General features: G+C 72.4%; 46 protein-coding genes, 1 tRNA gene and 3 pseudogenes (1 of these 50 cut by a window edge). 37 read left to right on the forward strand and 13 right to left on the reverse strand.

Annotated features, from left to right (window positions below):
- The 9 genes and pseudogenes from gltB to pepN form a co-directional block, all read left to right on the forward strand.
- Positions 1–4171 carry the 3' portion of a glutamate synthase large subunit gene (gene gltB / locus BN2279_RS13420; protein WP_059009214.1) on the forward strand. The gene continues 386 nt to the left of window position 1, outside the view, so only the last 4171 of its 4557 coding nucleotides appear in the window; its start codon lies beyond the left edge, outside the window; the stop codon is at positions 4169–4171.
- Positions 4164–5624, forward strand: a complete 1461-nt coding sequence (locus BN2279_RS13425; protein ID WP_059009216.1) for a glutamate synthase subunit beta — start codon at positions 4164–4166, stop codon at positions 5622–5624. The genes gltB and BN2279_RS13425 overlap by 8 nt, the downstream gene beginning before the upstream one ends.
- A 251-nt stretch (positions 5625–5875) precedes the next feature.
- Complete coding sequence (locus tag BN2279_RS13430; RefSeq protein ID WP_079032130.1) at positions 5876–7180, forward strand: sugar ABC transporter substrate-binding protein; 1305 nt, start codon at positions 5876–5878, stop codon at positions 7178–7180.
- A complete protein-coding gene (locus tag BN2279_RS13435; RefSeq protein ID WP_104531023.1) occupies positions 7170–8123 on the forward strand; it encodes a carbohydrate ABC transporter permease in 954 nt (317 codons plus the stop codon). The genes BN2279_RS13430 and BN2279_RS13435 overlap by 11 nt, the downstream gene beginning before the upstream one ends.
- On the forward strand, positions 8120–8944 hold the full coding sequence (locus tag BN2279_RS13440) for a carbohydrate ABC transporter permease (RefSeq protein WP_059009219.1): 825 nt from the start codon (positions 8120–8122) through the stop codon (positions 8942–8944). The genes BN2279_RS13435 and BN2279_RS13440 overlap by 4 nt, the downstream gene beginning before the upstream one ends.
- 111 nt (positions 8945–9055) lie before the next feature.
- Positions 9056–11011 (forward strand): caspase, EACC1-associated type, encoded by a 1956-nt coding sequence (locus BN2279_RS13445; protein ID WP_059009221.1) that lies wholly within the window; start codon positions 9056–9058, stop codon positions 11009–11011.
- A 77-nt stretch (positions 11012–11088) separates the two neighbouring features.
- Positions 11089–11475 (forward strand): hypothetical protein, encoded by a 387-nt coding sequence (locus BN2279_RS13450; RefSeq protein WP_059009223.1) that lies wholly within the window; start codon positions 11089–11091, stop codon positions 11473–11475.
- A gap of 120 nt (positions 11476–11595) precedes the next feature.
- Positions 11596–11919 carry a chorismate mutase gene (locus BN2279_RS13455; protein WP_059009225.1) on the forward strand — a complete coding sequence of 108 codons (324 nt, stop codon included), beginning with the start codon at positions 11596–11598 and terminating at the stop codon, positions 11917–11919.
- A gap of 59 nt (positions 11920–11978) precedes the next feature.
- Positions 11979–14559 (forward strand): annotated as a pseudogene (pepN, locus tag BN2279_RS13460) (aminopeptidase N).
- Here pepN and BN2279_RS13465 read toward each other — a convergent pair.
- A complete protein-coding gene (locus tag BN2279_RS13465; protein ID WP_059009227.1) occupies positions 14549–15196 on the reverse strand; it encodes an NAD(P)-dependent oxidoreductase in 648 nt (215 codons plus the stop codon). The pseudogene pepN and the gene BN2279_RS13465 sit on opposite strands and share 11 nt — an antisense overlap.
- Before the next feature lie 82 nt (positions 15197–15278).
- Between BN2279_RS13465 and BN2279_RS13470 the strand changes: the two genes are divergently transcribed.
- Together BN2279_RS13470 and pyk are read left to right on the forward strand one after the other, a co-directional pair.
- Entirely contained in the window at positions 15279–15656 is a 378-nt protein-coding gene (locus BN2279_RS13470) for a winged helix-turn-helix transcriptional regulator (protein WP_059009229.1), read from the forward strand.
- Between the two features lie 209 nt (positions 15657–15865).
- A complete protein-coding gene (gene pyk, locus BN2279_RS13475; RefSeq protein WP_059009230.1) occupies positions 15866–17299 on the forward strand; it encodes a pyruvate kinase in 1434 nt (477 codons plus the stop codon).
- Between the two features lie 89 nt (positions 17300–17388).
- Here pyk and BN2279_RS13480 read toward each other — a convergent pair.
- Positions 17389–17471, reverse strand: a tRNA-Leu gene (locus BN2279_RS13480).
- Between the two features lie 93 nt (positions 17472–17564).
- Here BN2279_RS13480 and BN2279_RS13485 point away from each other — a divergent pair.
- From BN2279_RS13485 to BN2279_RS13510, 6 genes are all read left to right on the forward strand, one after another.
- On the forward strand, positions 17565–18242 hold the full coding sequence (locus tag BN2279_RS13485) for an ANTAR domain-containing response regulator (protein WP_059009232.1): 678 nt from the start codon (positions 17565–17567) through the stop codon (positions 18240–18242).
- 331 nt (positions 18243–18573) lie between these two features.
- Positions 18574–19704: a branched-chain amino acid ABC transporter substrate-binding protein gene (locus tag BN2279_RS13490; RefSeq protein ID WP_324612834.1), complete on the forward strand. Its 1131-nt coding sequence runs from the start codon at positions 18574–18576 to the stop codon at positions 19702–19704.
- 98 nt (positions 19705–19802) lie between these two features.
- A complete protein-coding gene (locus tag BN2279_RS13495) occupies positions 19803–20726 on the forward strand; it encodes a branched-chain amino acid ABC transporter permease (protein ID WP_059009236.1) in 924 nt (307 codons plus the stop codon).
- Positions 20723–22108 carry a branched-chain amino acid ABC transporter permease gene (locus BN2279_RS13500; protein ID WP_059009238.1) on the forward strand — a complete coding sequence of 462 codons (1386 nt, stop codon included), beginning with the start codon at positions 20723–20725 and terminating at the stop codon, positions 22106–22108. Before BN2279_RS13495 ends, BN2279_RS13500 begins: the two co-directional genes overlap by 4 nt.
- Positions 22105–23028 carry an ABC transporter ATP-binding protein gene (locus BN2279_RS13505; RefSeq protein ID WP_059009240.1) on the forward strand — a complete coding sequence of 308 codons (924 nt, stop codon included), beginning with the start codon at positions 22105–22107 and terminating at the stop codon, positions 23026–23028. The genes BN2279_RS13500 and BN2279_RS13505 overlap by 4 nt, the downstream gene beginning before the upstream one ends.
- A gap of 11 nt (positions 23029–23039) precedes the next feature.
- Positions 23040–23798 carry an ABC transporter ATP-binding protein gene (locus BN2279_RS13510; protein ID WP_059009658.1) on the forward strand — a complete coding sequence of 253 codons (759 nt, stop codon included), beginning with the start codon at positions 23040–23042 and terminating at the stop codon, positions 23796–23798.
- 1 nt (position 23799) lies between these two features.
- Here BN2279_RS13510 and BN2279_RS13515 read toward each other — a convergent pair whose 3' ends face one another.
- Positions 23800–24306, reverse strand: coding sequence for a PaaI family thioesterase (locus BN2279_RS13515; protein ID WP_059009241.1), 507 nt, complete (start codon positions 24304–24306; stop codon positions 23800–23802).
- A 146-nt stretch (positions 24307–24452) separates the two neighbouring features.
- On the opposite strand from BN2279_RS13515, the gene polA reads away from it, so the two are divergent.
- From polA to coaE, 5 genes are all read left to right on the forward strand, one after another.
- Complete coding sequence (polA, locus tag BN2279_RS13520; RefSeq protein WP_059009243.1) at positions 24453–27158, forward strand: DNA polymerase I; 2706 nt, start codon at positions 24453–24455, stop codon at positions 27156–27158.
- A gap of 184 nt (positions 27159–27342) precedes the next feature.
- Complete coding sequence (locus BN2279_RS13525; protein ID WP_234347815.1) at positions 27343–28200, forward strand: lytic transglycosylase domain-containing protein; 858 nt, start codon at positions 27343–27345, stop codon at positions 28198–28200.
- An 816-nt stretch (positions 28201–29016) separates the two neighbouring features.
- Positions 29017–30522, forward strand: coding sequence for a 30S ribosomal protein S1 (gene rpsA, locus BN2279_RS13530; protein WP_059009247.1), 1506 nt, complete (start codon positions 29017–29019; stop codon positions 30520–30522).
- Between the two features lie 169 nt (positions 30523–30691).
- Positions 30692–31642 (forward strand): proteasome assembly chaperone family protein, encoded by a 951-nt coding sequence (locus BN2279_RS13535; RefSeq protein WP_059009249.1) that lies wholly within the window; start codon positions 30692–30694, stop codon positions 31640–31642.
- A gap of 9 nt (positions 31643–31651) precedes the next feature.
- Positions 31652–32941, forward strand: coding sequence for a dephospho-CoA kinase (gene coaE, locus BN2279_RS27720; protein ID WP_079032134.1), 1290 nt, complete (start codon positions 31652–31654; stop codon positions 32939–32941).
- Between the two features lie 48 nt (positions 32942–32989).
- Here the strand turns inward: coaE and BN2279_RS13545 are convergent, their stop codons facing one another.
- Positions 32990–34198, reverse strand: a complete 1209-nt coding sequence (locus tag BN2279_RS13545; RefSeq protein ID WP_059009251.1) for a cytochrome P450 family protein — start codon at positions 34196–34198, stop codon at positions 32990–32992.
- A gap of 164 nt (positions 34199–34362) precedes the next feature.
- Here BN2279_RS13545 and BN2279_RS13550 point away from each other — a divergent pair, with 164 nt between their 5' ends.
- Complete coding sequence (locus tag BN2279_RS13550) at positions 34363–34713, forward strand: hypothetical protein (RefSeq protein WP_059009253.1); 351 nt, start codon at positions 34363–34365, stop codon at positions 34711–34713.
- On the opposite strand, the gene BN2279_RS13555 is transcribed toward BN2279_RS13550, so the two are convergent.
- Complete coding sequence (locus BN2279_RS13555) at positions 34710–35930, reverse strand: FUSC family protein (protein ID WP_059009256.1); 1221 nt, start codon at positions 35928–35930, stop codon at positions 34710–34712. The two genes, BN2279_RS13550 and BN2279_RS13555, sit on opposite strands and share 4 nt — an antisense overlap.
- 136 nt (positions 35931–36066) lie before the next feature.
- Here BN2279_RS13555 and BN2279_RS31035 point away from each other — a divergent pair, with 136 nt between their 5' ends.
- The 3 genes and pseudogenes from BN2279_RS31035 to BN2279_RS13565 all read left to right on the forward strand — a co-directional run bounded on the left by BN2279_RS31035 (position 36067) and on the right by BN2279_RS13565 (position 36971).
- Positions 36067–36309 (forward strand): DUF5954 family protein, encoded by a 243-nt coding sequence (locus tag BN2279_RS31035; RefSeq protein WP_159037218.1) that lies wholly within the window; start codon positions 36067–36069, stop codon positions 36307–36309.
- Between the two features lie 25 nt (positions 36310–36334).
- Positions 36335–36541: pseudogene (locus BN2279_RS31485) on the forward strand (DUF5954 family protein); the annotation flags it as partial.
- 154 nt (positions 36542–36695) lie between these two features.
- The gene (locus tag BN2279_RS13565; RefSeq protein WP_324612835.1) at positions 36696–36971 is read left to right on the forward strand and encodes a DUF5954 family protein; all 276 of its coding nucleotides are present in this window, start codon (positions 36696–36698) and stop codon (positions 36969–36971) included.
- Here BN2279_RS13565 and BN2279_RS13570 read toward each other — a convergent pair.
- On the reverse strand, positions 36968–37336 hold the full coding sequence (locus BN2279_RS13570; RefSeq protein WP_059009664.1) for a VOC family protein: 369 nt from the start codon (positions 37334–37336) through the stop codon (positions 36968–36970). The genes BN2279_RS13565 and BN2279_RS13570 overlap by 4 nt on opposite strands.
- A gap of 34 nt (positions 37337–37370) precedes the next feature.
- Between BN2279_RS13570 and BN2279_RS13575 the strand changes: the two genes are divergently transcribed.
- Both BN2279_RS13575 and BN2279_RS13580 read left to right on the forward strand, forming a co-directional pair.
- A complete protein-coding gene (locus tag BN2279_RS13575; RefSeq protein WP_059009261.1) occupies positions 37371–38009 on the forward strand; it encodes a nucleoside/nucleotide kinase family protein in 639 nt (212 codons plus the stop codon).
- A 179-nt stretch (positions 38010–38188) separates the two neighbouring features.
- Positions 38189–38635 carry a DUF6224 family protein gene (locus tag BN2279_RS13580; protein WP_059009263.1) on the forward strand — a complete coding sequence of 149 codons (447 nt, stop codon included), beginning with the start codon at positions 38189–38191 and terminating at the stop codon, positions 38633–38635.
- A 13-nt stretch (positions 38636–38648) separates the two neighbouring features.
- Here the strand turns inward: BN2279_RS13580 and BN2279_RS13585 are convergent, their stop codons facing one another.
- Positions 38649–39035 carry an oxygenase MpaB family protein gene (locus BN2279_RS13585; RefSeq protein WP_059009265.1) on the reverse strand — a complete coding sequence of 129 codons (387 nt, stop codon included), beginning with the start codon at positions 39033–39035 and terminating at the stop codon, positions 38649–38651.
- 791 nt (positions 39036–39826) lie between these two features.
- On the opposite strand from BN2279_RS13585, the gene BN2279_RS13590 reads away from it, so the two are divergent.
- Together BN2279_RS13590 and BN2279_RS13595 are read left to right on the forward strand one after the other, a co-directional pair.
- A complete protein-coding gene (locus BN2279_RS13590) occupies positions 39827–40579 on the forward strand; it encodes a PIG-L deacetylase family protein (RefSeq protein WP_059009667.1) in 753 nt (250 codons plus the stop codon).
- Positions 40580–40951: 372 nt separating this feature from the next.
- Entirely contained in the window at positions 40952–41635 is a 684-nt protein-coding gene (locus BN2279_RS13595; protein ID WP_059009267.1) for a M23 family metallopeptidase, read from the forward strand.
- Between the two features lie 13 nt (positions 41636–41648).
- Here the strand turns inward: BN2279_RS13595 and BN2279_RS13600 are convergent, their stop codons facing one another.
- Together BN2279_RS13600 and BN2279_RS13605 are read right to left on the reverse strand one after the other, a co-directional pair.
- On the reverse strand, positions 41649–42152 hold the full coding sequence (locus tag BN2279_RS13600) for a hypothetical protein (RefSeq protein WP_059009269.1): 504 nt from the start codon (positions 42150–42152) through the stop codon (positions 41649–41651).
- A gap of 175 nt (positions 42153–42327) precedes the next feature.
- Positions 42328–43176: an oxygenase MpaB family protein gene (locus BN2279_RS13605; protein ID WP_059009271.1), complete on the reverse strand. Its 849-nt coding sequence runs from the start codon at positions 43174–43176 to the stop codon at positions 42328–42330.
- Positions 43177–43272: 96 nt separating this feature from the next.
- On the opposite strand from BN2279_RS13605, the gene BN2279_RS13610 reads away from it, so the two are divergent.
- The 3 genes from BN2279_RS13610 to BN2279_RS30615 all read left to right on the forward strand — a co-directional run bounded on the left by BN2279_RS13610 (position 43273) and on the right by BN2279_RS30615 (position 45374).
- Positions 43273–43896, forward strand: a complete 624-nt coding sequence (locus tag BN2279_RS13610; RefSeq protein ID WP_059009273.1) for a TetR/AcrR family transcriptional regulator — start codon at positions 43273–43275, stop codon at positions 43894–43896.
- A gap of 76 nt (positions 43897–43972) precedes the next feature.
- Complete coding sequence (locus BN2279_RS13615) at positions 43973–44422, forward strand: type II toxin-antitoxin system PemK/MazF family toxin (RefSeq protein WP_059009669.1); 450 nt, start codon at positions 43973–43975, stop codon at positions 44420–44422.
- Positions 44423–44426: 4 nt separating this feature from the next.
- Complete coding sequence (locus BN2279_RS30615) at positions 44427–45374, forward strand: 3'-5' exonuclease (protein ID WP_059009275.1); 948 nt, start codon at positions 44427–44429, stop codon at positions 45372–45374.
- Between the two features lie 31 nt (positions 45375–45405).
- Here BN2279_RS30615 and BN2279_RS27725 read toward each other — a convergent pair.
- Both BN2279_RS27725 and BN2279_RS13625 read right to left on the reverse strand, forming a co-directional pair.
- Positions 45406–45663: pseudogene (locus BN2279_RS27725) on the reverse strand (methylated-DNA--[protein]-cysteine S-methyltransferase); the annotation flags it as partial.
- A 43-nt stretch (positions 45664–45706) separates the two neighbouring features.
- Positions 45707–46645 (reverse strand): glycerophosphodiester phosphodiesterase, encoded by a 939-nt coding sequence (locus BN2279_RS13625; RefSeq protein WP_059009277.1) that lies wholly within the window; start codon positions 46643–46645, stop codon positions 45707–45709.
- A gap of 155 nt (positions 46646–46800) precedes the next feature.
- Here BN2279_RS13625 and uvrB point away from each other — a divergent pair, with 155 nt between their 5' ends.
- On the forward strand, positions 46801–48906 hold the full coding sequence (gene uvrB / locus BN2279_RS13630) for an excinuclease ABC subunit UvrB (RefSeq protein WP_059009279.1): 2106 nt from the start codon (positions 46801–46803) through the stop codon (positions 48904–48906).
- Positions 48903–49490 (forward strand): TerD family protein, encoded by a 588-nt coding sequence (locus BN2279_RS13635; RefSeq protein ID WP_059009280.1) that lies wholly within the window; start codon positions 48903–48905, stop codon positions 49488–49490. Before uvrB ends, BN2279_RS13635 begins: the two co-directional genes overlap by 4 nt.
- A 12-nt stretch (positions 49491–49502) precedes the next feature.
- On the opposite strand, the gene BN2279_RS13640 is transcribed toward BN2279_RS13635, so the two are convergent.
- Together BN2279_RS13640 and uvrA are read right to left on the reverse strand one after the other, a co-directional pair.
- Positions 49503–52961 (reverse strand): phosphodiester glycosidase family protein, encoded by a 3459-nt coding sequence (locus tag BN2279_RS13640; protein WP_079032137.1) that lies wholly within the window; start codon positions 52959–52961, stop codon positions 49503–49505.
- A gap of 126 nt (positions 52962–53087) precedes the next feature.
- Positions 53088–56012, reverse strand: coding sequence for an excinuclease ABC subunit UvrA (uvrA, locus tag BN2279_RS13645; protein ID WP_059009282.1), 2925 nt, complete (start codon positions 56010–56012; stop codon positions 53088–53090).
- 186 nt (positions 56013–56198) lie between these two features.
- On the opposite strand from uvrA, the gene BN2279_RS13650 reads away from it, so the two are divergent.
- The gene (locus BN2279_RS13650) at positions 56199–56897 is read left to right on the forward strand and encodes a maleylpyruvate isomerase family mycothiol-dependent enzyme (RefSeq protein WP_059009673.1); all 699 of its coding nucleotides are present in this window, start codon (positions 56199–56201) and stop codon (positions 56895–56897) included.
- Between the two features lie 13 nt (positions 56898–56910).
- On the forward strand, positions 56911–57567 hold the full coding sequence (locus BN2279_RS13655; protein WP_059009284.1) for an MBL fold metallo-hydrolase: 657 nt from the start codon (positions 56911–56913) through the stop codon (positions 57565–57567).
- Positions 57568–57671 lie beyond the last annotated feature (104 nt).

Consider the following 57671-nt stretch of genomic DNA (forward strand, 5'->3'; position numbering starts at 1 on the left):
GGTCACGCCCGAGCTGCTCGGCGCCGCCGCCCGCGAGACGATGCCGCTGTTCCGTCAGCTCTTCGTCGCCGACACCGAGCGCGGCAGGACCGGGCTCGACCTGGACCGCGCCGTCTTCGCGCTGCGCAAGCGTGCCGAGCGGGAGGCCGGGATCTACTTCCCGTCCCTGTCCGCGCGCACCCTCGTGTACAAGGGCATGCTCACCACCGGCCAGCTCGAGCCGTTCTTCCCGGACCTGTCGGACCGGCGCATGACCACGGCGATCGCCCTCGTCCACTCGCGGTTCTCCACGAACACGTTCCCGAGCTGGCCGCTGGCCCACCCGTACCGCTTCGTCGCCCACAACGGCGAGATCAACACCGTCCAGGGCAACCGCAACTGGATGCGCGCCCGCGAGTCGCAGCTCGCCGGCGACCTGTTCGGCGACCCGGCGAAGATGGAGCGGCTGTTCCCGATCTGCACGCCCGACGCGTCGGACTCCGCGACCTTCGACGAGGTGCTGGAGCTGCTGCACCTCGGCGGCCGTTCGCTGCCGCACGCCGTGCTGATGATGGTCCCCGAGGCGTGGGAGAACCACGAGTCGATGGACCCGGCCCGCCGCGCGTTCTACCAGTTCCACTCCACGATCATGGAGCCCTGGGACGGCCCGGCCTGCGTCACCTTCACCGACGGCGTCCAGGTCGGCGCGGTCCTGGACCGCAACGGTCTGCGCCCCGGCCGGTACTGGGTGACCGACGACGGTCTGGTCGTGCTCTCCTCCGAGGTCGGCGTGCTGGACATCGAGCCCTCGCGCGTGGTGCGCAAGGGCCGTCTCCAGCCGGGCCGGATGTTCCTGGTGGACACCGCCGAGCACCGCATCATCGAGGACGCGGAGATCAAGGACCGGCTCGCCGCCGAGCACCCGTACGCCGAGTGGCTGGAGGCCGGGCTGATCGACCTGGCCGGGCTGCCCGAGCGTGAGCACGTCACGCACACCCACGCCTCGGTCACCCGCCGTCAGCAGACGTTCGGGTACACCGAGGAGGAGCTGCGGATCCTGCTCGCGCCGATGGCGAAGACCGGCGCCGAGCCGATCGGCTCGATGGGCACCGACACGCCCATCGCCGCGCTGTCGGACCGGCCGCGGCTGATCTTCGACTACTTCTCGCAGCTCTTCGCGCAGGTCACGAACCCGCCGCTGGACGCCATCCGCGAGGAGCTGGTCACCTCGCTGCTGTCGTCGCTCGGCCCCCAGGGGAACCTGCTGGAGCCGACCCCGGCCTCCTGTCGCAGCGTGTCCCTCCCCTTCCCGGTGCTGGACAACGACGAGCTGGCCAAGCTCATCCACATCAACGCCGATGGTGATCTGCCCGGTTTCGCCGCCGTCACACTCTGCGGTCTGTACCGGGTCGCGGGCGGCGCGACGGCCCTGGCCGACCGGCTGACCGAGATCTGCGCCGAGGCCGACGCCGCCATCGCCGACGGCGCCCGTCTCATCGTGCTCTCCGACCGGCACTCGGACGCCGAGCGCGCGCCGATCCCGTCCCTGCTGCTGACCTCGGCGGTCCATCACCACCTGATCCGCACCAAGCAGCGGACCCAGGTCGGGCTGCTGATAGAGGCCGGTGACGTGCGCGAGGTGCACCACGTGGCGCTGCTGATCGGCTACGGCGCCGCCGCCGTCAACCCCTACCTGGCCATGGAGACGGTCGAGGACCTGGTCGCGCGCGGCACGTTCCTGACCGGCGTCGACACGGCCACCGCCACCCGCAACCTGATCAAGGCGCTGGGCAAGGGCGTGCTGAAGGTGATGTCCAAGATGGGCATCTCCACGGTCGCCTCCTACCGCGGCGCGCAGGTCTTCGAAGCGGTCGGTCTGGACGCGGCGTTCGTCGACACCTACTTCCACGGCACCACGACCAAGATCGGCGGCGTCGGCCTCGACGTCATCGCCCAGGAGGTCGCGGCCCGGCACGCCAAGGCGTACCCGGCGACCGGGGTGGCCCCGGCCCACCGGGACCTGGAGATCGGTGGCGAGTACCAGTGGCGGCGCGAGGGCGAGCCGCACCTGTTCGACCCCGACACGGTCTTCCGGCTCCAGCACTCCACGCGCGAGCGCCGGTACGACATCTTCCGCCAGTACACCCAGCGGGTGAACGAGCAGTCCGAGCGGCTGATGACGCTGCGCGGCCTGTTCCGGCTGAAGGAAGGCGAGCGGCAGCCGATCCCGCTGGAGGAGGTCGAGCCGGTCAGCGAGATCGTGAAGCGGTTCTCCACCGGCGCGATGAGCTACGGCTCCATCTCGCAAGAGGCGCACGAGACGCTGGCGATCGCCATGAACCAGCTCGGCGCCAAGTCGAACACCGGTGAGGGCGGTGAGGACCCCGACCGTCTCTACGACCCGCGCCGGCGCAGCGCCATCAAGCAGGTCGCCTCCGGCCGCTTCGGCGTGACCAGCGAGTACCTGGTCAACGCCGACGACATCCAGATCAAGATGGCCCAGGGCGCCAAGCCCGGCGAGGGCGGCCAGCTCCCGGGGCACAAGGTGTACCCGTGGGTGGCGAAGACCCGGCACTCGACGCCTGGCGTCGGCCTGATCTCGCCGCCTCCGCACCACGACATCTACTCGATCGAGGACCTGGCGCAGCTCATCCACGACCTGAAGAACGCCAACCCTTCGGCCCGCGTCCACGTGAAGCTGGTCTCCGAGGTCGGCGTGGGCACCGTCGCGGCCGGCGTCTCGAAGGCGCACGCCGACGTGGTGCTGATCTCCGGGCACGACGGCGGAACGGGCGCCTCGCCGCTGACCTCGCTGAAGCACGCGGGCGGCCCGTGGGAGCTGGGTCTGGCCGAGACGCAGCAGACGCTGCTGCTCAACGGGCTGCGCGACCGGATCGTCGTGCAGACCGACGGCCAGCTCAAGACGGGGCGCGACGTGCTGATCGCGGCGCTGCTGGGCGCCGAGGAGTTCGGCTTCGCGACCGCGCCGCTGGTCGTGGCGGGCTGCGTCCTGATGCGGGTGTGCCACCTGGACACCTGCCCGGTCGGTATCGCCACCCAGAACCCGGTGCTGCGTGAACGGTTCACCGGCAAGCCGGAGTTCGTGGTGAACTTCTTCGAGTTCATCGCGGAGGAGGTCCGCGAGCTGCTGGCCGAGCTGGGCTTCCGCACGCTGGAGGAGGCCGTCGGCCGCGCCGAGCTGCTGGACGTGACGCGGGCGGTGAACCACTGGAAGGCGCAGGGCCTGGACCTGGCCCCGCTGCTCCACGTGCCCGAGCTGCCCGAGGACGCCCCCCGCCACCGGGTGACCGAGCAGGACCACGGCCTGGCCAAGGCACTGGACAACGAGCTGATCCGGCTGTCGGCGGACGCGCTGTCCGCTGCCACCCCGGAGGAGGCGCAGCCGGTCCGCGCCCAGATCGCGGTCCGCAACATCAACCGCACGGTCGGCACGATGCTGGGCCACGAGGTGACGAAGAAGTTCGGTGGCGCCGGTCTGCCGGACGACACGATCGACATCACCTTCACCGGCTCGGCGGGGCAGTCGTTCGGCGCGTTCGTGCCGCGCGGTGTCACGCTGCGGCTGGAGGGCGACGCCAACGACTACGTCGGCAAGGGCCTGTCGGGCGGCCGGCTGATCGTCCGGCCGGACCGGGGCGCCGACCACCTGCCGGAGTTCTCCACCATCGCGGGCAACACCATCGCCTACGGCGCGACCGGCGGCGAGATCTTCCTGCGCGGCCGGGTCGGCGAGCGGTTCTGCGTCCGGAACTCGGGCGCGACCGTGATCGCCGAGGGTGTCGGCGACCATGGCTGCGAGTACATGACGGGTGGCCGGGCCGTGGTGCTGGGCACGACCGGGCGCAACTTCGCGGCCGGCATGTCCGGCGGCGTCGCGTTCGTCATCGACCTGGACCCGGCGAACGTCAATACCGAGTTCGTCAAGGTCGAGGAGCCGGACGCGGCCGACGCGGAGTGGCTGCACGAGCTGGTCCGCCGCCACGCCGAGGAGACGGGCTCCACCGTCGCCGGGAAGCTCCTGAAGGACTGGGAAGCGGCCCTCGCCCGTTTCAGCAAGATCATGCCCACCACGTACAAGGCCGTGCTCGCCGCCAAGGACGCCGCCGAGCGGGCGGGACTCTCCGAGTCCGAGACCCACGAGAAGATGATGGAGGCGGCGACCCATGGCTGATCCCAAAGGCTTTCTGACCACCCAGCGCGAGGGCGCCAGGAGCCGCCCCGTCGGCGAGCGGGTCAGGGACTGGAACGAGGTGTACGTTCCGGGCTCGCTGCTGCCGATCATCAGCAAGCAGGCCGGGCGCTGCATGGACTGCGGCATCCCGTTCTGTCACAACGGCTGTCCGCTGGGGAACCTGATCCCCGAGTGGAACGACTTCGCCTACCGGGGCGACTGGCAGGCGGCCAGCGAGCGGCTGCACGCCACGAACAACTTCCCGGAGTTCACCGGGCGGCTGTGCCCGGCACCGTGCGAGTCGGCCTGTGTGCTGGGCATCAACCAGCCCGCGGTGACCATCAAGAACGTCGAGGTCACCATCATCGACAAGGCGTGGGAGGCCGGTTCGGTCACCCCGCAGCCGCCGGAGCGCCTGTCGGGCAAGACCGTGGCCGTCATCGGCTCGGGCCCGGCCGGACTGGCCGCCGCGCAGCAGCTCACCCGGGCCGGCCACACGGTCGCGGTGTACGAGCGCGCGGACCGGATCGGCGGGCTGCTGCGGTACGGCATCCCCGAGTTCAAGATGGAGAAGCGGCACATCAACCGCCGCATCGAGCAGATGCGCGCAGAGGGCACCAAGTTCCGCACCGGCGTGGAGGTCGGCCGGGACACCGACGCGGCGAAGCTGCGCAAGCGGTACGACGCGGTCGTCATCGCCGCCGGCGCCACCACCGCGCGGGACCTGCCGGTGCCGGGCCGTGAACTCAAGGGCATCCACCAGGCGATGGAGTACCTGCCGCTGGCCAACAAGGTGCAGGAGGGCGACTTCATCACCGCGCCCATCTCCGCCGAGGGCAAGCACGTGGTCGTCATCGGCGGCGGCGACGCGGGAGCCGACTGCGTGGGCACCGCGCACCGGCAGGGCGCGGCCTCCGTCACGCAGTTGGAGATCATGCCCAGGCCGGGCGAGGACCGGCCGGCCAACCAGCCGTGGCCGACGTTCCCGATGACGTTCAAGGTCACCTCGGCCCACGAGGAGGGCGGCGAGCGGGTCTACTCCGTCTCCACCACCCGCTTCGAGGGCGACGAGGACGGCAACGTGCAGTGGCTGCACCTGGTCGAGGTCGAGTTCGTGGCCGGGAAGCTGACGCAGAAGCCGGGCACCGAGCGGCGCATCCCGGCCCAACTCGTCACGCTGGCCATGGGCTTCACCGGCACCGACCAGGAGAACGGGCTGGTCGAGCAGTTCGGTCTCGCCCTGGACGAGCGCGGCAACATCGCGCGGGACGCCGAGTACGCCACCAACGTGGACGGCGTGTTCGTGGCGGGTGACGCCGGGCGCGGCCAGTCGCTCATCGTCTGGGCCATCGCGGAGGGCCGCGCCGCCGCCCGCGGTGTGGACCGCTACCTGACCGGCCAGAGCACCCTGCCCTACCCGGTCCGGCCGACCGACCGCGCGCTGGCGGTCTGAGCCCGGCCCCGAGACGGTCCGCACAACGGCGTGCGGACTCCCTGTGACGCGGCGCCCGCCCCCCGTTCCGACCGGGGGGCGGGCGCCGCGTTCGTCCGCGCGCCCGCGTCGCGCCCCGGCGGACCGCCAGAGGTCCAGCCCACAAACGGTGCCGTTCCGTGATGTCACGCTCTGGTCCGGGTGAACGCCGCGCTGTCACAATCGACGCTCAGCCGGCGCGATGTCTGCGGACCTCACAGACGGGACTGGTCATGCGGAATTCCCCCACTGCCAGGAGACGTTCCCCCCTCGCGCGGACGCGGCGGCTGGTCGCGGGCGCGGCCGTGCTCTCCCTCGGCGCGCTCACGGCCTGCGGCGACGGCGGCGGCGACGACGTCACCACGCTCGAAGTCTGGATCATGGAAGGCACCAATCCGGACGCCGGGCCGTACGCCGAGGAGCTGGAGGCGGCGTTCACCGAGCGGACGGGCGCGCGCCTCGACGTGCAGTTCATCCAGTGGGCCGACGCCCATGACCGGTTCACCACCGCGATCGCGGGCGGCGAGCTGCCGGACGTCGCGGAGATCGGCACCACCTGGGCACCGGAGTTCGGCGCGGCGGGGGCGCTGACCGACCTCGCGGGGAACATCGAGGCCGACGGGCTCGGCGACGACCTCGTGCCGGGCCTGTACGAGGCGGCCACGGTGGACGGCGCGGTGTACGGCATGCCGTGGTACGCGGGTGTCCGCGCGCTGATGTACCGCGCGGACGTCTTCGCCGAACACGGTCTCGAACCGCCCACCACCTGGGACGAGTTACGGGACGTGGCGCTGCGGCTGGCCGATCTGGAGCCGGACATGATCCCCTTCCCGGTCATCGGCGGCAGCGAGTACGGCGTCGATCCGTTCATCTGGGGCGCGGGCGGCGAGATCGCCGAGCGGACCGGGGACGGCGAGTGGCGCTCGGTGATCAACTCGCCGGAGGCCGTGGCGGGCATCGAGTTCTACACCTCGCTCGCCACCGAGGACGGCCTGTCGGTCTCGGCGGCGGAAACCTGGCTGGAGACCGACCAGTTGGAGAGCTTCCAGAACGGCGACGCCGCCATGATCATCTCCGGCAACTGGACGGTGAACACCCTGCTGGCCGACGACCCGGGCTGGGCCGACCGGATCGGTGTGGTGCCGATCCCCGGCCCGGACGGCGGCTACAGCCCGTCGTTCGTCGGCGGCTCGCTCCTCGGCGAGTTCACCAGCGACGAACCCGAACTCGCCTGGGAACTCATCCGGATGATGACCACCGGCGAGCACGCAGCGGCCTGGGCCGAGCAGTCCGGGTACTTCCCCGGACAGCAGTCGCTGCTGGAGGAGGTCCAGGCCGCGAACGACCCGCTGGTCGCGCCGTTCGCGGAACAGATGCTGGAGGCGGGCACCGGCCTCCCGGTGACCGAGTTGTACGGCCAGATCCAGGGTGAGCAGGTCGTCCAGGGCATGCTCCAGTCCATCCTGGCCGGTGACCAGTCCGTGCGGGAAGCGGCCGACGAGGCCGCCGCGGCCATGGACGAGACCTTTGGCGGCTGACCCGGCGAAGCTCCCGGCCCGCGCCACCGCGCCCGCCCGCCGCGCGGCGCGGACGCGCGCCCTGCGGCCGTGGCTGCTCCTGGCCCCGGCCCTGCTGGTGCTGGCCGTGCTGCTGTTCTGGCCGCTGGTGCGGGTGGTGACGCTGTCGTTCCAGGACTACGGGCTGCGGGAGCTGAACACCGGCGCGACCGACTACACAGGTCTCGACAACTACCGGGAGATCCTCGGGGATTCCTTCCTGTGGCGGCAGGTCCTGCCCAACACCGTCCTGTTCGCCGGAACCTGCGTCGTCCTCACCCTGGTGGTGGGGACGCTGGTCGCCCTGCTTCTCCAACGGCTGGGCCGCACTTGGCGGTTGATCTGCTCCAGCGTGATCATGACGGCCTGGGCCATGCCCGCGGTGACCGGCACCTACGTGTGGATCTGGATCTTCGACCCCCTCGACGGCGTCGTCTCCGGCGGCCTGGACGGCGCGGGCCTGATCGAGCCGCGCGAGACCAACTGGTTCACCGACCGCTGGTCGTTCTACGCCATCGCCACGCTGAACGTGGTCCACCACGGCTTCCCGTTCGTCGCCATCACCGTCTACGCGGCGCTGCTCACCATCCCGAGGGAGCTGCCGGAGGCGGCCCTGATGGACGGCGCCGGGGCCTGGCAGCGGTTCTGGCGGATCACCGTGCCCACCATCAGGCCGGTGTTCCTGATCGTCGTCATCCTGTCCACCATCTGGGACTTCAAGGTCTTCGCGCAGGTCTACCTGATGCCCGGCGGCTCCGGCTCCAACCCGGACGTCCTCAACCTCGGCGTCTGGTCGTACGTGGAGTCCTTCCGGCGCAACGACTACGGCATGGGATCGGCCGTCGCCGTCCTGCTGACGCTGCTGCTGCTGGCCGTCACGGTCGTCTACGTCAAGGTGCTGTCGAGGGAGAGGGACGAGCTGTGACCCGCACGACGCCCGCCGGACGCGTGGGACTGGGGATCGCCGTGGCCGCGCTGCTGGCGTTCACGCTGTTCCCCGTCTACTGGATGGTCAGCTCCGCCTTCGACCCGGAGGCGGACCACCGGGGTGCGGACGTGCTGCCCTCCGGCTTCACCCTCGACCACTTCCGGTACGTGCTGGACACCGGCGAGTTCGGCCGCTATCTCACCAACTCGGCGATCGTGGGCCTCGGTACGGTGGTGCTGTCGGGCCTGCTCGCGCTGTTCGCGGCGACGGCCGTGGCCCGTTTCCGCTTCCGGCTGCGCACCCAGATGCTGGTGATGATCCTCGTCGTGCAGATGGTGCCGCTGGAAGCACTGGTCATCCCGCTGTTCCTCCAGATGCGGGACCTGGAACTGCTCAACAGCCTGCTCGGCCTGACCGTCGTCTACCTCGCGTTCTCCCTGCCCTTCGCGATCTGGATCCTGCGCGGCTTCGTCGCGGCGGTGCCGGAGGAGATCGAGGAGGCCGCCTATCTCGACGGCTGCGGCTGGTGGCGGATGTTCCGCTCGGTGCTGCTGCCGCTGGTCGCGCCCGGCCTGGTCGCCACCGGCGTCTTCGCGTTCATCGTCGCCTGGAACGAGTTCGTCTTCGCGTTCGTCTTCATGCAGGACGACACCATGTACACGGCGGCCGTGGGCCTGCACCGCTTCTTCGGCGAGTACTCCACCGACTGGGGTGCGGTGATGGCCGGTTCGACGCTGATCACCCTGCCGGTCCTGATCTTCTTCGTCCTGGTCCAGCGCCGGCTGGCGGGGGGCCTGGCGGCCGGCGCGATCCGCTGACGAGCCGGCCCGGCCGCTGTGAGAGACTGACTGGCCCCGCGAGCGACTACGAGGTGTGGCTTGCCCGTCAGAACACCGGCTCCCGAGCTGCCCGTTGGTCCTCGGGCGGCCTTGATCATCGCCACGTCGGCCTATGACGACCCCGCGCTGGCCCGGCTGCGCGCCCCCGCCCAGGACGCGGTGGCCCTCGCGGGCGTGCTGGGCGACCCCCGGGTCGGCGGCTTCGACGTCACCTCGCTGCGCGACCCCGGCGTGCAGCGACTCCGCGTCGCCGTCGAGGAGTTCGTCACCGGCCGCGGCACCGACGACCTGGTCCTCGTCTATCTGTCCTGCCACGGCGTGCTCGACCGGCGCGGCAGGCTGTACTTCGCCGCCTCCGACACCCGCAAGAACCTGCTGGCGGCCACCGGCCTGGAGGCGGACTGGCTGACGAGCCTCCTCGACGGCTGCCGCGCCCGGCGCCAGATCCTCGTCCTGGACTGCTGTTTCAGCGGCGCGTTCGCCCGAGGCGGCGCCAAGGGCGAGGACGCCCTCGGCCTGGAACGGCGCCTGGTGGGACACGGCCGCGGACGCGTGGTGCTGACCGCTTCCCGGGCGGGGGAGTACTCGTTCGAGGGAGAGCCCCTCCCGGGCACCGCCGCCCCCGCGGGCTCGGTGTTCACCACCGGCCTCGTCGAGGGGCTGCGCACCGGCGACGCCGACACCGACCTCGACGGCCTGGTGTCCGTCGAGGACGCCTACGCCTACGCCGCCGCGCACGTCGGCGCGCACGGCGCGGAACAGACGCCGCAGCGCTGGCTCTACGGCGCCGAGGGCAGCATCTGGCTCGCCCGGAACCCCGCCGGAATCCCGGTGGTGCCCGCCGAGTTGCCCGACGGGCTCGGCCTCGCCCTGGAGAGTCCCCACCCGGCCGTGCGGGCCGGTGCCGTCACCGCGCTCGGCGAGTGGCTCCTGCACGACGACCCGGCCCGCGCCCTCGCCGCGCGGCTCGCGCTGGTCCGGGTCGCGGACACCGATGTCCCCTCCGTCGCCCGCGCGGCCCGCGCCGCCCTGGCCGCCGCCCCCGACACCTGGCGGCCGGACGGCCCCGGGAGCGACGCGCCCGCGGAACCCGGCGGTGAGGAAGGGCCGGACGACGCGCGCCCGTACGAACGGGCGCTCGCCGACCTCACCCGTGCCGTCGAACTCGACCCCGACGACCACTCGGCGGTCGGCCGCAGGGCCGTGGTCCTGCGCCAGATGGGGCGTTACGAGGAGGCCCTGGTCGATCTGGACCGCGCCATCGGACTGGAGTCGGGAGAGGCGTGGCTGTTCGGCCAGCGAAGCGTGGTGTACCGGCTTCTCCAGCGGTACGACGAGGCGCTGTCGGACGTGGGCCGGGCCATCGAACTCGGGCCGGAAGACGGCTGGTTGTTCACCGAGCGCGGCGAGCTGATGCGGAACCGCAGGGAGTTCGACCGGGCGCTGAAGGACTTCGACCGCGGGCTGGAGCTGGACGCGGAGGACTACCTCGCGCTCGGCAGGCGGGGCATGGCCCTGCGCCAGTTGGGGCGTTACGAGGAGGCGCTGGCCGATCTGGACCGCGCCATCGCGGTCGAGTCCGGGGAGGCGTGGCTGTTCTGCCAGCGGAGCGTGACGCGCCGCTTCCTGCACCAGTACGACCAGGCGCTGGCCGACGCCGACCGGGCGATCGAACTGGACCCGAAGGACGCGTGGTTGTACACCGAGCGGGGCGAGGCCCAGCGCTCGCGCAGGGAGTTCGACCAGGCACTGAAGGATTTCGACCACGCGCTGGAGCTGGACCCCGACCACTACACGGCCTGGGGACGCCGCGGCCTGACGCTCCGTCAGCTCCGCCGCCTGGACGAGGCGCTGGTCAATCTCAACCGCGCCGTCCTGCTGGAGTCGGGGGAGGCGTGGCTCTTCGCGCAGCGCGGCATCGTGTTCCGCATGCTGCGCCGTTACACGGAGGCCCTCGCGGACCTCGACCGGGCGATCGAACTGGACCCCGGGGCGTCCTGGGTCTTCAACGAACGCGGGGAGACGCTGCGCCTGCTGCGCCGCTGACCGGCTGTGGAAGACTGGTCGGTCCCTGAACGGCGATGACGGCATGACGGCGAGGACGGCGACAGAGGGGGAAGTCGATGGGCGCGACGGAGTCGGTCGTACTGCGGGTGACGGGCGCCGGTGACGCGGAGGCGGACCCGGAGGAACTGGCCGAGCAGGCGCGCGGGTTGCGGGTGGAGCTGCTGGACCTCGATGTCGAGGCCGTGGACCCGCTGGAGGAGGCGGACCTGCCCGACGGCGCCAAGGGCCTCGGCGCGGTGGCCGGCGGGCTGCTGGTCCGGATGGGTGTCACCGCCGGGCTGCGCGCGGTCGTCGCGGCGGTCCGCCGCTGGGCGGCCCGCGACGCGGGCCGGTCGGTGGAGATCAGCTTCGGCACCGACGTGCTGAAGGTGACCGGGATCAGCTCGGAGCAGCAGGAGCGGCTGATCGAGCTGTGGCTCGCCCGTCAGGACACCGGCGCCTGACCGGGCCGTCCGGACCGTCCGGACGCCGCCGGGGCGACGGTACGGATTCGGCCGGATCCGTACGGTCAGCGGCGGAACGCGGGAGCGTGCCGCTCACGGCCGCGGCATAAGGTGACCCTCATGACCCGCATCGACGACCTTGACGACGCAGTGCGCACGGAGCTGAGGCAGCTCCGGGAGAGCATCGACAACATCGACGCCGCCGTCGTCCACATGCTCGCCGAACGCTTCAAGTGCACCCAGCGCGTCGGCCGTCTGAAGGCCGAACACGCCCTCCCGGCCGCCGACCCCGCCCGCGAGGCGCGGCAGATCGCCCGGCTGCGGCAGCTCGCCGAGAACGCCAACCTCGACCCCGGTTTCGCGGCGAAGCTCCTCAACTTCATCATCGCCGAGGTGATCCGGCACCACGAGACCCTCGCCGGCCGCACCACCGCCGAGCACTGACGCACCCGGCGGCGCACCTCGCGTGCGCGCCGCCGCGCCTCTGGGGCACCATGGCCCCCATGCCCCCTCTGACACGCCCCGAAGCGGAAGCCCGCGCCCGTCTCCTCGACGTCCAGGGCTACGCGATCGACCTCGACTTCACGCGCGGCGACGCCACGTTCGCCTCGACCACCGTCATCCGCTTCTCGGCGCGTCAGGGCGGCGACACCTTCGTCGAGCTGCGGCCCGTCGCGCTGCACGGCGTCACCCTCGACGGCCGCGCCCTCGACCCGGCCGCGCTCGCCGACGGTCGGCTGCCGCTGACCGGGCTGGCCGCGGGCGACCACGAGCTGCGCGTCACCGCCGACATGCCGTACTCCCGCACCGGCGAGGGCATGCACCGCTTCACCGACCCGGCCGACGGCCTCACCTACCTGTACTCGATGTGCTGCCTGTCGGAGGCCCCGGGGGTCTTCGCCGCGTTCGACCAGCCGGACCTGAAGGCCGCGTTCGACGTCACCGTCACCGCGCCCGCCGACTGGACCGTGCTGGCCAACGGCGTCGCCACCCCCGTGGCCGGCGAGCCGGGCCGCTGGCGGTGCGCGACGACGCCGCCGATCAGCACCTACCTGATGGCCGTCGCCGCCGGGCCCTACCACTCGGTGACCACCGAGCACGCGGGCCTCCCGTTCGGCATCCATGTGCGGCGCTCGCTCGCCGAGCACCTCGACAAGGACGCCGAGGAGATCCTCGACATCACCCGCCGCTGCTTCGACCGGTACCACGAGATCTTCGACGAGCCCTACCCGTTCGACTCCTACGACCAGGCGTTCGTCCCGGAGTTCAACGCGGGCGCCATGGAGAACCCCGGACTGGTCACCTTCCGCGACGACTTCGTGTACCGCTCCGCCGTCACCGACACCGAGCGCGAGACCCGCGGCGTCGTCATCGCCCACGAGATGGCCCACATGTGGTTCGGCGACCTGGTCACCCTCCGCTGGTGGGACGACATCTGGCTCAACGAGTCCTTCGCCGAGTACATGGGTTACCAGGTCCTCACCGAGGCCACCGGCCACCGGCCGTGGACGGAGTTCGCCCTCAGCCGCAAGGCGTGGGGCTACGAGGCGGACCAGCGCCCCTCCACGCACCCCGTCGCCCCCGCCCCCGACGCCGTGCCCGACACCGCGTCCGCCTGGCTCAACTTCGACGGCCAATGTGCGTTTTCGTTTTTTTCCAAGCAAAAGCCGGCCTCCGAGTTTTCTCCCTGGCTCGTGGGCTCGGAGATGTTTATAAAAGAGCCAGACCTGGCTCGGCGAGGCCGACTTCCTGGCCGGGATCAACGACCACTTCGCCCGCCACCGCTTCGGCAACGCCACCCTGGCCGACTTCATCGACTCCATGGCCCGCGCCTCCGGCCGCCCGGTCCCCGCCTGGGCCGACGCCTGGCTGCGCACCAGCGGCCCCGACACCCTCACCCCCGAGGTCACGGACACCGCCGACGGCTGGACCCTGCGCCTGACCCACACCGGAGGCCGCCCCCACCGGCTGCTCCTGGGCACCTACGGAACGACCGGCACCGGTGACGCCGAACGCGCCACCCCCGGCGCGCGCCACGACATCGAACTGGCCGCGTCCGACGCGCCCGCCACCGCCACCGCCTCGGTCACCGAGCACGCCTTCCCCGGCCCGCGCCCGGCCCTCCTCGTCGTCAACGACGGCGACCTCACCTACGCCAAGGTCCGCCTCGACCCCGCCTCGTGGGACACCGCGCGGCGCACCCTGTCCACGCTGCCCGACGCCCTCACCCGCACCGTCGTGTGGAACGCGGCCCGCGACATGGTCCGCGACGGCGAACTCGACCCCGCCGCCTACCTGGAGACCGCCGCCCGTCACCTGAAGGACGAGCCGTCCACCGCCATCGTCCAGGGCGTGCTGGCCTTCGCGCGCGGCCGGATCGCGGACCTCTTCCTCGCCCCGGAACGCCGCCCCGCCGCCCTGGAGACCCTGTCCGGGCTCGCCCGGCGCCTGCTCGGCCCCGACGTCACCGATCCGGCCCGCCGCCTGATCGCCGCCCGCGCCGCCATCGGCTCGGCCACCGCGCCCGACGAACTGCGCGCCTGGTGGAAGGCGGGAACGGTGCCCGGCGGCCCGGCCCTGGACCCCGAGCTGCGCTGGAACGTCCTGCACCGCCTCGCCGTCCTCGGCGCCACCACCGAGGCGGAGATCCGGGCGGAGGCCGACCGCGACCCCACCGCCACGGGCGAGGAGAGCGCGGCCCGCTGCCGTGCCGCGCTGCCCGACCCGGCCGCGAAGGAGGCCGCCTGGAACGCGATGTTCGACCCGGCGGACCGCTTGTCGAACTACCTGTTCATCGCCACGGCCGAAGGTTTCTGGCACCCCGAGCAGCGCGACGTCCTCGCCCCCTACGTCGCCCGGTACTTCCCGGCCGCCACCGCCCTGGCCGCCCGCCGGGGCCACTCGCTGGCCATGGCGGTCGGCCGGTGGGCGTTCCCCCGGGGCTTCACCGAGCCGGAGACGCTCCGGCTCGGTGAGGAATGCCTGGCCGCCGGGGGGCCGGACGGGCCGACCCCGGCGCTGCGCCGCGTGCTGGCCGACCAACTGGACGACCTGCGGCGGGCGTTGCGGGTGATCAGCCGGTGACGGCCAGATGCGTCCCGCGATGCCGGGGCGCGTCGGCCGCCTCGTCGAGCAGGGCGACGGCGAAGTCCGCGTAGGAGACGCGGGCATCCGCGTCGCCGTGCCCAACGACCCGGTACCGGCCGGTTCTTCCGCCCCCGTGGTCGAAGTCACCGGCCGGGCTCGCGTACACCCAGTCCACGTCGCCGCCCTCCTCGGCCAGCACGGTCAGCCCCGCCTCGTGGGCCCGGCAGAAGGGCGCGAACTCCCGGGGAAAGCCGGGCGCGTCCATCAGCCGGACCCCCGACGCGTCCGTCAGGAACGACGAGAGGCCGACCACGACCAGCCGCGCCGTGCCGCCGTCCGCCCTGATCCCCGCGAGCAACGCCCGCGCCGCACCGGGGAAGAACGCGCCGGGGTCCGTGCCCGCGCCGTACACGGCCGCCGCGTGGATCACCGCGTCCCGGCCCGCGACCGCCGCCGCGACGCCCGCCGGATCCGTGACGTCCCCGGCCACCAGCCGGGCCCCCTCGTGCGCCGACTCCGCGTACTTCGCGGGGTCACGGACCACCGCCGTCACCCCGTGCCCGCGCCGCAGCGCCTCCGCGACGGCCTGCCGGCCGGCCCGGCCGCCCGCTCCGAACACCACGATCTCGCTCATGTGTTACCTCCCGGCCCGGACCGTAACGGGGAGGCCGGTTTCCCGAGGGATACCTGACAGGGCCGGAGTTAGGCTCGGGGGCATGAGGCGACCGCTGGAACCGGACATGTTCGACGAGTTGTGCCCGTCCGGGCTGCTGCCGTTCCGGTTCGGCGACAAGTGGGCCGCGCTGATCATCCGTTGTCTGGAGGACGGCCCCCGGCGTTTCTCCGAGCTGCGTGTCCCGCTGCGCCGCGTGACGCCCAAGGTCCTCACCCGGACCCTGCGTTCACTGGAACGCGACGGCCTGGTCAGCCGCACCGCCCACGCCGGACCGGCGCCGCGCGTCGAGTACGCCCTGACGCCGCTGGGCCGCAGCACGCTCGCCCCCCTCGCCGCCGCCTGCGCCTGGTCCGCCGAGCACTGGGACGAACTCCTCGACGCCCGCGAGACCTGGGATTCCCGCACGCGCCGCGCCTAGCCGGCGGGCGGTCGCGGTTTCGGGCGTCCGGGACCGGGCATCTGTCTCCTCCACAGGGGTTCACCGGCTCCGCTATCGGGGCTCCCGGAAAGCTCAAAAGAGCGGCCCCCCGCTCATTTTCGACTTGTGGACGTCTCTTTAAAAGATGGCCGCCGTGTGGTCGCTTTCCGATATCTCTCTACTGGTTGGTAACTCCTAGGGTTGTCGGTATGCGCCGAGCGAAAATCGTTTGCACACTTGGTCCCGCCACCGACTCATACGAGCGCATCGCAGCGCTGGTCGAGGCGGGTATGGACGTGGCGCGGCTCAATCTGAGCCATGGCGGCCACGCCGACCACGAGTCGCGGTACCGGCGTGTGCGCCGCGCCGCCCGGGAAATGGGGCGGAGCGTCGGAATTCTGGCCGACCTCCAGGGGCCGAAGATCCGGCTCGGCACGTTCCGCGAAGGCCCGGTCCTGCTCGAAAACGGTGACGAATTCGTCATCACCACCGACGAAGTCGCCGGTGACCACAATCGCTGCGGCACCACGTACGCGGGCCTGCCCGCCGACGTGTCCCCCGGTGAGCGCATCCTCGTGGACGACGGCCGCGTGGCCCTGGAGGTCGTCGCCGTCGAGGGCTCCGACGTCCGCACCCGCGTCGTCGAAGGCGGCCTGGTCTCCGACAACAAGGGACTCAACCTCCCCGGCGTGGCCGTCTCCGTCCCCGCCCTGTCCACCAAGGACATCGACGACCTGCGCTGGGCCCTGCGCACCGGGGTGGACGTGATCGCGCTGTCCTTCGTCCGCAGCGGCGACGACATCAAGGACGTCCACCGCGTCATGGCCGAGGAGGGCCGCTTCCTGCCGGTCATCGCCAAGGTCGAGAAGCCCCAGGCGGTGGCGAACCTCCAGAGCATCGTGGACGCCTTCGACGGCATCATGGTCGCGCGCGGCGACCTGGGCGTCGAAGTCCCCCTGGAGGACGTGCCGATGGTGCAGAAGCGCGCCATCCAGCTCGCCAAGCGCAACGCCAAGCCGGTCATCGTCGCCACCCAGATGCTGGACTCGATGATCGAGTCCTCCCGGCCCACCCGCGCCGAGGCGTCCGATGTCGCCAACGCCGTGCTCGACGGCACCGACGCCGTGATGCTCTCCGGCGAGACCAGCGTCGGCCGCTACCCGCTGGAGACCGTCCGCACGATGAGCCGCATCGTCGTCGCGGCCGAGGAGGAGATCCTCGCCCGCGGCCTGACGCCGCTCACCGAGAGCGGCAAGCCCCGCACCCAGGGCGGCGCCGTGGCCCGCGCCGCCGCCGAGATCGGGGACTTCCTCGGGGCCCGGCTGCTGGTCGCCTTCACCCAGAGCGGCGACACCGCCCGCCGCCTCTCCCGGTACCGCTCGCCGATCCCGGTCGTCGCGTTCACGCCCGACCCGGCGACCCACGCGCAGCTCACGCTGACCTGGGGCGTGGAGAGCCACCTGGCGCCGACCGTCCGGACCACCGACGAGATGGTGGCCCAGATGGACGAGCAGTTGCTGGGACTCGGCCGCTGTCTGCGGGGCGAACTCGTGGTGATGACGGCCGGCTCGCCGCCCTCCACGCCCGGCACGACGAACCTGGTGCGCGTCCACCACGTCGGCGAGGACGACGGGCCCCGCTGAGCCCGGGGGCCGCTCTGTGCGCATCGTCACAGGGGCGGCGCACCGGTCGGCGCCCCGGTCGGGGCAAAAGCCCCCGAATGAACAGAAAGTGCCGGGTGCGGGATTCGAACCCGCAAGCCCTCACGGGCAGAGGTGTTTGAGACCTCCGTGTATGCCGTTCCACCAACCCGGCTCCGGCGGCGCCCGGTCAGTCTAGCGGCTTCCCCGGTGGTGGTGACTAGTACTCTCATTGATGCCCCCACCTGGCAGAAACGACAGGAGCATCGTGAGCACCCCCGACGTCCCCGACGAGCCCACCGCGCCGGCGGAACCCTCCGGCGCGGCGGACATCGCTCATGTCCCGCCCACCGTCACCCGTGTCGTCATCGCCGAGGACGAGGCCCTCATCCGTCTCGACCTCAAGGAGATGCTCGAAGAGGAGGGGTACACCGTCGTCGGGGAGGCGGGCGACGGCCAGCGCGCCGTCGAGCTGGCCCGTGAACTCACTCCCGACCTGGTGATCCTCGATGTGAAGATGCCCGTCATGGACGGCATCTCCGCCGCCGAGAAGATCGCCGGCGAGACCATCGCGCCCGTCCTGATGCTGACCGCCTTCTCCCAGCGCGATCTCGTCGAGCGCGCCCGGGACGCGGGCGCCATGGCCTATCTGGTGAAGCCCTTCAGCAAGAGCGACGTGGTCCCCGCCATCGAGATCGCCGTCTCCCGTTTCAACGAGCTGAAGACCCTCACCCAGGAAGTCGCGGATCTCGCCCAGCGGCTGGAGACCCGCAAGCTCGTGGACCGCGCCAAGAGCATCCTGCAAACGCAGTACGGCCTCAACGAGCCCGCCGCCTTCCGGTGGATCCAGAAGACCTCGATGGACCGCCGCCTGTCCATGCACCAGGTCGCCGAGGCCGTGATCCAGGACGCCGAGGAAAAGCGCCAGAAACAACAGCAGAAGTAACGACGGAAGCCGCGCGCCCGACGGCGCGCGAGCCGCCGGAGCGCGCCCGGGACATGTGTCCGGGCGCGCTTTGCTTGTGCGGAGGGCCCGGGGTCCGGGATGAGCGGGTCTTGTCCGGATCGTCCGCTCACCGGTGCCCCATGTTCTGTTACCGGCGTGTACCGGAGGTCACGAGGCGATCACATCTGTCGCGGCGGTGTGTTCGAGCAGCTCCTCTGGCAATAGATTCCGCTGCACGCCGCACCGGTGTGCCGTATGCACATAGGAGCTGTGCGGTGACGACACGTCTGGCTCGCTCCAGGGGGTTCTCGAAGTGCCCAACAAAAACATCGTGAGGCTCGCGATACCCGTCGCGGTCGGCGGCCTGTTGCTCACCGGTTGCAGTAGTGACGACGGTGGTTCGACCATCAAGATCGCTTATCAAGGCCCCCTTTCCGGCCAGAATGTCGGCCTGGGGGAGAACATGGAACGCGGCGTCCAGCTCGCGATCAACGAGGCCAATGCGTCCGGTGATTACGATTTCGAGCTGGAGTATTTCGCGGCGGACGACCAGGGTTCGGAGACCGAGGCCACGGCCGCGGCGCAGAGCGCCATCGACGACACGGACGTGGTGGCGGTCGTCGGTCCCGCCTTCTCCGGTCCCACCGAGATCTCCGCCCCGCTCTACGGCCAGGCCGGACTCGCCGCGGTCACGCCCTCCGCGACCAACCCCACGCTCACCGAGCAGGAGTTCGGCACCTTCCTGCGCGCCGTGCCCAACGACAACGCCCAGGGCGCCGCGATGGCGGACTTCCTCGCCGCCCAGGACGGCGTGGACAGCGTGATGGTGATCGACGACGTGACCCCGTACGGCGAGGGCCTCTCCGATGTCGCCGTGGCGAGCCTGGAGGAGGCCGGTCTCGACGTCCAGCGCCAGCACGTCCCGCAGGAGACCGTCGACTACGGCAACGCCGCCCGCGGCGTCGTGGAATCCGGTGTGGACGCCTTGATCTACGCGGGTTACTACGAGGCCCTCGGCCCGTTCACCACCCGTCTCGACGAGGCCGGCTTCGACGGCATCGGGATCTCCGGCGACGGCTCCAAGGACGAGGAACTGGTCAACCTCGGCGGCGACGCGACCGAGGGCTGGTACCTCACCTGCCCGTGCACCGACGCGACCGAGGAGCCGGGGCTCGCCGACTTCGCCGAGCGCTACGAGGCGGAGTTCGGCCTGGCGCCGGGCACCTACTCGGCGGAGGCGTACGACATCACCAACATGATCATCGAGCAGATCGCCGGACTCGGCGGTGACCCCAGCCGCGAGGAGCTGTACCAGGCGCTCGCCGGGGTCGAGTACCAGGGCCTCACCAAGTCGTTCTCCTTCGACGACGCCGGTGAGTTCACCAACGAGGCGGTCTTCTTCTACCAGGTCACCGACGGCGTCATCGGCTACCTGGGTGGCACCGAAGAGCTGATCGGCTGACGGACGGTCCCGGTCCGGCGGGGGCGGAGCGCGACCCGTCGAAAGCCCCCGCCGGACCAGGCCCCGGCCCGCCCTCGTTCCCCCAAGGGAGTCAGTCCATGTCCCTTTCCGATATCTGGGACGTACTCGTCCTGGGTGTGGTGCTCGGCTCGCTCTACGCCGTCATCGCCATCGGCTACACCCTCGTCTACGGCGTGCTCCAGCTCCTGAACTTCGCGCACAGCGAGGTCTTCATGTCCGGCGGATTCGGCGGTGTCATCGCCCTGACCCTCGTGGAGCCGGCCGCCGGCCCCACCGGACTCCAGTCGGCCGGCTACGTCCTGCTCGGCATGGGCGCCGGAGCCGTCCTCGGCGGCGCCGTCGCGTTCGGCCTGGAGAAGGCCGCCTACCAGCCGCTCCGCAGACGCAACGCCCCGCGCCTCGTCTTCCTCCTGACGGCGATCGGCGCCTCGTTCTTCCTCTACAACCTCGCGGGCAAGCTGTTCGGGCGGTACCCGATGAAGATGCCCACGATGTACGAGAACAAGAAGCTGTTCGAGGTCTTCGGCGCCGGCGTCAGCGTCACCCAGCTCATCATCGTGCTGGCGGGTGTGCTGATGCTGCTCACCGTCGACCTGGTCGTGAACCGCACCAAACTCGGCTCGGGCATCAGGGCGGTGGCGCAGGACCCGGAGGCCGCGGCGCTGATGGGCGTGGACATCGACAAGGTGGTGTCCCGGACGTTCGTGCTCGGCGGCCTGATGGGCGGCGTGGCCGGTTTCCTGTTCGGCACCAATCTCCAGGTCGACTACACGATGGGCTTCCTGCCCGGCATCACCGCGTTCGCCGCGGCGGTGCTCGGCGGCATCGGCAATGTGCGCGGCGCCATGCTCGGCGGCCTGACCCTCGGCGTGGTCGAGTCGTTCACCGTCGAGATCTGGGGCGACGCCTGGCGGTACGTGGGCGCGTTCGCCGTGCTGGTGCTCGTGCTGATGTTCCGCCCGACCGGCCTGCTGGGCGAGCGCGTGGGGAGGACGGCATGAGCGGCGTTCCGGCGACTGCGGCCCGGACGCCGCTGTCCGCGGCGGCCCGGCTCCGCAAGGGCAAGTGGTACGAACAGCCGCGGTGGCGCCGGCTGGGCGCGCTGCTCGCGCTCGCCGTGCTCATGGCGCAGGTCACCGGCGAACAGGGCGTGCGCAACGACCTGTTCCACGCCCTGGAGCAGAACTTCAAGGGCGGCGGCGTCGGCGTGTGGGTCGGCATCGCGGTGGCGGTCTGGCTGATCCGGGAGTTCTTCGACGACGCGGTGGCACGCGGCGTCTCCCGCCTGCGGGAGCGGGCCGGCGGGCCGGCGCGGACGGTCCGCGCCACGTCGGGGCGGCTGTTCGGGCGGCGCGGGTACCGGTGGGGCGCGCTCGGCGCGCTGCTCCTGGTGCTGATCGTCCTGCCGCTGACCGTGACGACGTTCTGGCAGCAGGTGCTGGTCGACCAGATCGGCGTGTACGTCATGCTCGCCGTCGGCCTGAACGTCGTCATCGGGTGGGCGGGCATGCTGGACCTGGGCTTCATCGCGTTCTTCGCGATCGGCGCCTACAGCTCCGCGTACTGGACCGGCGGCCTGCCCGTCGAGCCGCCCGTGGAGCTGAACAACTTCCTGGTCATCCCGGTGGCCGTGGTCACCTGCCTGGTCGCGGGCGTCCTGCTGGGCGCGCCGACGCTGCGGCTGCGCGGCGACTATCTCGCCATCGTGACGCTGGGGTTCCACGAGATCGTCTACCTCGTCGCCAAGAACTACGCCGAGTTCACCGGCGGCACGCGCGGCGCCAACGGCCTGGACCGCTTCTCGCTCGACCTCGGGTTCTGGTCGTACGACTGGACGCTGGACCCGGTGCCGTACTACTGGATCCAGCTCGGTTTCGTCGTGGTGATCATCGTCCTCTTCCTGCGGCTGGAGCACTCGCGCGTCGGCCGGGCCTGGACCGCGATCCGCGAGGACGAGGTCGCCGCGGCGGCGACGGGCGTGAACACCGTGCGGTTCAAGCTGCTGGCGTTCGCGATCGGCGCGTCCACCTCCGGCGTCGCCGGGGTGATCTACGCCAGCAAGCAGGCGTTCGTGAACCCCGAGCAGTTCGTGGTGCTCTTCTCGATCCTGGCGCTGTCGTACGTCGTGTTCGGCGGCATGGGCTCCGTCCCGGGCGTGCTGGTCGGCACGGCGTTCCTGGTGTGGCTGCCGCAGTTCCTCCGGGACCGGGTGGACCCCCAGGACCGGTACATGTATCTGGGCGCGCTGCTGGTGATCATGATGATCTACCGGCCGCAGGGCCTGTTGCCCTCGCGGCGCCGGCAGCGGGAGCTGAGGATGGCCGGGGAAGGCGTCTCGGGCGCGGACGCGCTGGGCGCGCGGCCGGGAGGTGAGCGGGGATGACGGCGAAGGCGACGACGACGGACGACGACGTGCTCGACGCGTCGGGCGTCACCCTGCGCTTCGGCGGCCTGACCAGCCTGGACGACGTGGCCCTGCGGATGGGCCGCGGCGAGATCCTGGCGGTCATCGGCCCCAACGGCGCGGGCAAAACGTCCCTGTTCAACTCCCTGACCGGCGCGTACGTGCCGCAGGAGGGGACGATCACCTTCCGTTCGCGCACCGGCGGCGCCCACGAGCTGCGCGGCCGGAAGCCGTACCGGGTGAGCCGTCTCGGCGTGGCCAGGACGTTCCAGAACATCCGCCTGTTCGGCGCGCTGACCGTGCTGGAGAACGTGAAGATCGCCGCCGAGACCCGGCAGCGGACGGACGCGATCTCCATCATGCTCGGCCTGCCCAACGCCCGCCGCGACGAGCGGGCCGGCGACGAGAAGGCCCACCGGGTGCTGTCGTTCGTCGGCCTGGAAGAGCGGATCAACGAGCTGGCGTCGTCGCTGAGTTACGGCGAGCAGCGGCGTCTGGAGATCGCGCGGGCGCTGGCCACCGACCCGGAGCTGCTGCTCCTGGACGAACCGGCGGCGGGCACCAACCCGACGGAGAAACGGGACCTGGAGCACCTGATCCGGCGGATCAACGCCGAACTGGGCGTGAGCGTGCTGCTGATCGAGCACGACATGAAGCTGGTGATGTCGGTCGCGGACCGCGTGGTGGTGCTGAACTTCGGCAGGAAGATCGCCGAGGGCACCCCGGCACAGGTCCAGCGGGACGCGGCCGTGATCGAGGCGTACCTCGGCGCCTCCGCCGAGGAGGACCGGGCCGCGGTCGCGGACATGGTCGCCGAACAGACCGACGCCGGGCCGTCCGCCGGTCCGTCCGCCGGGAGTCCGCCGGAGAAGTCGCCGGAGAAGGAGGAACGGCCGTGAGCGGCGTCGGACTGGAGAAGGACACCGGGCCGGCCCCGGAGGCGGCGGGCGCGGCCGGGGCACTGCTCGAACTGCGCGACCTGCACGTCTGCTACGGCGCCATCGAGGCGCTGAAGGGCATCAGCCTGACCGTCGCGGAGGGCGAGGTGGTCGCCCTGCTCGGCGCCAACGGCGCCGGCAAGTCGACCACCCTCAAGGCCGCTTCGGGGATGCTCGCGCCGCGCACGGGCGAAGTCCTGCTGCGCGGCGAGCGCGTGGACGGCATCAAGTCGCACGAACTGGTCCACTTCGGCATCGGCCATGTCCCCGAGGGGCGGCGGGTCTTCGCCCGGATGTCCGTGCTGGAGAACCTGCGGATGGGCGCGTACCGGCTGCGCCGCCCCGACCCCGACGACCTGGACCGGGTGTTCAGCCTCTTCCCGGTGCTCGCGCGGCGGCGCAAGCAGGTCAGCGGCACCCTGTCGGGCGGCGAGCAGCAGATGCTGGCCATCGGCCGGGCGCTGATGGGCAAGCCCGAACTGCTGCTGCTGGACGAGCCCTCCATGGGACTCGCGCCGCTGATCGTGCGGCAGATCTTCGAGATCCTCAAGGAGATCAACGCCCAGGGCACCACGCTCCTGCTCGTCGAGCAGAACGCCTCCCAGGCCCTGCGACTGGCCGACCGGGGCTACGTGCTGGAGACCGGCACCGTGGTCATGGCCGACGCCGCGCCCGCCCTGCTGTCCGACCCCCGGATCCGCGCCGCCTACCTCGGCGAGGTCCCCGAGTAGGTCACGCGGCGGGCGGAGCCGGGTCCGCCGCCTGGTCGGGGGCCTGCCCCTGCTGGGCGGCGGGCCGCAGCGCGCACGTCAGCCGCGCCGTGCACACCCGCTTGTCCCGCTCGTCGGTGATGACGATCTCGTACGTGGCGGCGGTCCGCCCCGTGTACGCCGGCGTCGCGACCCCGGTGACGACGCCCGAACGCACCCCCCGGTGGTGCGTGCAGCTCAGATCCACGCCCACGACCATCTTGTTCGGCCCGGCGTGCAGCATCGCGCCCACCGACGCCAGCGTCTCCGCCAGCACCGCGGACGCGCCGCCGTGCAGCAGCCCGTACGGCTGGGTGTTGCCCTCGACCGGCAGCGTCCCGACGACCCGCTCCGGGGACGCCTCCAGGATGCGCAGACCCATGCGTTCCCCCAGCACACCGGCGGAGAACAGCGCGTGCAGGTCGATGCCGAGTCCTGCCCACTGGTCGATGATGTCTGCCGGAAAACGCGTGGCCGTTGACTCTCCCATGGGCAGCGTTCTATCAGGTTTGATCACGGACCGGGCCCGGTCACCGGGGTGAGCCGGATCACCAGCGACCCGCCCGCCGGCGGACGCGTCGGGCGGCTCCGCTCACCGGGCGGGGAGTGTCAGTGGTCCGTGGGAGGATCGGCACCGTGGCTGAGAACGCATCGCAGACGACCACCGCCCCCCGCCTGCTCCTCCTGGACGGGCACTCGCTGGCCTACCGCGCCTTCTTCGCGCTCCCCGCGGAGAACTTCACGACGACCGTGGGCCAGCCGACCAACGCGATCTACGGCTTCACGTCCATGCTGGCGAACACGCTGCGCGACGAGGCGCCGACGCATCTGGCGGTCGCCTTCGACGTCTCCCGCACCACCTGGCGCTCGGAGCGCTTCGCGGAGTACAAGGCGACGCGCTCGGCCACGCCCGACGCGTTCAAGGGCCAGGTGGAGCTGATCGGCGAGCTGCTGGACGCGATGCGGGTGCCGCGGTTCGCGGTGGCGGGCTTCGAGGCCGACGACGTGATCGCCACGCTGGCCACCCTCGCCGCCGACGAGGGCTTCCACGTGTCGATCGTGACGGGCGACCGGGACGCGTTCCAGCTCGTGAGCGACCGGGTGACCGTGCTGTATCCGACGAAGGGCGTCTCGGAGCTGACGCGCTTCACGCCGGAGAAGGTCCAGGAGAAGTACGGTCTGCCCCCCGCGCTCTACCCGGACTTCGCCGCCCTGCGCGGCGACCCCTCGGACAATCTGCCGGGCATCCCGGGCGTCGGGGAGAAGACGGCGGCCAAGTGGATCAACCAGTTCGGCTCGCTGGACAGCCTGGTGGAGCGCGCGGACGAGGTGAAGGGCAAGGCGGGCGAGGGCCTGCGGGCGCATCTGGAGTCCGTCCGGCTGAACCGGGTGCTGACCGAGCTGGCGCGCGACGTGGACCTCGGCTGCGGCCCGGCCGACCTGGCGCGCGAGCCGTATGACGTGGCGGCGGTGACCGGCCTGCTGGACGCCCTGGAATTCCGCAACCCGAATCTGCGGGAGCGCCTGTTCGCGGTCGATCCCGGCGCGGCGGGCGAGGAGGCGGCGGCCGTCGCGGGCGGTGTCGAGGTGGACGGGGAGGTGCTGGCCGCCGGCGCGCTGGCGCCGTGGCTGGCCGCGCACGGCGGGGAGCCGCTGGGCCTGGCCACCGTGGACTCCTGGAAGCTCGGCGCGGGCAGCGTGCAGGCGGTGGCGCTGGCCGCCGCCGCGGGGCCGGCCGCCTGGTTCGACCCGGCGGCCCTGGACGAGGCGGACGAGCGGGCGTTCGCGTCCTGGGCGGCCGACGCCGCCCGGCCCAAGGTGCTGCACAACGCGAAGGCCGTGCAGCGGGTGTTCGCCGAGCACGGCTGGCAGGTCGCGGGCGTCGGGATGGACACGGCGCTGGCCGCGTATCTCGTCCAGCCGGGCCGCCGTTCCTTCGCGCTCGACGCGCTGAGCGTGGAGTTCCTCGGCCGCGAGCTGGACCGGCCCGCCGACGACAGCGGACAGCTCGCGTTCGGCGCGGACGACACGGCCGAGGCCGAGTCGCTGATGCGGCAGGCACGGACCGTCGTGGACCTCGGCGACCTGTTCCGCGCGCGGCTGGCCGACGTCGGCGCCGCGGAGCTGCTGGACGATCTGGAGCTGCCGACCTCCGCGCTGCTGGCCCGGATGGAGCGGGCCGGTATCGCCGCCGACCGGCCCTGGCTGGAGCGGCTGGAGCAGCAGTTCGCCGCCGCCGTGCAGCAGGCGGTCACCGAGGCGCACGCCTCGGTCGGCCACGAGTTCAACCTCGGCTCGCCGAAGCAGCTCCAGGAGGTGCTGTTCGGTGAGCTGGGCCTGCCGAAGACGAAGAAGACCAAGACGGGTTACACGACGGACGCCGACGCCCTCGCCTGGCTCGCGGCCCAGACCGAGCACGAGCTGCCGGTCATCATGCTGCGCCACCGGGAGCAGGCCAGGCTCCGCACCACGGTCGAGGGCCTGATCAAGACGATCGCCCCGGACGGTCGCATCCACACCACGTTCCAGCAGACGGTGGCGGCCACCGGCCGTCTGTCGTCCACCGATCCGAACCTGCAGAACATCCCGGTCCGCACCGACGAGGGCCGGGCCATCCGGCGCGGTTTCGTCGTCGGCGAGGGCTTCGAGTCGCTGCTGACGGCCGACTACAGCCAGATCGAGCTGCGGGTGATGGCCCATCTCTCCGAGGACGCGGGCCTGATCGAGGCGTTCACCTCGGGGGAGGACCTCCACGACACGGTCGCCTCGCAGGTCTTCGGCGTGGCCCGGGACCAGGTGGACCCGGAGATGCGGCGCAAGATCAAGGCCATGAGCTACGGCCTGGCGTACGGCCTGTCGGCGTTCGGCCTCTCCCAGCAGCTCTCCATCGGCGCCGACGAGGCGCGCAAGCTGATGGACACCTACTTCGAGCGGTTCGGCGGTGTCCGGGACTATCTGCACCGGGTGGTCGAGGAGGCCAGGGCCACGGGATACACGCAGACGCTGCTGGGCCGGCGCCGTTATCTGCCGGACCTCACCAGCTCCAACCGGCAGCGCCGGGAGATGGCCGAGCGGATGGCGCTCAACGCGCCGATCCAGGGCACCGCCGCCGACATTGTGAAGATCGCGATGCTCCGGGTCGACGACGCGCTGCGCCGCGAGAAGCTCGCCACCCGGATGCTGCTCCAGGTCCACGACGAGATCGTGCTGGAGGTCGCGCCCGGCGAGCGGGAGCAGGTCGAGGAGGTGGTGCGGCACGAGATGGCGCGCGCCGTGACGCTTCGCGCCCCCCTGGACGTCTCCGTGGGGTCGGGCGTGACCTGGGAGGCGGCGGCGCACTGAGGGGACCAGACGGCACGGAAGGGACTTACAGGGATTCAGCGGAATTCCCGGATAGTGAAGTTCTTCCTGCTCGACCGTCACACCAGTGACACTTTTCCGTCCTGGCCCGTGTCGAGCACGTGTCGTACTGTCGTTCCGGTCAGTGAAGACAGCACCACCCAACACCAGTTGGAGGGGAACGCACGTGGGGTTGCGTAACGGCAGGATCCGGAAGGGACTCTCGGGGTCGGCGCTCGCGGCGGCGGCGATGGCCGCGCTCACCGCGTCGCAGGCGCCCGAGATGACGGGCGGCGACGGCGCCGGCCCACAGGAGGCGCGGGATCGGGCCGCCGCGGAGGACCCGGACATACCCGAGGACTCCGCCGGGGACCGGCCCGAGCTCCCGTACCACACCGATCTGCCGCCACTCGACACGGCGGACCCGGGCAAGGGCGGCACGGACGACACGGACGGGGACGGCGGCACGATCATCACGGGCCCGGCCGAGGCCGGCATCCCGGCGACCGTGCTCGACGCCTACCGCCGGGCCGAGGCGACGATCGGCGAGACCACGCCCGGCTGCGCGCTGGACTGGCGTGTGCTCGCGGGAATCGGCAAGGTCGAGTCGGGCCACGCCAGCGGCGGCGCGGTGGACGCCGACGGCACCACCCTCTCCCCGATCCTGGGCCCGGTCCTCAACGGCGACGGCTTCGCGTCCATCAGCGACACGGACGGGGGCCGCTGGGACAGCGACCAGTTGTTCGACCGGGCGGTCGGCCCGATGCAGTTCATCCCGTCCACCTGGCAGATGTGGGGCGCGGACGGCAACGGCGACGGCGTCGCCGACCCGAACAACGTCTACGACGCGGCGCTGGCCGCCGGTGACTACCTGTGCGCGTCGGGCCGCGACCTGTCCGTCTCGGCCGACCTCGACAGCGCGCTGCTGAGCTACAACCACTCGTGGGACTACGTCCGCACCGTCCGGGCCTGGATCGACTACTACCACACGGGCGTCCACGAGGTTCCCGACGGCGAAGGCCCCCTGCCTCTTATCCACATCTGACGCTGCCGACGAAGCGGAAAGGGGCGCATCCCGGCGGGAGTGCCCGACGGACCCGGCCGAGCCCACCGACCCGGCCGAGCCCACCGACCCGGAGACGCCCGGCGAGACGCCCGAGCCGACCCCGACGCCCACCGACCCGGGCACCGGCGAGCCGGACCCCGGCACGGAGCCGACCGACCCCGGCGAGGGTTGCGAGACCCCACAGGAGCCGACGGACCCGGCCGAGCCCACCGACCCGGCGGACCCGGAGACCCCCGAGCCGTCGCCCGGCGCCACCGGGTCCGAGGCGACGGCGACCCGCCGCGCGGAGTGACCCCACGGGCCGGGCAGCCGCAGGGCCGCCCGGCCCGTCGCGTCGGCCCGGTCCCGTCGAGCACCGCGGGATCCGGACGACGCCGCAGGTCAACGGGGGTGCGGAAGGAATATCCGCCGCACCCGTGCCACGCGGCGGCACCGTCCCGTAGGCTGTATGACCCCGTGCGCGGCCCCGCCCGGCGCGGCGCGGTGTGACGGGCGACTCACATGCCGCGTGAGCTGGGATGTGTCACTTTTGGCCCGATAGTGACCCTCGTGGGGCGAACCGCGCATTGACCCTGCCTGTCTGCGCCCGTATGCTATAAGGCGCGCTGCGGGCCTGCGCGCCTCGGACGGAGCAGGTCGCGCTCGCATCTGTTGTATGTCCCCTCGGTTGTCGAGGCGCCTCCGGTTTTCGGACCGTATGGAGGCCGCTTCCTAGCTGTCCGGCTTCGGCAGTGCGATACGGGCTCCGGCGTAGCAGTGCCTACGAAACATGTCCGTACCGGAGCCCTTTACCACATGACGAGCAGCACCGAGACTCCCGTGACCACCCCGCAGGTTGCGGTCAACGACATCGGTTCCGAGGAAGCCTTCCTCGCCGCGATCGACGAGACGATCAAGTACTTCAACGACGGCGACATCGTCGACGGCGTCATCGTGAAGGTCGACCGGGACGAGGTCCTGCTCGACATCGGTTACAAGACCGAGGGCGTCATTCCCTCGCGCGAGTTGTCGATCAAGCATGATGTCGACCCGAACGAGGTCGTGGCCGTCGGCGACGAGATCGAGGCCCTTGTTCTCCAGAAGGAGGACAAGGAAGGCCGGCTGATCCTGTCCAAGAAGCGCGCCCAGTACGAGCGCGCCTGGGGCACCATCGAGAAGATCAAGGACGAGGACGGCATCGTCACCGGCACGGTGATCGAGGTCGTCAAGGGTGGTCTCATCCTGGACATCGGTCTGCGTGGCTTCCTGCCCGCGTCCCTTGTCGAGATGCGCCGCGTCCGCGACCTCCAGCCGTATGTCGGCAAGGAGCTCGAGGCCAAGATCATCGAGCTGGACAAGAACCGCAACAACGTCGTCCTCTCCCGCCGCGCCTGGCTGGAGCAGACCCAGAGCGAGGTCCGCCAGACCTTCCTCACCACCCTCCAGAAGGGGCAGGTGCGCTCCGGCGTCGTGTCCTCGATCGTCAACTTCGGCGCCTTCGTGGACCTGGGCGGCGTGGACGGTCTCGTCCACGTCTCCGAGCTGTCCTGGAAGCACATCGACCACCCCTCCGAGGTGGTCGAGGTCGGCCAGGAGGTCACGGTCGAGGTCCTGGACGTCGACATGGACCGCGAGCGTGTCTCGCTGTCGCTGAAGGCGACCCAGGAAGACCCGTGGCAGCAGTTCGCCCGGACCCACCAGATCGGCCAGGTCGTTCCCGGCAAGGTCACCAAGCTGGTGCCGTTCGGCGCGTTCGTCCGGGTGGACGAGGGCATCGAGGGCCTGGTCCACATCTCCGAGCTGGCCGAGCGCCACGTGGAGATCCCGGAGCAGGTCGTCCAGGTCAACGACGAGATCTTCGTCAAGGTCATCGACATCGACCTGGAGCGGCGCCGGATCAGCCTCTCGCTGAAGCAGGCGAACGAGAACTTCGGCCCCGACCCGATGGCGGTCGAGTTCGACCCGACCCTGTACGGCATGGCCGCGTCCTACGACGACCAGGGCAACTACATCTACCCGGAGGGCTTCGACCCCGAGGCCAACGACTGGCTGCCCGGGTACGAGAAGCAGCGCGAGGAGTGGGAGCGCCAGTACGCGGAGGCGCAGTCCCGCTTCGAGCAGCACCAGGCGCAGGTCATCAAGTCCCGCGAGGCGGACGCCCAGGCCGAGGCCGAGTCGGCCGGCTCGGGCGGCGGCCAGCCGTCGGGCGGCGGTGGCGGCGCGTCGTCGTACTCGTCGCCGCAGTCGGACGACGCGGGTGCGCTCGCCTCGGACGAGGCGCTGGCGGCGCTCCGCGAGAAGCTGGCCGGCGGCCAGAGCTGATCGCCCGGCACAGGCACTGCTGACGTCAGGCCCGTCCCCGTTCGGGGGCGGGCCTGACGCCGTTCCGGCCGCCGCCGGCGCGGGGTGCCCGGGCTGACGCGGGGAATGGCTTCGCGGTACCGTGCGTTGTCCTCTGCGTACGCGACACAGCGGAAGGGGTGCGGAGACGGTGCGAGATCCGCAGGAGTTGTTCGCATGGGACCCTGCCGGTCTGGCCCGGGTCGACGAGGTCACGGGTGGCGCGGAGAGCGCCGGGCCGGTGCTGCTGTACCACTTCGACGGATTCATGGACGCCGGTGAGGCCGGTGCCCAGCTCGTGGAGCTGCTCCTCGAAGGCCACGGGACGACGACCGTGGCCCGTTTCGACCACGACCGGCTCGTGGACTACCGCGCGCAGCGCCCCGGCATGACGTTCCACCGCGACCGGTGGACGGGGTACCAGGCCCCCAAGCTGGAGCTGCTCCTGGTGCACGACGCGACGCACCAGCCGTTCCTGGTCCTGACCGGGCCGGAGCCGGACGTGGAGTGGGAGGCGTTCTGCGCCGCCGTGCTGCGCATCGTGGAGCGGCTGAACGTCCGCCTGCTGATGACGTTCCACGGGATCCCGATGGGCGTCCCGCACACCCGCCCGGTCGGGCTGACCCCGCACGGCAACCGCGCGGATCTGATCCCCGGCCACCGCAGCGTGTTCGAGGAGGCGCAGGTCCCGGGCAGTGCCGCCGCCCTGCTGGAGCTGCGGCTCGTCGAGGCCGGGCACGACGCGATCGGCGTCGCCGCCCACGTGCCGCACTACGTCGCCCGTTCCCGCTACCCGGACGCCGCCCTCGTCGTCCTGGAGGCCGTCACGGCCGCCACCGGCCTGGTCCTGCCCGACGCCGCCCACGCGCTGCGCAGCCGGGCCCTGAAGACGCAGAACGAGATCGAACGGGAGCTGGCCGAGGGGGACTCCGAGTTGGTCGCCGTCGTGCGCGGCCTGGAGCAGCAGTACGACGCGATCGCGGGCGCCGCCAGCCGGGGCAGCCTGGTCGCGGAGCCCGTCGAGCTGCCGTCCGCGGACGAACTGGGCGCCGTCTTCGAGCGGTTCCTGGCCGAGCGCGAGGACGGGGACGGCGACCGGTAGCCTGCCCGCATGCTGAATGTGGGACTGACCGGCGGCATCGGGGCGGGCAAGAGCGAGGCCGTGCGGCTGCTGGCCGCGCGGGGCGCGGTGATCGTGGACGCGGACCGGATCGCGCGGGAGGTCGTCGCGCCGGGCACACCCGGACTGGCCGCAGTGGTCGAGGAGTTCGGCGAGGGGATCCTCACCCCGGACGGCGCGCTGGACCGCGAGCGGCTCGGCCGTATCGTCTTCGGCGACGATGCCAGGCGCCAGGCGCTCAACGCGATCGTCCACCCCCTGGTCGGTGCCCGTTCCGCCGAACTCCGCGACGCGGCACCGGCGGACGCGATCGTCGTGCACGACGTGCCGCTGCTGACGGAGAACGGTCTGCGCGACGCCTACGACGCGGTGGTGGTCGCGGACGCCGCCGAGGCGACCCGCCTGGACCGCCTCACCCGCCTGCGCGGCATGCCGGAACCGGACGCCCGCGCCCGTATGGCGGCCCAGGCCACGCGTGAAGCGCGCCTGGACATCGCGGACTTCGTCCTGGACAACGACGGCACGGTGGAGGACCTGACGCGCCAGGTGGACGCCCTGTGGATCCGCCTGGGCGAGTTGCGGACCGCCGTGGACGCGCGGCGCCGGTTCGCGACGCTGACCACGGCCCATGTGGCGGACGCCTGCGTCCGGGCCGGTGTCCGGGTGCGCTGCGCGTCCCGGCGGGCCGTGGAGCCCGGCGCCCGGGGGGCGGGCCGGGTGCTTCCCGCCCGGCACGTGGGCAGCGTCGACGTCTTCCTCGAAGCCTTCGAGGGCGCCACGCCCGGCGACGTGCTGGTGGTGGACAACGGTGGACGCACCGACGAGGCGTGCGTCGGGGCCCTCGCGGTGCTGGAAGCGGAGGCCGCGGGCCTGGCGGGCGTCGTCATCTGGGGTCTGCACCGCGACCCCGCCGACATCCGCGCGATCGGCCTGCCGGTCTTCAGCCTCGGCGCCCTGCCCACCGGACCGCTGCGCCTGGACCCGCGTCCGGCCGACGCGCTGTCGTCCGCCCGGGTGGGGGACTGGACGGTGACCCGCGACGACCTGGCCCTGGCCGACGACGACGGCGCCCTCTTCGTCCCGGCCGCCCGCGCCGACGAGCTCCTCACCCTCGCGGAGTCGATCCGGGACACCGAACGCCGCCAGGCGGACCGCATCCGCACCGGCACCACGCTGCGCGAGCAGGTCCGTTTCGCCGACTACCTGACGGCCCGCCGCGAACGGCCCTCCCTGTCCTTCCGCGAACACCTCCGCACGGTGGGCGCCGCGATCGAGGAATGACCGCCCGGACGCGGCCCGGACCCGGGCCGCGCCACCGTGGTGCGGCCGTCACCCCAGCCGGACGGGCAGCGCGGCCACACCGCGGAAGCGGGCGTTGGAGTACCAGCGCGGCGCCTCGCCGGGTCGCGCGAGGCGCAGGCCGGGGAAGCGCCGCAGCAGGTGGGTGAAGGCGATTCCGGCCTCCAGCCGTGCCAGCGGGGCGCCCAGGCAGTGGTGGATGCCGTGGCCGAACGCCAGGTGCCCGCCCGCGTCACGGGCGATGTCCAGCCCGTCCGGCTCGGCGAACCGGTCCGCGTCCCGGTTGGCGGAGGTCAGCGCGACGTGCACGAACGAACCGGCCGGGATCCGGGTCCCCGCGATGACGACGGGCTCCTCCGTGTAGCGCAGGGTCGCCAGATTGACCGGGCTCTCCCAGCGCAGGAACTCCTCGACCGCGCCGGGTATCAGTGCCGGGTCGGCGCGCAGCGCGGCCAGTTGCTCCGGGTGGGTCAGCAGCGCCCAGGCGCCGTTGGCGATGAGGCTGACCGTGGTCTCGTGGCCGGCGAGCAGCAGCAGGAAGGCCATTGAGATGACCTCCCGTTCGGAGAGCCGGCCTTCGTCGTCCCGTGCCCGTATCAGCTCCGACAGCAGGTCGTCGCCCGGCCGTTCGCTCTTGGCGTGCACCAGATCGGTCAGGTACCGGGCGGATTCCGCGAACGCCTCGCGGTCCCGGCCCGTCATCATGCCCGTGCCGCGCACCTGGAACGCGGCGCGGTCGGCGTAGGGGACGCCCAGCAGTTCGCAGATCACCATGATCGGCAGCGGCATCGCGAACGACTCGACCAGGTCCGTCTCGTCCGCCTCGTCCGTCGCGGCGGCGGCCATGGCGTCGAGCAGGCCGGTGGTGATCGCCTCGATCCGGGGCCGCAGTTCCGCGACGCGGCGGGTGGTGAACGCCCGGGTCACCAGCTTCCGCAGCCGGGTGTGGTCGGGCGGATCGGAGTTGAGCATGTGCGCGGGCAGCGCCGAGGCCGGACCGCCACCGGCCGGCGGTGTCCGGCCCAGGGCCCGCAGGAACGCCTCGTTCGCCGCGCCCTTGCGCAGGCGGGGATCGGCCAGGGCGGCCCGCGCCTCGGCGTATCCGGTGACGACCCAGCCTTTGACCCCGCCGGGGAAGACGACGTGCCGCGCGCCGCCCTCCTCGCGCCATCGCCGGTACGCGGGATGCGGATCCGCGAAGAACTCCTCGTCCCGCGCCTCGGGTTCACCCGCCGTCATCGCGCCCTCCCTGGTGTGGCGACCTCCGGCCAGGCCCGGACAGGGCCGTCCGGCGCGGTTGTTCGACAGCGAGCGATCCTAGGCGGTGCGGTGTCCGGCGGGTAGGGCGCCGGGAGGCCGCGCGAACGGTGGGCCATTGGCGTCCGGTTCGCTACCGTGGCGTCATGGACGTAGCATCCGCGGTCGCCCTGGTGTCGGTCGCCGCCGGGAGTGTCGCCACCGAGGCCGGGCGGCAGGCGTGGGAGTCGCTGGTGGCGCTGACCCGCCGCCTCGCGGGACGGGGTGAGCCCGATCCGGGGGACGAGGCGGCGGTGCGGGAGTTGACCGTACTGGTCGATCAAGAGGCGCGGGCGGACGGGGAGTTCGCCGCTGAGCTGGTGCGCTGGGCCGAGTCGCACGGGGGCGCGCTGGTGCGGCAGCGGCGGGTGGGGAACAGGGTCTCCGGCAACGCCCCCGTCCACGGCCACGTGATCCAGGCCGACACCATCCAGGGCGGCCTGCACTTCGGCGCCTAGCCGGCCGTCCGGCGTTTCCTCAGCCAGCGGGGCTGGTAGCGGCGCAGGCGGGGGAAACGGGCGTGCTGTTCGCGGGAGTAGCGGTCCAGTTCTTCCGCGAGGCGCAGGGACCGTTTCTCCATGTCGAGTTCGTCGAGCATCCGGTCCACGTCGGCGAGCAGCGATCCGTACAACTGCCAGTGGCGCGGGTGCTCCTGGACGGTTCCGAGCAGGATCTTGGCGATGTGCTCGCGGCTGGTGCGGGCCGCGTCCAGCTCGATCGCCAGGAACGATTCCGCCTCGTCGGCCTGGGCGCTGACCTGGCTGGTGATGAGGGTGGCGAAGCTGTCCACCGCCCCGGCCAGGTTGGCGAAGACCTCGCGCAGCGCGGGCGCGACGTCGGTGGCGAGGAGCGGTTCGTCGCCCCGGCGGGCGGCGAGGTCGGTGAGGCTGCGGGACATCGTGCGGAGGATGACCGCGCAGACCTCCAGGGTGTCCAGACCGGTGCGCAGCACGAGGCGCGTCATCAGCGGTTCCTTGACGCGGGGGTTGAACCGCAGGCTCTCCTCGGCCTGGATGATGGAGGCGTCGACGCGGGCGATGTCCTGGTCGAGTTCGCGGGCGCGTTCCAGCTTCTGCGCGACGCGCTGCACCGGCAGCCGTTCCTCCTCGGCCTCCTCGCCGAGCTGCACCAGCAACGTGCGCATGCGGTGGGCCTGTTGCTCGATGTCCTCGCTGGCGGAGCCGACCCAGACCGGCGGGACGAAGATGATGTTGAACAGCAGTCCGACCACGGCTCCGATGATGGTCTCGACCACCCGGTCGAGTGCCGTCTCCGCGATCTGCGTGACGCCGAGGACGAGCATGCCGCTGATCGCGACCTCGGGCACGAACTCGTCGACGCGGATCAGGTGTCCGACGACGAGCGAAGTGAGGATCAGCAGGCCCAGGCTGTACCAGGTCAGGCCGACGACGGAACTGAAGCCCGCCGAGACGAGGACGCCGGCCACCACGGCGACCACCCGGCGGACGCCGGTGGTGAGGGTGGCGAACAACGTGACCTGGACGACCAGCAGGGCGGTGAGCGGGGCCAGCAGCGGCGCGGTGACGTCGGTGAGCCACAGAGCGGCGAGGTAGGCGAAGGTGGCGGCGACCGAGGAGCGGAGCGTCTGCACCACGATGGGTTCTCTGCCCCGCTTCTTGGCGAGATCGATGATTTGCTCGGGTACATCCGGCACGCCTATGCCCCTTTCGCTGCAAAAGGCTCGAATCAACGAAAAAGATGTCATTACCCTCCCTGATCGGAGGTGAACCGGCTCGGCCCGGTTTCCTGATCGGCTGCGGAGCACCCATCCGGGGCAGCACGATGTGTCCGTGAGTGATGACGAAACGGAGCTGGTCGACCCGCATCACGTCATCCGGACGTCGCGTTCCGGCGGCCCGGTGTGGGTGATCGCCGACACGGAGGGGTGGCGGGCGAGGGAGCGCCGCCCCGAGACGCGGGCGTGCGAGCCGCTGTTCGTCGTGGCCGGGCGCGAGCCGGAGAGCCGGTGGCGGGTGCTGACGGACGGCGTGGTGATGCCGCGGAACGCCCGGGACCTGCTGGCGCAGGAGTGAGTCGGCGGGGAAGGTCCGGACGGCCGCCGCCGAGCGGCAGGACCGCGAGAAGCTGGACGAACTCGCCGTCCTCGGCAGCCGGTTCAGGATCGCCCGGGGAGAGGCGTTCGTCAGGTCGGGACCGGGCGGCCCGCAGCGGCCCGGGCCGGGCGACGCGGACGCGACGCCGATCGGGAAGGGTCGCGAGGCACCGTCACGGACGCGGGGGTTCCTGATCGATCCGTCGGCGGTGACGGGCGTGCACGGAGGTGGCGGACACGCCGCAGGCCGCCCGGGACGCGCTGCGGTCGCGTTTCACGGGCCTGCTGCCCGCCGAGCTGCGCCCGTCCGGGGGCGGCGAGCCGCCCCGGCCCGAGGAGTAGCCGCTGAGACCGGGCCGGGAGCGGCTGGACGACGAGCGACTCCAAGCCCTCGCCGGGGCCGCCGCCCGGTTGGCGCGCGAACGGCCGGACGGGGCCCGAGTGCTGGACCGCGTCCACCGGATCGTCCGGCCGGAGCGGATGATCCGCGTCGGCACGGACGGTCCCGAGCCGCCCAGGCCGCACGACCGGGACCCGGAGCTGCCGGTGGACGTGCGGATCGAGCGGGACCGCGCGCGGGGGATCGTGTACCTGGAGGACGACGTGGCGCGGGACGCGGGGCCGTCGCCGGACGCGGTCTAGCGGCTGGTGTCGATGACGCAGAAGCGGTTGCCCTCGGGATCGGCGAGGACGACGAAGTCGGGGGCCTCCGGGTACAGGGCCCAGTCCACCCGTCGCGCGCCCAGGGCGATCAGGCGTGCCACCTCGGCGGCCTGCTCGGCGGCGTCGGCCGCGTACAGGTCGAGGTGGACGCGGGGGTGCTCCTGCGCGGGCGAATCGCTCAGTCCGAGGGCGATCCCGGGCCCGGGGCGGCCGTCGGCGGGCACCAGCACCGTCCAGTCGTCCGCGATCCCGTCGCGCGGCGTGTAGGCGAGTGCCTCGATCCAGAACGCGGCGGCCCGCCGTACGTCCGCCGCGCCCAGCACGATGGTTCCGATGCTCAGCATGGGCCGATGGTAGGCCGGGTGCGAGAGTGGGGCCATGCGACTGGAGGCGATCACCTGGGAGCGGCTGACCGAGGAGCTGGCCGGGCGTGTGGCGGAAACGCCCCCCGCCGGGGGCGGGACGTGGGTACGGGTCCTGGTCGACGGGGCCGCGGCGGCGCGACCGGGCGTGCTGGCGGGGGAGTTGGCGCAGGCACTGCGGCTGCGGGGACGGCCCGCGCTGGTGGTGGGGGCGGACGGTTTCCTGCGCGCGGCGTCGTTGCGCTTCGAGCACGGGCGGCGGGACGCGGACGCGTTCCACGATCTGTGGCTGGACACGGGCGCGTTGTGGCGGGAGGTCTTCACGCCGCTGGAACCGGGCGGCAGCGGGCGGGTGTTGCCGGATCTGTGGGACGCGGAACGGGACCGGGCCACCCGCAGTCCGTACGTTCACCTGCCCGCCGGTGGCGTGCTCCTGCTGCACGGGGCGCTGCTGCTCGGGCGGTGGTTCCCCGCCGATCTGACCGTTCATCTGAGCCTGTCGCCGGGGGCGTTGGCGCGCCGGACGCCGCCGGAGGAGCGCTGGACGCTGCCCGCGTTCGCCCGGTACGAGGAGGAGGTCGGGCCGGGGGCGGTGGCCGATGTGGTGGTGCTGTCTCTTGTATACATCTGCCGCCTCCGACACAGACGGTGGTGACGACTGCCGCCGGGGCTCCCCAGGGGGGGGGGGGGGGGGGGGGGGGGGGGGGGGGGGGGGGGGGCCGGGGGGGGGGTGGGGGGGGGCCGGGCCGAATCGGTCCGAACTGGTCCGTAGGGTCCGCCCCGCCTGCCAGACTTGGCGCTCGCAAGGACGGCGAGCGGTGAACGGGCGGTGGCGTGACGGTGGATGACGTGGTCAGGCCCTACACCTCGGACGAGGTGCTGCACGCGGTGGCGCTGATCCAGGCGCACATCGCGGAGGACGAAGAGGCCGTCGCGGCCCTCCAGGACGAGAGCGAGGAGAGCGCCCGGCAGTGCGCGCGGGCGATGTTCGCGCTGGCGCACGTCATCATCTTCGGCCAGGTGATCCCCGAGATGTGGGTCATCAAGGAAAACCTGGACTTCGGGCACACCAGTCACGTGCCGGAGCTGAACCTCGCCATCCACGTGCTGAAACGGATGGAGGAGCGGATCTCGCTGGCCCATGTCCACCCGGTGGTGGGGGCGTTGTCGGCGGGCGACGTGATGGACCTGATCATCCAGTGCACGGGCACGAAGATGGAGGACGTGCCCGCGTTCCTCGACGCCGTGCGGGAACGGACGCTGCGCTCCTCTGAGTTCTGAGGCGTTCCGGTCCTCAGCGGCCGGGTACGTAGTGGCGCGGGTCGTTCCGGTGGGGGAGCGGCGGCAGGTTGCGGGCGGGGGTCTCCACGAGCGGGGCGTCGGCCGGGACGCGGCCCCGGGCGCGGCGCCAGGCGTCCCGGGCACGGGGGTGGAAGCGGTACTCGAAGGGGACCAGGCGCCAGCCGTGGCGCACGGCCCGGCCGAGCAGCCGCAGTCGGCGCTCGTCGCGGTCGGTCCAGGTGAAGCCGAGACGCTCGCGGACGGCCGGGTGGTAGATGCCGGCGGTCAGCCAGAGCAGGAGGCGGGCGGCGGGGCGCCGCGCCGCGGGGCCTGTCTCCTTTACACATTGGCCGGCGGCGGCCGAGGGGGAAGGGGGGAGCTCCGGTGTCGGCGTGTACATCGCGATGAGACACCGACGGGGCCCGCGACGCGCTGCTGACCGGGCTGCGGCTCCAGCTCGCCGACCCGGCCACCGCGCACCGCGAGGACGTGGGCCAGCTCGTGACGCACCTGGCGACGCTGGACCGGGGCACCCGCGCGCCGGCCCACCTCCTCGCCCTCTATCCGGCCTCCGCCGCCGCCATCGCCGCCCTGCCCGCCTGCGCCGGGTGCTGGTCGTGCGACGCGCCCGGCCTGTGCGACACCGGCAGCGCGGGCGGCGCCCTCGTCTCCCATTACGGCGCGGCCACCCCGCACGCCGACGAGCTGGCCGGGCACCTCCCGCTGCTGGCCGCCGCGGGCGAGCCCGCCGCCCTGGGGCGCGGCGCGCGGTACGCGGGGCAGGTGTGGGAGCGGCAGGACCGTGTCGAGGAGGCGGTCCGGCTCTGGCACTGGGCGCTGGACCAGGGGGCGCGCGATCCGGTGATCTTCAACCGTCTGTCGATGCACCACGAGCGCCGCCACGACCACGCCACGGCCCTGGCCGTGTGCGAGCGGGCGCTCGCCACCCGTCCGGAGACCGGCACCGCCCGCGCCACCTGGGACGCGATCACGCGCCGGGCGTCCCGCTGCCGCCGCCACCTGGCGGCGGTCGGCCGGGGCGGGACCCCGCCGCTGCGGGGGACGGCCGTAAGGGGATCTTGTTCCGCGCGGTGCCGTGGGGTGCCGCGCGGTACCGGGCGGGTGCCCGGGGCGCGGCGTGTCGAGACGAGGAGGCCGGTGGTGGCGGAGTCGGAGCGGGACCTGGAGGAGATGCCGCTGGAGTGGCGGCGGGCGCTGGCGATCGTCGCGCATCCCGACGACCTGGAGTACGGGGCCGCCGCCGCCGTCGCGGAGTGGACCGACGCGGGCCGCGAGGTCGCGTATCTGCTCGTCACCCGGGGTGAGGCCGGGATAGACACCCTCGCGCCCGGCGAGAGCGCCCGGGTCAGGGAGGCCGAGCAGATCGCCAGTGCGGCGGTCGTCGGCGTCGGCTCCGTGGAGTTCCTGGACCACCGGGACGGCGTGATCGAGGAGGGTGTCGCGCTCCGCCGCGATCTCGCCGCCGCGATCAGGAGGCACCGGCCGGAGCTGCTGATCACCCTGAACCACCGTGACACCTGGGGCGACCGCCGCTTCTGGAACACCCCGGACCACCGCGTCGTCGGCCGGGCGGTCCTCGACGCGGCGGGGGACGCGGGCAATCGCTGGATCTTCCCCGAGCAGCTCACCGGGACCGGGGACGCGGAGGGCGGGAACGGAAGCGGTGGCGGCCTGGAGCCCTGGGACGGCGTGCGGTGGGTCGCGGTGGCGGGCTCCCCGGAGGCCACCCACGCTCAGGCGGTCGGCGCGTCCGCCATGGCCCGCGCCGAGGCGTCGCTGGCCGCTCACCGGGCGTATATCGCGGCGCTCACCGATCAGGACCCGGCCGACTACGCCCGGGAGCTGCACGCGGAGATGGCCGACGCCGTCGCGACCCGGTTCGGCGGGCGCCGGGGCGTCGCTTTCGAGGTTTTTCCACGGTGAACAACGGCTCCGGAAGTGGTGCTCACCACAGGCTTTCAGTGGCCTACTAGGCGCCCTAGGAGCCGAATAGGACAAAGGGCCGGGACTTTGGTCCCGGCCCGCCGGGAATTCCGGCGGGGGAACCGGTCGACTTTCGGTTCCCGGCGGGATTGCCCAGGTGGGAGCGGTGCAGGTGGGAGCCGGTGGGCGCCGGGGCCGTGCGGGGGGCGCCCGGAGCGGTTTCCCGGGGCGCCGCCAGGGGGCTTATTTCCTCGGAATTCACTACGGGCCGGCCTAGTAATAGCGCTGCTTGTCGGGGCCGAACCGGGCGGTTATCAATGAACTCGTCCGGCCGGTTCGGTCGGTTTCCCCGAGAGTCAGAGGTAATCCCCCATGCCGAGCACCACCACCATGAACCGCGCCCCCAAGACCGCCCGTATCCGCGCCCGTGCCGCTGCCGTCGTGACGGCCGGCGTGTGCGCCTCGGTGGCCCTGACGGGTGCGGCGGTGGCGGCTGAGGGCGCCCACGCCGACGTGTTCGCCGCGCAGACCGCCACCACCCTCGCCGAGGCCACCCAGGCCCAGGCCGAGGCGCAGGAGAAGGCCGCGGACGCCGCCGAGAAGAAGGCCGCCGCCGAGGCCGAGGCCCAGGAGAAGGCGTGGGTCTCCCCGATCTCCGGTGACTACGCGCTGTCCGCGACCTACGGCAACAGCGGCGACCGCTGGGCCTCGACCCACAGCGGTCAGGACTTCGCCGTGCCGTCCGGCACCGAGGTCCACTCGGTCCACAGCGGCACCGTCGTCAAGGCCGGCGGCAACGGCGCCGGCGACGGCCCCGCGTACGGCAACGCCATCGTGATCAAGCACTCCGACGGCACCTACACCCAGTACGCGCACCTGTCGAAGATCGAGGTCAAGGTCGGCCAGACCGTCTCCACCGACCAGGAGATCGGCCTCTCCGGCAACACCGGTAACAGCAGTGGCCCCCACCTGCACTTCGAGGTCCGGACCACGCCCGACTACGGCTCGGCCATCGACCCCATGAAGTTCCTGCGCGACCACGACGCCGACGTGTGAGCCGACCGGCACCTCAGCCGGTGAGCGCGGCGGCCCGCTGCCTGCGGCACTCCGCCGCGAGCGCCGGACGGGCCGCCGCGATCGCGCCGACAATCCGCCCGGTGAGCAGCCGACGGCCTTCCGTCCGGCCGCGACCGGGCGGCAGCGCTTCCAGCAGCAGCGTCAGCTGGGCCGGCGAGTCCCGCAGATACTCCACCCGCCGGCGGGCCGGCTCGCCGGGGGACGCCGACTCGGCCGAGGCCGGGCTCGGCCGGTGCCCCCAGGAGCGCGTGGCCCGCCGCGCGTCCCGTGGATTCCGGTGCCGGTCCGCGCGGTCCGCCGGCTCCGGCGGGGACAGCCGCGGCAGCTCGGCGGGCGCGGTCCGGATCGCCTCCAGGGCCTCGTCGCGCCGCCTGGGCATGGCCGCCCCCGCCCTCGCCGCCCGGCGCCGCCGCGGCCCGCGGGCCGCGAGGAACGCCGGCCGCCGCTCGGCCTCCCCGACCCGCGCCACCGGATAGAGCGCCTCCGGCGCCGCCACATCCGGCCCGCCCCGGAACGCGCGCGGCGGGAACGGCGTTCACCCCCGTGCCCGCAGGGCGTCGGCCGAGCAGTACGACCCGGGGCGGGCGGCCGGGGTCAGCTCCTCGGGCCGCGCCGTCGTCGCCCCCTCCCGTTCCCGGAGGTCATGCCCAGGCGGCGCCTGACCGGAACCCTCAGAACATCGGCCGCGGCAGGACCCCCTCCAGCGCCAGCAGGGCCCGCTTCGTCTCCAGACCCCCGCCGAAGCCGCCTATGCCCCCGTCCGCCGCCCCCCCCCCCCCGCCCCGCCCCCCCCCCCCCCCCCCCCGCCCGCCCCCCCCCCCCCCCCCCGCCCGCGCCACGTCCTCGACATCACCGGGATGCCCCGGCCTCCCGCGCAGCGCCGCGTGCCACAGGGGGGCGGGGAGGCGGCGCAGCGCGGGAGGCCGGGGCATCCCGGTGATGTCGAGGACGTCGCGGGCGGGCTTGTTGTCCTCCAGGCCCTCGCGGCACATGTGGTCGTAGTAGGCGAGGAAGGCGTCCCAGTCGGGCGGGACGGGCCGCATGCTCATGCCGTACAGGCGCCACCACTGGATCGTCTCGGTGTAGTAGCGCCGCTTGTCCTCCTCGGTGAGCGGGGTGCCGAAGTACTCGGCGACCAGGACGGGGACGAGGACGAAGGTGGCGTGGGCCCAGAAGAAGGTGTCGGGGTCGAGGGCGTGGTACCGGCGGCCGTGCCGGTCGGTGCCCTTGATCGTGAGGTGGTAGTCCCGCACTGCGCGGGCGGTGGCGGGGGCGCGGTCCCCGTCGTAGATGACTCCGGCTATCGGGTAGAGCGAGCGGAAGAAGCGCTGGGAGCGTTCCTCGAAGAAGCGGGAGTGCTCGGCGACGCCCGCGCCGAGGTGCGGATGCATGTTCTGCATGGAGCCAGCCCAGAGGGAGAGCAGATTGCCGCGCCAGTCGCTGAAGAGGCGCCAGGTGAGGGAGTCCGGGCCGAGGGGCTGGGGCGCGGGTGGTGGGGAGGCGGGCTGCTGCTCGGTCACGGGTGACTCCTTCGCGGCTCGGCCCAGACTGATGACGGGTGTCGTCAGGTTAGGATCCGGGGCAGCGGTCGTCAACGTTCCGGAGAGTGCCGTTCCATGACGCAGGAGCCACCGGCCGCGCGGACCACCTGGGCAGGCACGACGCTCGACGCCCGCCGCGCCGCCCGCCGTCGCGCCCTCCTCGACACGGCGCTGGACCTCGCGGGGACGGACGGCTGCGCGGCGGTGACCGTGCGGTCGATGTGCCGCACGGCGAAACTCACCGACCGGTACTTCTACGAGTCGTTCGCCTCCCGGGACGATCTGCTGCTCGCGCTCTACGACGAGGTCGCGGCCGAGGCGCTGGCCGCGCTGCGGGCGGCGTCCCCGGACACGCGGGCCGCCGTCGAGGGCTTCCTCGCCGTCCTCGCCGACGACCCGCGCAAGGGGCGGGTGCTGCTGCTGGAACCCCTGACGGACCCGGTGCTGGGGCGCCGGGGCAGCGAACTCATGCCCGTCTTCGCGGATCTGGTCGGCGCCCACCTCGGCATCGACCCCGTCGCGCCGGACACCCGGATGACGGCCACCGCGATCATCGGCGCCCTGACCAGCCTCTTCACCCGGTGGCTGGAGGGCGCCCTGCAGGCCGACCGGGAGCGGCTGACGGCGTACTGCGTGCGGCTGCTCAACGCCGCGGCGGCGCTCGCCCTGCCCCCGGAGGAGCCCGGCGCGGTGACCTGACGGCCTGTCACCGCGCGGGAGCCCGCCGGGGACAGCCCCGGGGGCGCTGTCAGTGCCCGGCGATAGCGTGTCCGTCATGGAGCGCATCGAGACAGCCGAGATCCCCGGCCGGTCGGGTCCCGCCGCCACCGCAGAGGTCCGGCCGCGAGGGGTGGGGCCCGTCCGCATGACGTACGCACCGGATCCGGACGGCGACCCGGATCCCGGGGAGATCGTCTGGACCTGGGTGCCCTACGAGGAGAACGACGGGCGGGGCAAGGACCGGCCCGTGCTCGTCGTCGCCCGTGAGGAGGCGCGGGACACCGTCCTCGCCGTCCAGCTCTCCAGCCGCGACCGGGCCGGCGACGCCGAGTGGCTGCCGCTCGGCTCCGGCCCCTGGGACCGCTCCGGAAGGGACTCGTGGGTGGACCTGGAGCGCGTCCTGCGCGTGCACCCCGGCGGCATGCGGCGCGAGGCGTGCGCCCTGGACCGCGCGCGGTTCGGCCGCGTGACGCGGAGCCTCCGGTCCCGTCACGGCTGGCGCTGAGCCCATGCCCCACGCCATACCCACCGGCCTGGTGGCGGACCGCTTCGTCGTGCTCGACTGCGAGACGACCGGGTTCAGCCCCGAGCGCGGCGACCGCATGGTCTCCCTCGCCCTGGTCACCGTCGAGCGCGGTGTCATCACCGAGCGCTGGACCAGCCTGGTCGACCCCGGCCGCGACACCGGTCCGGTCCACATCCACGGCATCACCAACGCCGAGGCCGCCGCGGCCCCACGCTTCGCCACCCTCGTGCCGGAAATCCTGCGTCGGCTCGACGGCGCCGTCCTCGTCGCGCACAACGTCGGCTTCGACCTGCGTTTCCTCTCCATGGAGCTGGAGCTGGCCGGCACCGACCGCCTCCCCGAGATCGCGCTCGACACGCTGCGGCTGGCCCGGCGCTTCCTGCCCGAGCTGGACAATCACCGGCTGACCACGTGCGTCGCCGCCCTCGGCATCCCGCACCGCGCCCACCGGGCGGACTCCGACGCCGAGGTCACCGCCGTCCTCCTCACCGAGCTGCTGCGGCGCGCCGCCGAGGACGGGCACACGGATTTGAGCCGGCTCAGCGCCCCGGCCGAGGATGTGCTGCGGCAGGAGCGCCGCAAGCGCGTGCGCTGCGACGCCGAGACCGAGGGCCTCACCACCGGGCACCGGGAGGCGCATCTCGTCATCGCCGAGTGGTGGGGCGGCGCCGGCGGCTGGCTGGCCGCGCTGGAGACCCTGCGGGCCGAGGGGTGCCCGGAGGCGGGGCGGCTGTGGGGCTGGTTCGGCGGCATGCTCTGCGGCGAGACGTCCGTCTTCGGCCCGCCCAGCCCGGTCAGCAGGGTTTCCCCGGGCAGGTGTTGCCGGAGCTGGCGGCGTCCGGATCACCGACCCGCACGGCCAGCTCCCGGTACCCGACCACACTGCCGAACGGCACCGACGCCGCCAGCTCCCGCAACACCTGCCCGGTGAAACCGGAGACCAGCGACCAGTCCAGCGGCAGCCGGAAATCCTTCAGCCCGCCCGCGAAATACGCCTCCAGCTCGGCGACCGCCCGCGCCAGCACCGGATCGCTCCCCGGCTCCCCGGCCGGGACCGGCCGCACCCCCAGACCGGCCGCCAGCCCGGCCAGGGCGGCACGGACCGCGCGCTCCCCGGCATGGAACCCCACCCGCACCAGGCCGACCCCGGTGGCTGCGAGGAACAGCGGCCCGATCGGCGTCTCCCGCACCACCCACGAACACTGTGTGTCACCCCTCATGCCCGGAAGCGTACGGGGAGCCACTGACAGCGGCGGGGTGCCGTCAGCGGGCCGAGGAGTCCGCGCCCTCCAGGGCGGCCAGGACGATGTCCGGGTAGTTCGTGATGACGCCGTCCACCCCGAGCGCCGCCGCCTGCTGCGCCGTCGGCCCGTCGTTCACCGTCCAGGTCTGCACCACCACCGGCTCGCCGTGCGGCCCGACGGCCGACTGGAGCGCCGCCACGTAGTCGGCCGTCAGGTCGCCGACGCGCGGGTTGATCTGGTCGGCGAAGGCCGCGTACTCGGCGATGTCCGCGACGTCCGGCGTGCCGATGAAACCGGTCGCCACCTCGGGTGCCAGCTCGTGCACGGTTCGCACCGACCCGGCGTCGAAGCTCTGCACCACCAGCCGGTCCCCGGGGCGCGCCTCCCGCAGCCAGCCCTCGGCCTCCAGCACGGCGAGGATCTCCTCCTCGATGCCCGGGTACAGCTCCGGCCCCTTCATCTCCAGCAGCAGCCGCTGCCCGTTCGCGTCCAGCCGGTCCAGGAACTCCGCCAGCGTCGGGACCCGCTCACCGGCGAACTCCTCGCCGAACCAGCTTCCCGCGTCCAGCCGCGCGATCTCCTCGGCCGTGAAGTCCGAGACGTTCCACGGCGCCCGGTCGGGGAACACCTCCTCGACGTCGGTGGTCCGCTCCAGCGTCGTGTCGTGCAGCAGGACCAGCTCCCCGTCGGCCGTCCGCTGGACGTCCGTCTCGACCCAGACGGCGCCCCGCTCGGCCGCCTCGTCGGCGGCGGGCAGCGTGTTCTCCGGCGCGTAGCCGGAGGCGCCCCGGTGCGCGACGACCGACGGGCCGGACAGCGGGACCACCGGCGCGGTCGCGGCGGCCGGCCCGGTGGGGGCGCCGTCGTCGGTGGCGGCCGTGCCGAGGACGGGGACCGCCCAGAGGACGGCCAGGCCCAGCAGCCACCGGGCCCAGTCGGCGGCGGATGTGTGCGGCATGGGGGGACTCCTCGCTTCCGTGCGGGGCCGGACGCCGGAAGACTCCCCGCCGGGCGGAAACGGGCGGGGTCGGAGGCGGTTACCGCGAGCTGAACAGCGTGGGACCGTCGGCCGGTGGGACCCGGTTGTCAGTGGCGGGCCGTACGGTGGAGTGCATGCGGCCCGTTTCCAAGATCGAACGCACCACGGCACCCTTCGAGGTCGTCAGTCAGTACCGGCCCAGCGGCGACCAGCCGGCGGCCATCGACGAGCTGGAGAAGCGGGTCACGGCAGGTGAGAAGGACGTCGTGCTGCTCGGCGCGACCGGCACCGGCAAGTCGGCCACCACCGCGTGGATGATCGAGCGCCTCCAGCGGCCGACGCTGGTCATAGCGCCGAACAAGACGCTGGCCGCCCAGTTGGCGAACGAGTTCCGCGAGCTCCTGCCGAACAACGCGGTGGAGTATTTCGTCTCCTACTACGACTACTACCAGCCGGAGGCGTACGTCCCGCAGACGGACACCTACATCGAGAAGGACTCCTCGATCAACGAGGAGGTCGAGCGGCTGCGCCACAGCGCGACGAACTCGCTGCTCACCCGCCGCGACGTCGTCGTGGTCGCCTCCGTCTCCTGCATCTACGGCCTGGGCACCCCCCAGGAGTACGTGGACCGGATGGTGCCGCTGAAGGTCGGCCAGGAGATCGACCGCGACGCGCTGCTGCGCCGCTTCGTCGACATCCAGTACACGCGGAACGACATGGCGTTCACCCGCGGCACCTTCCGGGTCCGCGGCGACACCATCGAGATCTTCCCGGTGTACGAGGAGCTGGCCGTCCGCATCGAGATGTTCGGCGACGAGATCGAGGCGCTGTCCACGCTCCACCCGCTGACGGGCGAGGTGATCTCGGACGACGACCACCTCTATGTCTTCCCCGCCTCGCACTACGTGGCCGGCCCCGAGCGCATGGAGCGCGCCGTCGCGGGCATCGAGGCCGAGCTGGCCGCGCGGCTGGCCGTCCTGGAGCAGCAGGGCAAGCTCCTGGAGGCCCAGCGGCTGCGGATGCGCACCACCTACGACATCGAGATGATGCGGCAGATCGGCACCTGCTCCGGCATCGAGAACTACTCGCTCCACATCGACGGCCGCGAGACCGGCACCCCGCCGCACACCCTCCTGGACTACTTCCCGGACGACTTCCTGCTGGTCATCGACGAGTCGCACAACACGGTGCCCCAGATCGGCGCCATGTTCGAGGGCGACGCCTCGCGCAAGCGGGTCCTGGTCGAGCACGGCTTCCGGCTGCCGTCCGCGATGGACAACCGGCCGCTGAAGTGGGAGGAGTTCCTGGAGCGGATCGGCCAGACGGTGTACCTGTCGGCCACCCCCGGCGCGTACGAGCTGTCCCGGGGCGACGGTGTGGTGGAGCAGATCATCCGCCCCACCGGCCTCATCGACCCGGAGGTCGTGGTCAAGCCCACCGAGGGCCAGATCGACGACCTCGTGCACGAGATCCGGGTTCGGGCCGAGAAGGACGAGCGCGTTCTCGTCACCACGCTCACCAAGAAGATGGCCGAGGACCTCACCGACTACTTCCTGGAGCTCGGCATCCGCGTGCGGTATCTGCACAGCGACGTGGACACCCTGCGCCGCGTGGAGCTGCTGCGGGAGCTGCGCTCCGGCGAGTTCGACGTCCTCGTCGGGATCAACCTGCTGCGGGAGGGCCTGGACCTTCCCGAGGTGTCGCTGGTGGCCATCCTCGACGCCGACAAGGAAGGCTTCCTGCGGTCGGGCACGTCGCTGATCCAGACGATCGGCCGGGCCGCGCGGAATGTGTCGGGCCAGGTCCACATGTACGCCGACCGGGTCACCCCGGCGATGGACCGGGCCATCGACGAGACGAACCGCCGCCGGGCCCGGCAGATCGCGTACAACGAGGCGCACGGCATCGATCCCCAGCCGCTGCGCAAGAAGATCAACGACATCGTCGCCACGATCGCCCGCGAGGAGGTCGACACCCGGGAGCTGCTCGGCAGCGGGTACCGGCAGCCGGGCGAGGCCAGGAAGGGCAAGGCGCCGGTGCCGACCGCGGGCACCAGGCGCGCGCCGAAGGAGCTGACCGACCGCCCGGTCGCCGAGCTGGCCGAGACGATCGAGCAGCTCACCGAGCGGATGCGGGCCGCCGCGGCGGAGCTGCAGTTCGAGATCGCCGCGCGGCTGCGCGACGAGGTGTCCGACCTGAAGAAGGAGCTGCGTCAGATGCGAGAGGTCGGCCTGAAGTGAGTGTGAACCTGAGCAAGGGACAGGCCATCAGCCTGGAGAAGTCCGGTGGTGGCGGCCTGTCCACGGTCCGGATGGGTCTGGGCTGGCAGGCGGCGGCCCGCAAGAAGGGCGGGCTGCTGAAGCGGCTGATGGGCGGCGGGGACATCGACCTGGACGCCTCGGCCGTGCTGTTCTCCGGGGGGAACGCGGAGGACGTCGTCTATTTCGGGAAGCTCAGCGACGACGCGAACTCCGTCCTCCACACCGGGGACAATCTGACGGGCGGCGCCGGGCAGGAGGACGACGAGTCGATCGTCGTCATGCTGTCGCGGCTGCCGCAGCGGATCGACCAGATCGTCTTCACGGTGAATTCGTTCACCGGGCAGACCTTCACCGAGGTGGAGCGCGCGTTCTGCCGGCTGCTGGACGAGGACACCGGGGAGGAGCTGGCCCGGTACACCCTGGCGGGCGGCGGCTCCTCCACGGCGATGATCATGGCGAAGGTGCGCCGCCAGGGCGCCGGATGGCAGATGACCGCGATCGGCGCCCCGGCGACCGGCCGCACGTTCCAGGATCTGCTGCCCGCGATCACCCCGCACCTGTAGCGGCCCGGGGCGTCAGGGCGCGGTCACCGTCACCTCGGCCCGCCGCGACCTGTCGCCGACCGTCACCTCGACGGTCACCGTGCCGGGGCGCCGCGCGGTCAGCTCCCCCGTGGCCGGGTCGAGGGCGGCGATGTGCCGCCCTCCCGCGCTGTCCGGGTCGCCCATGTGCAGCCCGGACGAGCCGGACCAGTCCGCGCTGACCGGGAAGGCCACCGGCACCTCGCGGACCGTGCCGTCCGCCGCGTCCTGCGTCACCGTGGCCGTGACCCGGTCCGTCGCGCCCACGGTCAGCGCCGGGGGCGCGGCGAGCGTCAGCCCGTCCACGTGCGGCCTGGTCTCCACCGACAGCCGGTCCGCAGCGGTGGGGACGGCCGGGTGCGGGGCCGCGTCCGCCCGGTCGACGCCGACGAGAGTCCAGCCGGTGAAGCCGCCCTCGTCCGGCGGTGCGGCGGGGGCCGTTCCGGCGCTGCCGCCGACGACGTAGGGCACGCCCTCCAGGTGGTAGGCGTCGAAGACTCCGGCGTGCGCGCCGATGAACGCGACGCCCTTGCCCGTGTCCCGCCGGAACCCGGACAGCCATGTCTCCAGCAGGGCCGCCTCCCGGCGGTCGGTGAGCCGGCCGGCCGGCCGCGCCGTGGGGTCCCTCGGCGGGACGTGCCCCAGCACCACCACCGAGCCGATCGCCGGGTCCCGGGCGGCGTCGTCCAGCAGCGTCCGCAGCTCCCGGATCTGCTCGTACCCGCCGCCGCGCAGCGTGAGGGACGATGTGTCCAGGGTGATGAACCGGGTGCCCCGGTGGTCGAACGTCCGGTGCGCGGGGCCGAACTCCTCCTCGAACGGGCCGATCGACCCGCCCGTCACCTCGTGGTCGCCCGGCACGTAGTACCAGGGCAGATCGGGCCCTAGTTCCTCCTCGATCACGCGCCGGGCGAACGCCAGATCCTCCGGTGTGCCCTCGTCCACCCAGTCGCCGTTGACGACGACGAAGTCGGGGTCGGCGGCCCTGACCTCCCGCAGCGTCCGGCGCGCGGACGCCACCGGGGCGCCGTCCGGGTCCCCGGCGACGAGCCGCGCGTCCGACACCACCGCGAACCGCCAGTCCCGTGCCGCGACCTCCGCGCCCGGCGCCACCAGCGGATCGGCGGGCGCGGGCTCCTCGGGCAGCGGCACCTCCGCGGGGGCGTGCGCCCGCAGGCCGTCGAGGACGACCCGGCCGGTGTAACGCTGGTCCGGGCGCGTCTCCGCGAGGTAGAGGCGCCGCACCGACACGGGGAACGCCAGGCCCTCCGGCACGTCGAACGTGACCTGCCGCCACCCCTCCCACGTGATGTGCGGCGCGCGCAGCACCTGGGAGGTGCCGTGGGCGTCGGTGAGCTGGAGGGAGGGCCAGGCGCCGTGGCCGTCGCCGTCGATCCACAGCGTGAAGCTCTGGGGCTGCCCGGGGACGGGGATGTCGGCGGGCGGTGTGGCGTACGCGGCGCGGGTGGCGGTGCTCAGCCCGAAGTCGTACGTCATGGCCAGCGCCGCCCCGTCGTGCCCCTCGGGTTCGGGGGCGAGCGAGCCGGCGGCCCGCGCCTGGGTGAACGTCCACGCGCCGGCGTCGTCGAAGTCCGCGACGGCGGTCTCCTCCAGGCCGACGGTGACGGCCAGCGTGGTGGTGATCCCGGCGACGGTCACGGTGATCGTCCCGGAGGCGGCCGGATCGTCCGGGGCGGTGGGGGCGGCGGTGACGCGGAAGCCGCCGCGCGCCGGGTCCGGCTCGACGGTGAACAGGGAGGTGTCGTAGGCGAGGGTGGCGTCGGCCGGTTCGACGGGCGCCGTGTTCCCGGCCGCGTCGTGGCCGACCAGGCCGAACGTGGCCGCGGCGGTGGCGTCCGCGAGCCCGAGACGGCGGGTGGTGGGTGTGACGCGGGTCAGCTCCCCGAGCACGGTCAGCTCCAGCGAGCCGGTCGCCCGCCCTCCGGTCGCGGCCTCGGCGGTGACGGCCGTGGTGCCGGGGCGGGCGGCGTGGAAGACGCCGTCAACGTCCACCCGGCCCACGGCGGGCCGGTCGGCGCGCCACCGCACGGCACCGGCCTCGGCGGGGCCATAGGTCTCGTCGTGGGGTGTGGCCGTCAGCCGCCGGGTCAGGCCGGGGAAGACGCGGTCGGGGTGGCCGCCCGGCACGGCGTCGGCGGTGGGGGCGGTGGCCGGGTCGACGGCGGTGGCCACGCGGAACCCGGCCGGGACGCCACTGCCCTCGGGTGCGGTGACCGCGAGCCCGTTGGGCACCTCGCGCTCCTGCCCGTCCGAGGGGCTGTTGACCAGGTGCGGAGCCGGGTCGCCCGGGGCGCGGGCCAGGAGGGTGGTGGAGCCGCCGCCGTCGAGGTTGAGGGCGCTCCAGGCACCGAGGTCGGCCATCATCACGGCCAGCTCGGTCAGGGTGGTGCCGCCGGAGTGCTCCTGGCGGCCGTCCACGGTCAGGACGAACATCTCCTGGCCGTCGCGGGAGAAGCCGACGGCGGTGCGCGGCGCGGTGGCGTTGTTCGGCCGGCCCTCCCAGTCCTGCGGCGCGCCGTCGACGACCAGCACGCCGCGCCCGCCGACCGCCGTGCCGGGCAGGGGCCCGCCGTCGCCGGTCGTGGCGTCGTACTCGACGGCGACGGGGTCGCCGGCGTCGAGCGTCGCGAGGGTCGCGGCTCCGGCCTCGCGGCCGAGGAGCACCGTGGCGCCGTCCGGGACCGGGCCCCGGCCGGGCTTGTCCGAGACGGTGGTGACCTCGCCGTCCTCGACCACGACCTCGGTCACGTCGTCGGCACCGGCCACGGCCGGCGCCCGGTCGGCCTCGCCCCACCGGGCGGTGTACAGGCCGATACCGCCCTCGGGCACGCCCGCCGCGTTGTAGCCGTCGAGGTCCGCCTCGCCGGTGGGCAGCGTCAGGGTGCCGTCGAAGTACACGTCCAGGACGCGGCCGGCGCCGTCCGGGCCGATGCCCACGGCCTCCACGGCGGTGCCCGTGCCGGAGTGGACCAGCTCGCCGCCGGAGATGCCGGGGCCGAGCGGGGCGCTGGAGCCGTTGATGTCGAAGAAGTCACCGTTGATCGCGGCCACGACGGCGCGGCCCTCGCCCGGGTCGTGGGCGGCGACCAGCTCGCTGAGCGGCGCGGCGGCGGCGACGGCCTCGGGGGCGAGGTGATCGACGCGCAGGTCGCTCGTCAGGTCGATGCTCAGCGCCTGGGCGCTCAGCCACTTGTCGGACTCCAGGCGCTGGAACGTCGTCAGCTCGGCGCCCGGCGCGATCGTCTGGTCCGTGCGCGACAGTTGCATGCCGTCGCGCTCGGCGATCGTGGCCGGGACGGCCGGGGGAGCGGCGCCGGACGCCTCCGGCGGCACCGGGACGGCCGCCAGCGCCGCCGCGACGGCGACCAGGGCGAGTGAACGGGCGCGGACCCGGCGACGACAGTGGACCCCGGCGACGGCGGCTCCCGGCATGGGCGGCTCCCTCGGACGCTGGCGCCGTCCGCGCGGCGAGCGCGGCCGGCGGCTCAGCGTCCCAGGGGAGGAGCGGACCGCACCAGAGGGCCCGTCCGAACGCCGGGCGAACAATCCCGGGCCCGGTCAACTCCCCGGCGCCGCCTCCTTCTTCCGGGTGGCGGCCCTCTTCCGCGCGGGCTTCGCGGCGACCGGCGGGGCGTCGGTCACCGCGTCACCCAGGATGTCCCGCAGGAACTTCCCCGTGTGGCTGGCGGTCACCGAGGCGACCTGCTCCGGGGTGCCCTCCGCGATCACCAGGCCGCCACCGGAGCCGCCCTCCGGACCCATGTCCACCACCCAGTCCGCCGTCTTGATGACGTCCAGGTTGTGCTCGATCACGATCACCGTGTTGCCCTTGTCGACCAGATCGGACAGCACCGAGATCAGCTTGCGGATGTCCTCGAAGTGCAGACCGGTCGTCGGCTCGTCCAGCACATACACGGTGCTGCCCGTGGACCGCTTCTGGAGCTCGGAGGCGAGCTTCACCCGCTGCGCCTCACCGCCCGACAGCGTCGGCGCGGGCTGCCCGAGCCGGACATACCCCAGGCCGACGTCCTTCAGGGTCCGCAGATGCCGGGCGATCGCGGGCACGGCCTCGAAGAAGTCCAGCGCCTCCTCGATCGGCAGGTCCAGCACCTCCGCGATGGACTTGCCCTTGAAGTGCACGTCCAGCGTCTCCCGGTTGTACCGGGCGCCGTGGCACACCTCGCACGGCACATAGACGTCCGGCAGGAAGTTCATCTCGATCTTGATCGTGCCGTCGCCCGAGCAGTTCTCGCAGCGACCGCCCTTCACGTTGAACGAGAACCGGCCCGGCAGATAGCCCCGGACCTTCGCCTCCGTGGTCTCCGCGAACAGCTTGCGGATGTGGTCGAAGACGCCGGTGTACGTCGCCGGGTTCGACCGGGGGGTCCGGCCGATCGGGGACTGGTCGACGTGCACCACCTTGTCCACCTGATCGTCGCCGGTGACCCGGGTGTGCCGCCCGGGGACGGACTTCGCGCCGTTCAGCTCGCGGGCCAGGTGCGTGTACAGGATGTCGTTGACCAGGGTGGACTTGCCGGAGCCCGAGACACCGGTGACCGCCGTCAGCACCCCGATCGGGAAACTGACGTCGACGTCCCGCAGATTGTGCTCACGCGCGCCGTGCACGGTGATCCGGCGCTTCGGGTCCACCTGCCGCCGCTTCGGCGGTGTCGGGATGGCCCGCGCGCCCGACAGATACTGCCCGGTCAGGGACTCGGTGTTCGTCAGCAGCTCCGCCAGCGGCCCGCTGTGCACGACCTTGCCGCCGTGCTCGCCCGCGCCCGGCCCGATGTCCACCACCCAGTCCGAGGTCCTGATGGTGTCCTCGTCGTGCTCGACCACGATCAGCGTGTTCCCCAGGTCGCGGAGGCGGACCAGGGTCTCGATCAGCCGGTGGTTGTCCCGCTGGTGCAGCCCGATCGACGGCTCGTCCAGCACATACAGCACCCCGACCAGCCCGGAGCCGATCTGCGTCGCCAGCCGGATGCGCTGGGCCTCGCCGCCCGACAGCGTCCCCGCCGCGCGGTCCAGCGACAGATAGTCCAGCCCGACGTCCACCAGGAACCGCAGCCGCTCGTTGACCTCCTTGAGCACCCGCTCCGCGATGGTCTTCTCGCGGTCGCTCAACGTCATGCCGCGCAGGAAGTCGGCGCACTCGCTGATCGACATCCCGGCGATCTCGGCGATCGACTTCCCCTGCACCGTCACCGCGAGAACCAGCGGCTTCAGCCGCGTGCCCCGGCAGGACGGGCAGGGCGCCTCCCGCATATAGCCCTCGAAGCGCTCCCGGCTGGAGTCCGTCTCGGCCTCGGCATGCCGCCGCCGGATGAACGGCACCACGCCCTCGAAGGCCGTCGTGTACGCCCGCTCCTGGCCGTGCCGGTTCTCGTAGCGGACCTCGATCTTGGTCTTGTGCCCGTACAGCAGGGCCTTGTGCGCGCGCTGCGGCAGCCCTTCCCAGGGGATGTCCGTCCTGAAGTTCAGCGCTTTGCCCAGGGCGCCGATCAGCAGGTTGAAATAGCCCTTGGTGTGTCCGTGCGACCACGGATGGATCGCGCCCTCGTCCAGCGTCTTCTCCGGGTCGGGGATGATCAGCTCCGCGTCGACCTCCATCCGGGTGCCGATGCCGGTGCACTCCGGGCAGGCGCCGAACGGCGAGTTGAACGAGAAGGAGCGCGGCTCCAGTTCCTCGAAGGACAGGTCGTCGTACGGGCAGTACAGATGCTCGGAGAACATCCGCTCCCGCTGCGGGTCGTCCTCCGGCAGATCCACGAAGTCCAGCACGACCATGCCGCCGGAGAGCCCCAGCGCGGTCTCCACCGAGTCGGTCAGCCGCCGCTTCGCGCTCTCCTTCACCGTCAGGCGGTCCACGACCACCTCGATGGTGTGCTTCTCCTGCTTCTTCAGCTTCGGCGGGTCGGTGAGCTGGACGGTGGCGCCGTCCACCCGCGCTCTGCTGTACCCCTTGGTCTGGAGGTCGGCGAACAGGTCCGCGAACTCGCCCTTCCTCTCCCGCACCAGCGGCGACAGCACCTGGAAGCGGCTGCCCTCCTCCAGGGCGAGCACCTTGTCCACGATGGCCTGCGGCGACTGGCGCGCGATGGGCCGGCCGCACTCCGGGCAGTGCGGCTTGCCGATGCGGGCGAACAGCAGCCGCAGATAGTCGTAGACCTCGGTGATCGTGCCGACCGTCGAGCGGGGATTCCGCGAGGTCGACTTCTGGTCGATGGAGACGGCGGGTGAGAGGCCCTCGATGAAGTCCACGTCGGGCTTGTCCATCTGGCCCAGGAACTGTCGCGCGTACGCGGAGAGGGACTCCACGTAGCGGCGCTGGCCCTCCGCGAAGATCGTGTCGAAGGCGAGCGAGGACTTGCCCGAACCCGACAGCCCGGTGAAAACGATGAGGGAGTCGCGGGGCAGGTCGAGCGAGACATTCCGCAGATTGTGCTCGCGAGCGCCACGAACGATAAGTCGGTCGGCCACGCCGGATGGCACCTTTCCTGATGACTGCAAGGGGGAACTCGCCCGATGCGAGCAACCCCGCTCAAGAGTAGGGGCGGCATCTGACAATCACGGACTCTATAGTACGCGCGTTCGAATACCCGGGATTTCCCCTCTCCTTCACCCGAAGGAGTGGCACAGCGCGGCGGGCGCGTTAGCGTGGTGATCATGAACGATCCCGCAGCGGACCTTCTCGGTCTCCAGGACTCCACCGACCGCCTCCTCGCCACCGTCGCCGGTCTGGACGACACCGCCGTCGCCCGGCCCTCCCGCCTCCCGGGCTGGACGCGCGGCCACGTCCTGGCCCACCTCGCGCGCAACGCCGACGCCATCGTCAACGTGCTCGCCGGACGCCCCATGTACGCCGACGACAACGCCAGGAGCGCCGACATCGAGCGCGACGCCGCCCGGCCGGCCGCCGAGCACCTGGCCGACCTCCGCGACAGCGCCGCCCGCTTCGCCGCCGCCGCCGACCGCCTCACCGACCAGGAATGGCAGACCACGGTCACCCTGCGCAACGGCGTCACCGACCTCGCCGCCGCCCTCCCGCTGCGCCGCTGGGTCGAGGTCGAGCTGCACCACATCGACCTGGACGCCGGCCACACCGTCGCCGACCTCCCCGGCGCCTTCACCGACGGCGCCCTGCTGTACCTCGCCGACCGCTTCACCGGCCACCCCGCCCTGCCGCCCATGGAACTGCGCGCCGAGGACGGCCGCGCCTGGCCCACCGGCGGCGACGACGGGCCCGGTCTCGTCATCGCCGGGACGCCCGCCGCCCTCGTCGGCTGGCTCACCGGACGCACCGACGGGACCGGCCTGACCCTCGGCGGCCAGGGCGGTTCCCTGCCCGTGCTGCCGCCCCTCTGACACACTGACCGTCATGTCGTACACCGGAAACGTCACCGTCGGCGGCCCGGCAGGCGTCCACGAGCTGGCCAAGCTGATCATCTCCAAGGCCGCCGTCGGCCCCATGGAGAACAACGCCTACCTGCTGCGCTGCCGCGAGACGGGCGAACAGCTCCTCATCGACGCCGCCGCCGAGCCCGCCACCCTCCTCTCCCTCATCGGCGGCGACGGCATCACCGGCGTGGTCACCACCCACCGCCACCCGGACCACTGGCAGGCGCTCGACGAAGTGGTGCGCGCCACCGGCGCGCGCACGTACGCCGGCCGGTACGACGCCGAGGCCATCCCGGTCGCCACCGACGTCCTGGTCGAGGACGGCGACGAGATCCGCGTCGGAACCTGCCGCCTCACCGCCCGCCACCTCGTCGGCCACACCCCCGGCTCCATCGCCCTCGTGTACGACGACCCCGACGGGCACCCCCATGTCTTCACCGGCGACTGCCTCTTCCCCGGCGGCGTCGGCAACACCCGCGGCGACGCCGCCGCGTTCACCCGGCTCCTGCACGACGTCGAGACCAAACTCTTCGCCGCGCTCCCCGACGAGACATGGATCTACCCCGGCCACGGAGCCGACACCACCCTCGGCACCGAACGCCCCCACCTCCAGGAGTGGCGCGAACGAGGCTGGTGACCCGACACCGGGCGCCGCCCCAAGTGCCGTCCGGCTGCCGCGCGGTCGTCGCTTGCTGTGTCCTATGCGCTCGCTTCTCCGCCCGCGCGGCGGCCTGCGGGTTT

Origin of the sequence: Streptomyces specialis, assembly GCF_001493375.1 — a bacterium.
GTDB lineage: Bacteria > Actinomycetota > Actinomycetes > Streptomycetales > Streptomycetaceae > Streptomyces > Streptomyces specialis.

Bases quoted from the DNA above. Each gene is read 5' to 3' on its own strand.
- BN2279_RS13455 (WP_059009225.1), top strand. From the start codon at position 11,596: ATGACCCGCATCGACGACCTTGACGACGCAGTGCGCACGGAGCTGAGG.
- BN2279_RS13595 (WP_059009267.1), top strand. From the start codon at position 40,952: ATGCCGAGCACCACCACCATGAACCGCGCCCCCAAGACCGCCCGTATC.
- BN2279_RS13505 (WP_059009240.1), top strand. From the start codon at position 22,105: ATGACGGCGAAGGCGACGACGACGGACGACGACGTGCTCGACGCGTCG.
- BN2279_RS13640 (WP_079032137.1), bottom strand. From the start codon at position 52,961: ATGCCGGGAGCCGCCGTCGCCGGGGTCCACTGTCGTCGCCGGGTCCGC.
- BN2279_RS13590 (WP_059009667.1), top strand. From the start codon at position 39,827: ATGCCGCTGGAGTGGCGGCGGGCGCTGGCGATCGTCGCGCATCCCGAC.
- BN2279_RS13585 (WP_059009265.1), bottom strand. From the start codon at position 39,035: ATGTACACGCCGACACCGGAGCTCCCCCCTTCCCCCTCGGCCGCCGCC.
- BN2279_RS13625 (WP_059009277.1), bottom strand. From the start codon at position 46,645: ATGCCGCACACATCCGCCGCCGACTGGGCCCGGTGGCTGCTGGGCCTG.
- BN2279_RS30615 (WP_059009275.1), top strand. From the start codon at position 44,427: ATGCCCCACGCCATACCCACCGGCCTGGTGGCGGACCGCTTCGTCGTG.
- BN2279_RS13450 (WP_059009223.1), top strand. From the start codon at position 11,089: ATGGGCGCGACGGAGTCGGTCGTACTGCGGGTGACGGGCGCCGGTGAC.
- BN2279_RS13495 (WP_059009236.1), top strand. From the start codon at position 19,803: ATGTCCCTTTCCGATATCTGGGACGTACTCGTCCTGGGTGTGGTGCTC.
- BN2279_RS13610 (WP_059009273.1), top strand. From the start codon at position 43,273: ATGACGCAGGAGCCACCGGCCGCGCGGACCACCTGGGCAGGCACGACG.
- BN2279_RS13425 (WP_059009216.1), top strand. From the start codon at position 4,164: ATGGCTGATCCCAAAGGCTTTCTGACCACCCAGCGCGAGGGCGCCAGG.
- BN2279_RS13515 (WP_059009241.1), bottom strand. From the start codon at position 24,306: ATGGGAGAGTCAACGGCCACGCGTTTTCCGGCAGACATCATCGACCAG.
- BN2279_RS13545 (WP_059009251.1), bottom strand. From the start codon at position 34,198: ATGACGGCGGGTGAACCCGAGGCGCGGGACGAGGAGTTCTTCGCGGAT.
- pyk (WP_059009230.1), top strand. From the start codon at position 15,866: ATGCGCCGAGCGAAAATCGTTTGCACACTTGGTCCCGCCACCGACTCA.
- BN2279_RS13570 (WP_059009664.1), bottom strand. From the start codon at position 37,336: ATGCTGAGCATCGGAACCATCGTGCTGGGCGCGGCGGACGTACGGCGG.
- BN2279_RS13575 (WP_059009261.1), top strand. From the start codon at position 37,371: ATGCGACTGGAGGCGATCACCTGGGAGCGGCTGACCGAGGAGCTGGCC.
- BN2279_RS13465 (WP_059009227.1), bottom strand. From the start codon at position 15,196: ATGAGCGAGATCGTGGTGTTCGGAGCGGGCGGCCGGGCCGGCCGGCAG.
- BN2279_RS13470 (WP_059009229.1), top strand. From the start codon at position 15,279: ATGAGGCGACCGCTGGAACCGGACATGTTCGACGAGTTGTGCCCGTCC.
- BN2279_RS13655 (WP_059009284.1), top strand. From the start codon at position 56,911: ATGTCGTACACCGGAAACGTCACCGTCGGCGGCCCGGCAGGCGTCCAC.
- uvrB (WP_059009279.1), top strand. From the start codon at position 46,801: ATGCGGCCCGTTTCCAAGATCGAACGCACCACGGCACCCTTCGAGGTC.
- BN2279_RS13430 (WP_079032130.1), top strand. From the start codon at position 5,876: ATGCGGAATTCCCCCACTGCCAGGAGACGTTCCCCCCTCGCGCGGACG.
- BN2279_RS13500 (WP_059009238.1), top strand. From the start codon at position 20,723: ATGAGCGGCGTTCCGGCGACTGCGGCCCGGACGCCGCTGTCCGCGGCG.
- rpsA (WP_059009247.1), top strand. From the start codon at position 29,017: ATGACGAGCAGCACCGAGACTCCCGTGACCACCCCGCAGGTTGCGGTC.
- BN2279_RS13615 (WP_059009669.1), top strand. From the start codon at position 43,973: ATGGAGCGCATCGAGACAGCCGAGATCCCCGGCCGGTCGGGTCCCGCC.
- coaE (WP_079032134.1), top strand. From the start codon at position 31,652: ATGCTGAATGTGGGACTGACCGGCGGCATCGGGGCGGGCAAGAGCGAG.
- BN2279_RS13650 (WP_059009673.1), top strand. From the start codon at position 56,199: ATGAACGATCCCGCAGCGGACCTTCTCGGTCTCCAGGACTCCACCGAC.
- BN2279_RS13550 (WP_059009253.1), top strand. From the start codon at position 34,363: ATGGACGTAGCATCCGCGGTCGCCCTGGTGTCGGTCGCCGCCGGGAGT.